Raw genomic sequence first — 56,932 nt, forward strand, 5'->3', positions numbered from 1 at the left:
ATCGAGCTCTGGGACAATCTCGCCAATATGTTCAGAAAAAAAGCGCCAGGCTGAACCAAAATCGCAGATCAGCCGCCAGCGAAGAGCTTCGCCTCGCGCGAGAATAAATCGACAATGAACTCGGACACCGCTTTCACCCGCGGAACCTTCGCCAGATCAGAGCGGATCAGCAGCCAGATGTCATGCGCGACGGGCAGCTCGCCGAAGGGAAATTCGACGAGGCTCGCGTCTCCGCTCGCCAAATAGCGGGGGAGAAGAGCGACGCCGAAGCCAGCGCGCGCGGCGGCGGCCTGCGAGGCTTGGCTATTGCTCCGAAATGAAAATCGAGCGTCTCCGAAGCGGCGCGCCATCCATGCCGCCTCGGCGGAGAAGCCGCTTTCCTCGTCGTAGCCGATGAGGGACGGCGGCTCGCCCGCGGCGAGGCGCTCCCGATATTGCGGCGAAGCATAAAACGCAAAGCCGGCGGAGGCCACGCGCTGCGCGATAAGGCCGCCATCTGCCGGACGGACGAAGCGCAAGGCGACGTCAGCTTCCCGTTTCGCCAGATTCAGGACCTTGGACTCGATGATGATCTCCAGGTCCAGCGAGGGATGGCGCTCGCGGACGTCGCCGAGCCGATCGACGAGAAATCCATCGGCGAGGACCCGCGACAGAGTCAGACGCACGCAACCGCTGACCTCGGCGCTTCGGCCGACCCGCCGCAAGACCGCCGCCGCCGCATCGTCCATGACATTCGCGGCCTCGAGCGCCGCGCGGCCGTCCGAGGTCAGGATATAGCCGTCGGCGCGCCGCTCGAACAGGCTCAGCTTCAGCGTTCGCTCCAGATTGGCGATGTGGCGCGCAACCGTGGCGTGGTTGACGCGTAAGGCGCGGGACACCGCCGACAGGCTGCCATGCCGCGCCAGCGCGGCGAAATAGCGGAGATCGTCCCAATTGAGCGAGGTTGAATCGGCTCGGTCACGCATGGCGAGACCTTAGCAAAGTTTCATGCAACCTTACAGCGAGCTATTCACAAAAGAAGCAACCTCTGCAGGCGGAGGCCGCGCCGAAAGAGGCGCGATCCTGCCTCACTCCCGCCCTTCCCCCGCCTCCCAGAGCGCCTCAAGTCCGACGCGATAGGTCGGATAGGCGAGCTCGACGCCCAGTTCTTCCTTCAGCTTCCGGTTCGCGGCCCTTTTATTCTCCGCATAGAAGCTGCGGGTGAGAGGCGTCATCTCCGCCGTCGCGACATCCTGCTCGGGCGGCGGCTCGATCCCCATCAGCATGGCCGCGAAGGTGACGACATCCTGCGGCGGCGCGGGCGCGTCATCGCTCACATTGAAGACGGCGTCGGGCCCTTCGTAAATCAAGGCGTGGGCTATGGCTCGGCTCACATCCTCGACGTGAATTCGGTTGAAGACCTGGTCCGCCTTAACCAGTCGGCGGGCGGTCCCGGCCTTGAGGCCCGCAAGCGCATTGCGCCCCGGCCCATAGATGCCAGCGAGACGCAGGATGCGGACCTTCTTGTCGGGGCTCTTGCCGATCGCCATCCAGGATTTCTCGGCTTGAAGCCTCGCTTGCGAACGCGGGGAGGTCGGCATCGGCGCGCTGGTCTCATCGACCCATTCGCCGCCCCGATCGCCATAGACGCCGATGGTCGAAAGATAGACGATCGTCTGCGGCCGCCGCAGCGCCGCGATCTTCTTGCCGAAGCGCGACAGGACGGGATCGACCGAGACCTCCGGCGGCGCCGACACAAGGAGAACGTCGGCGGCGGCGACGCGCTGGTCGATGGCTGGATCGGCGCCTTGAGGGCCGAAGAGGAGCGCCTCGATATTCTCCTCCGCGAGCGTCCGCGCCTTTTCGGCGCTGCGGACCGTGCCGCTGACCTCGTCGAAGGAAGAGCCGAAGCGGGTGAGGAAATGGCGCGCGCAATAGCCGAGGCCAAAGGCGAAAAGCTTCATGACAGCCGACTTTCCTTGGCGACATCCACGCCGTCGAGCGCGGCCGCCCATTCCGCTTCCACCGCCGGGTCCTTCTCACCCGCGCGCCAACGCAGCGCGATCTCGCTCAACCTGCTGCGCGACGCGAGCCGCGCGAGCGCCCAGACCGCCATGGCGCGCACGAGCGGCGAGGCGTCGCCGAGCCGGCCCTCGACCAAGGGGAGAAGCGCCGCGTCGCCGGAATTGCCGGCGGCGATCAGGAGATTGCGCGCAAATCGGGCGGAGCCCAGCCGCTTGATGGGCTCGCCGGCAAAGAACCGCCGAAAAGCGGCGTCGTCAAGGCGAAGCAAATCGGCGAGCGGCGGGGCGAGAAGATCCTCGCGCGGCTGAAGCTTCGCCTCTCTGGCTGCGGCCGCATATTTGTTCCAGGGGCAGACCGCGAGACAATCGTCGCAGCCATAGATCCGATTGCCGACGAGCGGCCGCAGCTCCGGCGCGATATGGCCTTTGTGCTCGATCGTCAGATAGGAAATGCAACGGCGCGCATCGAGCGCATAGGGCCGCGGAAAGGCCTTGGTCGGACATATGTCGAGGCAGGCGCGGCAGCTGCCGCAATGATCGCGCTCGGGCGCGTCCGGCGCGAGCTTCAGGGTCGTGAAGATCGAGCCGAGAAAGAGCCAGGAGCCGAAATCGCGCGAGACGAGATTCGTGTGCTTGCCCTGCCAGCCGAGCCCCGCCGCCTGCGCCAAAGGCTTTTCCATGACCGGCGCCGTATCGACGAAGACTTTGAGGTCCGCCGCCATGCCGGCTCCTTGCGCCGCGGCGACGAGCCAGCTGGCGAGCAACTTGAGCCGGCCCTTGATCAAATCATGATAATCGCGGCCGCGCGCGTAAACGGAGATATTGCCGGCTGATTGTTGCGCGAGCGTCGCCAAGGAATCGCCCGGCGGGCCGTAATTCATGCCGAGCATGAGGATGCTCTGAACCTCCGGCCAGAGCTTGCGCGGATCGCTGCGGCGCTCCTGCGTCTCCTCCATCCAATCCATATCGCCGGCCGCGCCGGACTGAAGCCAGGCCGCGAGGCGCTGAGGCGCCTCAGGAATGGCGCCCGGATGCGTGATTCTGCAAACATCGAAGCCGAGCCCCTCGGCTTTCGCGCGGATCTCTTCCGCGAAGGCCGAGGTCAGAAATCGAGATCCGCATAGACCGCCGTCGGGGCGAGGCCCGGCAGCCGGTCGGCGAGCAGGGAGCGGAAGGCCGGGCGCGACTTCACCCTGGCGTACCAGTGCTTCGCCGCTTCGTTCTCGTCCCATGGCACATCGCCCAGAAAATCGACGCAGGAGAGCTGCGCGGCGGCGGCGAGATCCGCGTGCGACAATTGCTCGCCGGCCAGCCATTTCCGGCCGCCCGCCAGATAGCCGATATAGCGCAGATGGGTGCGGATATTGGACCGCGCCGCGCGCACCAGCTCCATTTCCGGCGCGCCGCCGCCGCGTTCGCGCGGCATGAAACGCTTATAGACCTTTTCGGTGACGAGCCAATCGGTGACTTCGCGGAAGAATTTTTGGGAAAACCAATCGAACAGCCGGCGCACTTCCACCCGCGAGGCGGGGTCCTCCGGCAGAAGCCTGTGGCGACCCAAAGCGAGGCCGCGCGTCTCATCGAAATATTCGGCGATGGTCCCGGCCCCCGGCACCACAATGCCGCCCTGCTCTACCAGAACCGGCGTCTGGCCCGCCGGATCGAGGATCAAGAATTCGCGCCGGCGCTCATAGGTCTTTTCCTCGATGAGCTCGGGCGTGATGCCATATTCCCCCAAAAGCAGCCGGACGAAACGCGAATGCGGGCAGAGCGGATGATGATACAGGGTGATCATTCAGCGTCGCGCTCGTGAGGAAGGGGACTCTGCGGGATGTTTGAGGCTGAGCATGTCCCGAATAAAGTCGCTCGACTTTTTCGAGCGGGACCCGCGCCAACCCTTCGACGTTCAGAAAGCCGTGGGCGCAAGGAATCCCAACTTGAGGTAAAGGATTCGTTAAAGCGGCCGAGGTCGAGGCTGCGCGGCGCACATAGGCGGATGACGCATGCTTCGTCACATTCAGCTGCGCCGGAGAGGGCCTATCGATAGGGCGACGTCACAATGAAACCTCGCGACACGCTGTCGGCCCTTGTCGCCGCGCTTGCTCTGGGCCTCGCCTTTATCGGCATCAAGATCGGCGTCCGCGAGGCGCCGCCCCTGCTGCTGACAGCGCTGCGCTTCACCTTCGCCGCCGTCCCCGCAATCTTTTTCGTGGCCGCCCCGCCGGCGCCGGTCCGGCTCGTCGCACTCTATGGGCTTTTGATCGGGGTCGGCCAATTCGGCCTGCTTTTTTTTGCGATTGGGCGCGGGATGCCGGTCGGACTGGCGGCGCTGGTCGTCCAGCTGCAAGCCTTCGTGACGATCGCTCTGGCCTGGGTCCTTTTGGGCGAAAGGCCGAGCGGGGTTCAAATCGCCGCCGCGAGCCTGGCCCTCGCCGGCATTCTCGTCATCGGCTCCGCGCGGCTCGGCGGGGCGAGCCTTTGGCCTTTCCTGCTGGTGATCGCGGCGGCGATCTGCTGGGGCTGCGGCAATATCGTCGGCAAGCTCGCCGGCCGCGTCGACATGTTCGCCTTCACGATCTGGTCGAGCCTCGCCGCGCCTTTGCCGCTGCTGGCGCTCTCGATCTCCCTTGATGGGACGCGAACGTTCGAGGCGCTTTCGCATCCCAGTTGGACGCTTGCGCTTTGCGTGGCAGGGCTCGCCTATGGCGGCACGATTCTGGGCTTTGGCCTGTGGAGCAGGCTCTTGGCGCATTATCCTGCCGCTGAAGTCGCCCCTTTCGCGCTGCTTATCCCCGTCGTCGGCATGACGTGCGGATGGCTGATTTTCGCCGAGCCGCTCCGCCCTATCGAATTCGCCGGCGCGCTTTTGGTCATAGCGGGCTTGAGCTTCAATGTGTTCGGCAAGCGCCTCCTGGCCTATCGCTTCCGCCTGATCGGTTGAGGGCGCGTTCGCATGGCCGATGTAAAGACCGCAGGCTTGCCAGGCGGACGAAGGCTACGAAACCAGCGATAAGCTAGATTGAGATAGACTTCCTCGACCAGCCGCCGTTCGGATCGGACGCCATAGAGGTAGCCGACCAGCGGCATGCGGATCATAAGCTCGGGATCAAGCGAGGGTCGCCCCATGTTGCTGCAATAGAGCGCGAGCTTCCGCCGCACGTCGCTCGAATCGAGGACTTTGGCAATCTGCCGCGCGCAATATTCATATGCAAATGGGTAGATACTGGGGCTCGCCAGGGTCCACCAGCCCAGCCAGAGCAATTTTGGAAGCATGCCTTATCCAAGGGTCGACCGCTGATTGCCAGAAGTCAGCGTCGGGCAAGCGCTCCGCGCCATGTATTTGCAAGAGGGGCGACCGTTTGCTGTCGCTCATTTTATATGAGGTGTTTCGATGTCGATGGCTATTTCTGGATCGGGCGCGAACTCGTCAATCATGGATCTTTTTAAGCAGCGCCAGCAGGCGATGCAGGCGATGGAACAGGCGGTTGCGTCCGGGAATATGACCGCGGCGCAGCAGAGCCTAGCCACCATCCAGCAGGATTCGCAAAAAATTGATGGGACGTCGGGGGCTACCGCTCCGACTTCGGGCGCGAGCTCGGTCGGCGCGACGATACGGACCGATCTGACGAATCTGATGACCGCCGTGCAATCCGGCAACCTTAGCGATGCCCAATCCGCCCTCAAGCAAATTCAAACCGACCAGCAGGCGGCCTTCGCTGCATACAGCGGCGACGGCGGGAGCAGCGACCCCTGGTCATCGTCGCAGGCATCTTCGACATCCGGATCAAATTCAATCATGAACGATGTGCAGACGTTGATTTCCGATGCTCAATCCGGCGACACCGCTGGGGCGCAGCAAGCCGCGCAGGCCCTGACCCAGGACATTCAGTCACAGTTGAGCCAAAGTGGTCAGTCGGATTCGACGACAAGCGACTCAGCGGGCGCAAGCTCCACCAATACAACCAGCGCAACGCAGCCGCATCATCACCATCATCATTTTGCCGAGGCTGCGAACGCAAGCGCCACCACGAGCGTCGCGTCGACGACCTCCGCTAGCACCACATCGACGAACTCATCGGGCGCGTCAGGCGCATAGGGCCAAATCGGCGTCGAGACCACGGTGGCCTTGGCGTCATATTTGAAGTCGGCCTTGATCCGCTGCATCAGCTCGATCGCCCCCTCGAGGATCGGGCGCCCACGGGACAAACTCGCACGCGCATAATCGGCCGCCGGCTGAAAGCGTGGCGCGAACCGGCTCGGATGCAGGAAATGCGCGGACGAATCCTTATCGATCGAGACCGTGTCGAAGGCCTGCGCGCGCACGACGTCATAGGCCTCGGTCGCGGCGGCTACCTGCCTGTCGCCGTGCGTCCCGAAGCTCGCAAAGGCTATCTCGACACACTGGAGCGGGGCTCGCTCGCCGAGGATTTGCGCCCGTTCAAAACGTTCATGCACGAGCGGCTGGACCGGACCTTGGCGGAGTATTTGAGCGCCTTGCGAGAGGCGCGTCCCGAACCATGAGGCAAGCGCCTGCTTGCAATCGCAGATCGCCCTTCATCTCTTGGCGGCGAGTTTGGCGAGCGGATCAACCCTGTCAAGGACGCGAGCTTTGCTCGCGCCGGCACAGCCGGTGCTCCGCATCCTTGACAGGTTGAATCCGCCTCGCCTATCATGCCAACCATGAGATGAATGACGGACTCCGACTGTATCCGAGGGAGGGTCTACCGTCTTTCGGGGCGATCGATTCACTGAGTAATCCAGGTCTGAGATTCGCACCTAATATCTGCACAGCCTAAGTGATTGAATATTCGCCTATTCGGCATCGGTGCATAATTCTTGATTTACGCACACATCGACGCCAATCTAGGGCTTCTCTGACCGCTTCATCGCAAGTTCGATTTGAGGTCGCCTCGACCTCGCAATAAGCGCGATCTGACCCATCATCGGCATATACGGCGCAAAAATAATGAGCCACGGCGAAATATTGAGCGCAGGTAGGAGACTCCAGAACCAACATTCAGCCAACCGCCAAGAAGGCTACTAATAGAGCACGCATTCCCTCCATTTTGCAGCGTGTCCAGGGGGCGTTATTGCATGGGCGTGCGTAAAAGCGCAAGTTACACCCTTCTCACCAGATCAACTGAATTTGGGGAATGCCGGTTAAAGGGGGGGATTATGAAACGCGTTGCGATTGGTATCTTATGGCTAGGATACGGCACCTCTCATGCATTGGCTGAACAACCAAGCCGCGCTCCATTTTTAGAACAATTTACGCAACAGATAACCCCAGTTCCAGACTATCCACCATCGACTAATTGGTGGGTGGCTGCACGATCTTGTCATGCAGGAAGCGGCAGCACAGGGATTTCGACTGAAGTGCGTAATTACGGAGGCAATAATTGTGCAACTGCTGTAATTCATAAGAATAATAAAAATTATGCTGACAACATTAACGACGGGGGGCCGGTTGGTATTCCAGTGGCCGCAGACAGTGTTGTTGCCATCGCGTACGGCGCCTATCCATGCACTGGATTTTGTTTTACAAAAATGCTTCTTTACGGCATTGAGCCAAACGGCAATATCATTGTTGCCGCACCACTCGCTGAATCAATTGGACGACCTGCTGGACGACGCCGGGCAATTTATGTTGGAAGTAATTCGGTAGTCGTATCTAACCCTGACAATGGCGATGCTGGAAGAAGATACTGTTTTGACGGATCGGATTGGTATCAGGGAAATGGCCCCGGAAGTTGCGACATGACGCATCATTCCAGACTTACAAATTTACGGGGACCAGGAGATTCTTTTGTATATGTGCGAAACGACTATTATGGGAGTCCTTTTGAGAAGAAAGGCCATCCACACAGAAAGCATCGCAAATGAAACTGCGGGCTTAAGCTGTCCGAATTTTGGATTAACCTGGCGGGCGTCCAGCTTGCTGACCGGCTTACGTATAGTCACAGTGGGTTCGGCGCTTCCCTCAAACTTGCCATTTTCGAGCCGTTTTCGTGCGGTGCATAATTCTTGAATTATGCACCGCTGGTTGCGGGCATGTGAAGCGCCGCAATTGGTGACGGCGGATTTAACAGTCCTCGGTCGGTGCATAGCGGCGCATGAAGGTCCAGTGTGCCTAGATATGGGGACGCCCAGCGTCCCCAGCCAATCGCGCTCGTCAGCCGCTGAAAGCTATTGAGACCAACTATATAATTCTGCCCCTTGATCTGTTTCAATTTCTACCTCAATAACATTACAGTTATCGAAGAACAGCGACCACGACCGTCCAAATTTTAGAGGAATCGATGTTCTAGGTTTCCCTATTAAGCCATTTTCTAAGGTTGCACATTTGTCAATTTCCGGAATGTCACCAGTTTTACACAGCGGTGTAACCCATGCGAATTCAGATAATTCGCAATTTCCACGATTTACTTTGAAGGAGCTTATATTAATTAAGTCAGCAACTGATGTAATTTTGATTTCCTCTACTCCAAATTGGTTCGTAGATTTTTCAACTCTGAGTGGCAAATGATCCTGTTCATTTGCGTTAGTCGTAGCGATAGTTGCCATGACAACGTAACATAGAAGTGTTATTGCAACTCTCATATGTTACCTATATTGTTATTTAGCGTTTCTGGAATTCGCCTAGCGTAGTTCTTGTTTCTCTCGTGCGATCTCGGCCAAGCTGAGAAATTCTATAGGTGGAAGGCGCACTACTGCACGGTAGGGCTGTCTTAAGCATCGCACAAGCCCCAATACGGAACGCGGCACAGTGATTTAGAGGCTGTGCGTTTTTCTTGATTAACGCACCAAAAAAGCCCCGGCCAATTATGACCGGGGCTTAATAATTACTCAGACAACACCGCAGATGAAAAGGCCCGGTGTTGATCCTGCCCCTATTGTTTTACCTTGGTTTCCCGATAAAGTAGCCTCTTCTTCCGAGATCACTAATCACTTTATCAACTATAGCAGCGGCTTCTTCTGGCTTGAGTATAGGGCGGCGCGTTCGGTCGCTGTTGGAGGCGCTAGTTACGAAAAGAGCTTCGATGATTCGCTTAATCTCTTGGACATCCATCGGATCGATTTGATGCGCTATCATGATGACACAATGTATTTTTTGGTAATGAAATCTAGGATTACCAATAAATGGGCATGGCACGGGCAATCTTCAAGATGGCGCTGGTCGTCAAATCGGACATGGCAGAGACCTCGGCGAAGCCCCATCGATCTCACTGCACGCCGCCAACGAATGCAACAAAGCCAATGCGTCGTTGATGATAATATCAATCGGTCGCATAAGGCCCATTAGGGAACTTACGCCAGCGCTCAGACCGCCTCCCTCCCCTACGCCGCCGCAGGCTCCCGCGGCACCACATCGACCTGCACGTCCACATCCTGCTCGCGCGAGCCCAGGATGATCCCGGCCACGGGGGAAATGTCGGCGTAGTCGCGGCCTTTCGCGAGGATGATGTGGTCATTGCCGATCATCATATTGTTGGTTGGATCGAGTCCGACCCAGCCACAATCCTCGCCGCACCACACCTCGACCCAGGCGTGCATGGCGTCGGCGCCTTCGAGGCGCTTTTTGCCCGGCGCCGGAATGGTGCGGATATAGCCGCTGACATAGGCGGCGGGCAGGCCGAGGCCGCGCAGGCCCGCGATCATGATATGGGCGAAGTCCTGGCACACGCCGCGCCGCTTCTCGAAAGCCTCTGAGATCGGCGTCGAGACCACGGTGGCCTTGGTGTCATATTTGAAATCGGCCTTGATCCGCTGCATCAGCTCGATCGCCCCCTCGAGGATCGGGCGCCCGCGCGAGAAACTCGCACGCGCATAATCGGCCGCCGGCTGAAAGCGTGGCGCGAACCGGCTCGGATGCAGGAAATGCGCGGGAGAATCCTTATCGATCGAGACCGTGTCGAAGGCCTGCTCGCGCACGACGTCATAGGCCTCGGTCGCGGCGGCGAGCGGCGGACGCGGGCGATCGACGTCGATCGCGGTGCGCACCTCGACGATCAACTCGCGATGGGCGGTCGTAATCGTGAGCGCGCTCACGCGATTGCCGAAGAAGCAGGTCCGCTCGGTGATCTGCGCCGGCGCGGGATCGATGCTGAGTTCGCTCGAAAGCACTTTCTGCCCAGGCGAATCGTTCGGCAGGAGCCGCAAGGAGCAATGCGAATAGGTGACCGTCGAGCCATATTCATAGGTGGTCACATGGCGAATGTCGTAGATCACGCGAGCCCGCTCGATTTATCGGCCCGCGCGACATTGGGGCCTTGCAGAAAATAGCGCGCGGCGATCGCTTCGGCTAGATTCAGAAGGCTTTTCTCGAAATCGAGGATTTCCTCATTGGTGAGCTTGGCCGCGACCGCCGTCGCGATCTCGGCGCCGAGCTTGACGACGAGGCGCTTCGGCGCTTCGAGCATGCCGTCGTCGCTGAGCAGCGGCAGGTTCTCCAAATGCTCGTCGAGCCGCTCGACCTGAAAGGCGACGGAGCGCGGGTTGAACGGATCGAGCACGACCATGTCGCGCACCGTGCTGAGCGTCACGCCCATCAAATAGCGCGAGCGATAGGTGATCTGCGAATCGATGAGGTCGAGCAGCACGTCGAGATCGTCGGCGGGCGCGTCCTTGTTGGCGAAATGGCGGGCGAAGCGGCAGGCGTTGATGCCGCGCTCGACGCGCCGCCCGGCGTCGAACAGACGCCAGCCGGCGCCGCGGTTCATGTTTTCCTGGGCGAGGCCGGAGATGCCCGCGATCGTGCGCAAGGCGGCGTCGGCATGCTCGAAGGCCTCGGCCTCCGTGAGCATGCCCTTGCCATTGGTTTCCAAGGCGCGATTGACGTCGCCGATCAGCCGCCAGGCGTCGGGCGAGAGGCGCTCGCGAATGAAGGAAGCGGCGCGGCGGGCGTCGCGCACGAGCGACAAAGCCGAGCCGTAATCCTTCTCGCCATGGAGAGCGAGCGCGGTCAGTTTCATCGGATCGGAAGCCGAGGCGCCGGGCGCGGCGTGCCAGGTCACGAGCAGGCTCGCGAGCTTCGCAACCGTCCATCCCGAAGTCGGGGTTTGCGCATCCGCGTCGATCATGCGGCCAGCGAGGCAGCGGATCACGCGCAAGGTCGCTTCGGCGCGCTCGAGATAGCGGCCGAGCCAGAAGAGATTGTCGGCGGCGCGGCTCGGCAAATTGCCCATGATCCGGCGGATGCGGACCGTCTCGTCGGTCGGCAGCAAAGTGACCATCTCGACCGGCTTGTCGGCGAGCACCCAGACGTCGGCCGATTGCACGCCCTCGCCCATAGAGACGGCGCGGGCGTCGGCGCGGTCGGAGATGCGGCAGAAGCCGCCGGGCATGATTTTCCAGCCATTGGGCGTGCGCGCCGCATAGACGCGCAGAACGAAGGGCCGGGGAATGAGCCTTCCGTCGCGCCAGACCGGCGTGGTCGAAAGATTGACGACCTCCTGGCCGACGAAGTCGACGCCGCGCTCGTCGATGGCGGCGACGAGCCTGCGCCGGTCCTCCGGCGTGAGCGCCGCGCCAATGACCGGCTGATTGCGCGGAAAGCGCAGGACCGGATTGCCGAAGGCGCCGGCGATGGCGAGCTCCTCGATGTCGCCGATGACCGAGCGGCGCTCCTGCTGCTGCCCGCACCACCACGTCGCGATATTCGGCAGGCGGAGGTCCTCGCCGAGCAATTTGCGGCAGAGCTTCGGCATGAAGCTCATCATGACCGGCGCCTCTAGGACGCCCGAGCCCAAGGCGTTGGCGAGGACGACCCCGCCCTCGCGCAAGGCGTCGACGAGGCCCGGCACGCCGAGATGGGAGCGGGCGTTGAGCTCGAGCGGATCGGCGAAATCGCTGTCGATGCGCCGCCAGATGACGTCAGCACGCTTCAGCCCCGCTATGGTGCGGACGTGAACCTTGCCGTCGCGCATGGTGAGATCGCCGCCCTCGACCAGCAGAAAGCCGAGATAGCGGGCGAGATAGGCCTGCTCGAAATAGGTCTCGTTGAACGGGCCCGGCGTCAGCAGGCAGATGCGCGGGTCGGAGCGCTGCGCCATCGAGGTCAGGCCGAGCTTGAACGCCTGGAAGAAAGGTGCCAGGCGCTCGACATACATGTCCCGATAAAGGGCCGGAAAGGCGCGCGAGAGAACGAGGCGATTGACCAGCGCATAGCCCGCGCCGGAGGGGGCCTGGGCCCGGTCGCCGAGCACCCACCAGCGGCCGTCCGGACCGCGGCCGATGTCCGCCGCGTAAATATGCAGGAACTTGCCGCCCGGCGGCTTCACGCCATGCAGCGGATGAAGAAAATCGGGGCAGCCGGTGACGGCGGCGGCGGGCAGGTCTCCAGCCGCGAAGAGCCGCCCCTCGCCGTAAATATCGGCGAGAATTTCCTCCATCAGCTCGGCTCGCTGCTCGACGCCCTCGGCGATTTCGCGCCAATCGCCGGCCTCGATCAACAGCGGGACATGGGAGAGCGGCCAGGCCCTTTCGTTCGAATCGCCGTAGATCCGATAGGAGACCCCGGAATCGCGAATATGGCGGTCGGCGGCGGCGAAGCGGCGGCCGATGTCGTCCGCGCCGAGATCGGTGAGGAAATCGAGATAGCGCAGCCAATGCGCGCGGGGGCGGCCGTCGGCGCCGATGAACTCGTCGGGAATTCCAGGCAGCGGCTGGTAATCGGAAACAAGCGCCGTGAAGCGCTCGGCGGCGGTCAGCTCCTTCGTCATCGTGTCGGTCGCGCCAATCATCTATTGCTGCTTCGGCCGGAACGATTTCAGGATCGCCGCATCCGTCTCGAGATAGGCGGCGCCGATGAGGTCGAGACAATAAGGCGTCGCCGGAAAAACGGCGTTGAGGCAAGTTTCGATCGAAGCAGGCTTTCCCGGCAAATTAATGACGAGGCAGGCGCCGCGATGCGCCGCGATCTGACGCGACAGGATCGCTGTCGGAACTTGCTTCAGGCTTTCCTGCCGCATGAGCTCGCCGAATCCCGGCAGCTCGCGCGGAGCGGCGGCGAGCGTGGCCTCGGGCGTCTGATCGCGCGGAGCAGGCCCCGTGCCGCCGGTCGTCAGGATCAAATCGCAATGCGCGTTGTCAGCGAGGTCGATCAAGGCGTCCCGCACGGAGTCGAACCCGTCCGGGATGATCCGGCGGACGATATGAAACGGGCTCGTCAGGATGCGGGTCAGATAGGCGATGATCGCCGGCCCGCTTTCGTCCTCGTAGAGGCCGACGCTGGCTCGGTCCGACACGGTGACCACGCCAATGGTCGCCGCGCGCCTGGTTTCCTCCGCCATGCCCACCCTTTACGCAAAACTCTTGGCCTCACGGCGCAGGTGCAAAAATCTCGCCTGGACCCCTGGACGCGACTCGACGCGGCCAATCTCCGCGAGCTCTGGCTGACCAGCGCCCTTTCTGCTCAATTTCTAAGCGTAAAGGATCGGAGAGGATTTTGAAACCGCCGCGCGCAGAGCTTTGGCGCAATCTTCCCACGATCCGCCGGAATTGCGTCCTGTTTCAATCGACGCGCAAATATTTTAGGTCCGTCGCCTCGGGAAATGACGGCATTTATGGTTCCGCCCCGGCGGTTCTGCTTATGCGGAACTGGATTTGCATTGCTCACAGGCCGGCGCCGCCTGGAGAGACGAGCCATGCCCTATTATCTCTATGAAATTCCAGCGCGAAAATATCGCGAGGAGCGCAATTGGCCGTCCGAGAAGGAGGCCCGCAGCGCGATCAAGCATGTCGCCCGGCGGGCAATCGCCGAAGGAGGCTCCAAGGAGGATATGATTTCAGTCAGCGCGGTGAAGACCGGCGAAAAGCTCTTTGAAGGGACCGTCGGCGCGGCCGCCAATCCCTAAACCGGGCGCCGGCGGTCGCTCAGGCCTCCGCCGGGTGAGGCTCGCTTTGCGCGCCTACCTTGTCCCAGCGGGTCGAAAAGACCGTATCGCAAATGCCGGGGCTGCCGAAGCCGTCGCTGAAGCTGACATTGCCACGGCAGTGATGCTCGCCATGGGCCTTGCTCGAGGCCAAGGCGGCGAGCGCGTTCATCAGGCGCAGCCTGACGCCGGTCAGGCCCTTTCGCGGCAGGGCGAGGGAGAAATCATAGCCGGAATGCTCGTAAAGCCCGCCGATCGCGCCGAGGGCCGCAACGATCATATGGAAGGAAATATCGGCCCCGGCCCCGACCAGAATCAACGGGATCAAATAGGGAAGGACGATCTCGAGGAAGAAATCGGCCGAGGTCATGTAGCAGGCGCTGACGCCTTTGCTGGCGCCTGTCGAATGGTGCAGGCTGTGCCCGAGCGTTCGAAAAAGGCTCGGCCTATGCAAGATGACGCGATGGGCGACATATTGGACGACGTCATGCCCGACGCCCATGAGCAGGAAGGCGGCGAGAAAATGCCACAGGCTCATATGCGGCGCGCCGACGAAAGCGAGTCCGAAATATTGCGCCGCGACCATGGCCGGCAGCAAGACGAAGACCTGATTGACGAGCACGCGCGGCAAAAGCGCGCCATAGCTCAGGCGATCGACGTCGCGGACTTTGCAGGCGCGGAATTTTTTGGTCCGGTCGCACCATTCGAGCCAGAGCCCGACGCCGTGATAGGCCGCCATTTGGGCGAGCCAAGCCAGAACCGAAAGAGGCAGCCACAAAGGCAAGGAGCCGCTTGCGTCGCTTGCTGAAATCACGTTTGAAAAATCCTGTCTTGCGTCAATCGAGCGGCCTTGATCCTACTGTTCCGGCGCGGCCTGGGCAAATAGGCGCATCGTCGCGCCCGAACGCGGCCATGTCTCGCGCTTATTCGCCGGAGGCGAGGTCGAAGGCGCCGCGATCAACGCCGCCGCCGACCAGGATCGTGCGCTTGCCGGAATGATTCGGGGCGCTGACGACCCCCTCCTGCTCCATTCGTTCGACCAGCGAGGCCGCCTTATTATAGCCGACCGACAGGCGGCGCTGAATATAGCTCGTCGAGCATTTGCGATCGCGCAGGACGATATTCACGGCGCGATCGTAAAGATCGCCGGCTTCTTCGGCGTCCATGCTTCCCGGCGCGGCCGCCTCGCCCTCGTCGCTCTCGCCCGGCTCCTCCTCGGTGATCGCGTCGAGATAGTCGGGCTGACCTTGCGCCTTCAAATGGGCGACGACCTTCTCGACCTCGCCGTCGGCGACGAAGGGGCCATGGACGCGCGAGATGCGCCCGCCGCCCGCCATGTAGAGCATGTCGCCTTGGCCGAGAAGCTGCTCGGCGCCCTGCTCCCCGAGAATCGTCCGGCTGTCGATCTTAGAAGTGACCTGGAACGAGATGCGGGTCGGAAAATTCGCCTTGATCGTGCCGGTGATGACATCGACCGAGGGCCTTTGCGTCGCCATGATGAGGTGAATGCCGGCGGCGCGCGCCATTTGGGCGAGGCGCTGGATGGCGCCCTCGATGTCCTTGCCGGCGACCATCATCAGATCGGCCATTTCGTCGACGATCACGACGATGAAAGGCAGGACCGAAAGCTCCATCGCCTCGTGCTCGTAGATGGCCTCGCCGGTCTCGCGGTCATAGCCCGTCTGGACCGTCCGCATGATGGTCTCGCCCTTCGCGGCAGCTTCCGTGACGCGCGCGTTAAAGCCCTCGATGTTGCGGACCCCGACCTTGGACATCTTCTTGTAGCGGTCCTCCATCTCGCGGACCGCCCATTTCAGCGCCACGACGGCTTTCTTCGGGTCGGTGACGACCGGCGTCAGCAGATGCGGGATGCCGTCATAGACGGAAAGCTCGAGCATTTTCGGATCGACCATGATCAGGCGGCACTCCTCCGGCCGAAGCCGGTAGAGCAGCGACAGGATCATGGTGTTGATGGCGACGGACTTGCCCGAGCCGGTGGTGCCGGCCACGAGAAGATGCGGCATGCGGGCGAGATCGACGATGATCGGCTCGCCGCCGATCGTCTTGCCGAGCGCGATCGCCAGCCTATGTTTCGACTGCTCGAAATCCTCCGAGCCGAGCAATTCGCGCAAGAACACCGTCTCGCGGCGCTGGTTCGGCAGCTCGATGCCGATCGCATTACGTCCCTGGACGACGGCGACGCGCGCCGAGATCGCCGACATGGAGCGGGCGATGTCGTCGGCGAGCCCGATGACGCGCGACGATTTGATGCCGGGCGCCGGCTCGAGTTCGTAAAGCGTGACGACCGGCCCCGGCCGAACATTGATGATTTCGCCCTTGACGCCGAAATCCTCGAGCACGCCTTCGAGCAATCGCGCGTTCTGGCTGAGCGCGTCCTCGGAAACCTTGTTCGCGATCGGCTTTTTCGGCTCGGCGAGCATGTTGAGCGGCGGCGCGAGATAATCCTGCCGCGCCGCGCGGTCGAAGGTGCCGCGCCGCGCCTCCTTGATCGCGCGCTGGCCGGGCTTGACCGGCGCAGGCGCCGGCCCGATGACCCTGCGACTGGGGCCGCGATCGAGCCCCGGTTCGGCGAAGAGCTCGCCTCCCGACTCCCTCGCGGCGGCGCGGGCGGAAGGCGGCGCATAGGCCACAGCGTCGAAAGCTGGCTCGACAGGCAGGGGTTCCGGCCATTGCAACGGCTCGACGGCGAGATCGATCGGCCGATCGAAGCCGCTTTCGCTGCGCTCGGCCGGCCGGCCCCATACGGTCTGCGCCCGACTTTCCCGCTGCGCTCGCCAACGCGCCAATCCGCGCGCGAAGGCTCCCTTGAGCGTGAGGCCGGCATGGATCAAAGCGCCGATCGAGACGAGCGCGAGGCCCGGCTCCCCCGCCGCGTCCTCGTCTTCCGACATGGCGCGCGCGCTGCGCCGCGGCTTCGGCTCGTCGATATCGTCGTCATCCTCGTCGAGATCGGAATCGGCATAATTGCGAAGGCCGACGCAAGCCGACAGCGAGAGGATCGCCGCGGCCGCCAAGCATCCCGCGACGACGAGCATGCCGGCGCCGAAATGCGCGAAAAGCCGGTTGGGGATGAAGAGAATGGCGTCGCCGACAACCCCGCCTAGGCCCGTCGGCAAGGGCCATTTCGCGGTGACCGGAAGCAATGAGGCGAGCCCTGCCGAAAAGACGCCGCCGGCGAGCCACAAGACCGCTCTCGTCTTCACCCTTTCGAGGCGCCGGGCGGTCAAAAGCCGATATCCCCAAAGCCCGAGCGGAAGCAGAAGCGCGATCGCGGCGAGACCGAGCATCTGCATGATCAAATCGGCGACGGCTGCGCCCGGCGCGCCGAGCAGATTCCGCACCGGTCCGGCGGTCGCATGATTGAAGCTCGGGTCGGTGACCGACCAGGTCATCAGGGCCAGGGCGGTCGCAGCGGCGACCCCGATCAGGCCGAGGCCGGCAATCTCCGCGCCCCGGCGCGCGACGAAGATGCGCAACGACTCGGGAATATGGTCGAAAACGGTGAAAGTGGAGGTCGTCCGCATCAAATCCCGCCGCGTCGCGCCGAATAAAGCTGAAGCTAGCAATGCGCGGTTAACGGGGCTTTAACCTTAAAAGCGCCGCGGAAGATCGCCGTGACCGCCGGCCGCGTCAAAGGCTTCCGCGGGTGGATGCCTTCAATGCGGTTGCTTGCCCGCCTCCGGCTGAAATCCGCGCCCGACGTTTCCCACAAGGGCAGGATTTTTCGGGTCGAGCACAAGGACCGGCCGCCCGCTCGAGAAGTCCAGGCTCTTCAAATCGGCCCAGATGACGTTCGGATTCTGGGTCAAGCCGAAATAATAGACCTCGTTGGTCAGGTCGGCCGCCGAGATCCACCAGGTCGGATAGGTTCCGCCCAAGCCGCCGTCATAAGGCGCGCCAAAGGGCACGGCGACATTGTGGATGATCTGGAACATGAACGCGGCGCCCTGCTCCGGGTCCTTGGGCTGAGGCAGATATTTCAGGAAATATTGGGCTCTCACGAAGCGCTGGATCGATTCGATATTGCCCGGAATCGGCTTCTTGCCGCCAAAGGTCTCGTATTGCTTGAGCTTCTTCATGGCGAGCTCATAGGGCGGGTCGTTCGTCATCACCTGGTATTGCGGGCCATGATGCACGACCAACTTGCCCTTGACGAACTCGATGATGGCGGAATCGCCGCTCGGGTCCTCGAGCGCGATATGCGTGCCAAGAAGCTTGCCGTGCAAGGGAATCGGAACCACCTGGACGGCCTCGAGCGCTTTCAGCGCCTCGGCGACCGTGGCGCTATTGTCGAGCAAATATCGAAGCATCATCGTGTAGGAGACGCCGGGGCGCTGATCGCGCGTCTCATATTGGGTCGCCTGCAGATAAAGCACGTGTCCGGTCAGCCCCTTCTCGTTCATGCCGTCGAGCGCGGCGTCGCCATAATTGACGCCAAGGACGATGAGACTGCCGAAGCGCGACGACCATTTCACCGGACGATCGACGCCGCCCTCCATCGCAAGCCCGCGCGGATAAATGGCGAGCTTTGGATCGATGAGTTCGTCCCAATCCATCGAGCGGCCGGCGAAGACGCCTTGGCTATCGGTCTTCCACGCCACGCGCGAGCAAGCCCGCGCCGCATGATCGAGCAAAGACGGCAGCGCGAGCGCCGAGACCAAGAGAAAGAGCGCCTTGCCTAAGCGTGACGTCATGCCAACCTCCATGCGGCTTCGCCCGGCGCCGGCGCAAAAAATTTTCGCTCTTCGCGGACCGCCGGTCGCCGAGATTCTTGCGCGCTCCAGACATAGCGCGCATTGCTTTACGTCAATCGACATTCGTCAGATGATCGCCCGCAAGACGAAAATCGGGCGATCTCCTAATCCCTGGACGAAGGCTTCGCTGAATCGGCTAATATTCGTGCTTTCAACGATCGTATCGCAGCCCCATAGCTGCATATGAACGGCGATACTCGCCGTTCATACGACTCCGCCGAAGACATGGACGCGCCAGCGCGTCTTTTTTCGTGAGCGCCGCGCCTTGAACGTGACGCGCCTGACGGTTAAAGAACGCGCGCGCCATTATTTCAACTTCGCCGCGCGCCTGCTGCTCGCCAAAGCGCTGCGTCACGCCGCTCGCCTGCGCTCTCCCTCTCGATCGACCGGCGTCGGCGTAGTCACCTCGATGAAATAGCCGCCCTTCGCCTTGAAATAAAAGGTCCAGGCGCCGTGGTAATCGCGCGGCGCCGGCGCGTCCCAGCCGTCGGCGACGAGGCGGATGTGCATGGCGTCGACGGCTTCACGCGTCTCTTGGATGAAACCGATGTGAAGCACGTCGGAATCTTCGGGATAAGCGAAGCTTCCGCGCTTGCGAGGGAGGTTGCTGAGGACAAGCACAACGCCGTCGTCGTCTTCCATCACGACCATTCCCGCGCCGCGCGCGATGAGGCAGCGAAGGCCGAAATAGCGTTCGAACATGGCCCGGTCGGCCGGAACGTCGATACTAGGGAGATTGACATGATTCAGCTTCATGGACGCACCTTTCCTGTTGATGGAAAGGACGCGCTGGAAGCTGGCTCGCCCGATTTGAGCGCGCAAAGCAGCCTGAACGAGCGCAAAAGGCCACCCGGACTACCAACCGGGCTGTGGATTTTGCGCGTCCACTTTCTATATCGCAAGCTCCGCCGCGCCTGTCAACCGTACCTAATAGTCTCGTTAATGTGTCAACAGGCCCGCGCCCAATCTTGACGCGGCGGCCTCGCTCGACTATCAGGCTGACTTTCCAAACGGCCGGCAAGGGCGGGTAGCGGGGCGCGAGCTTCGCCGGGGCGTCCTGTCGGCGACACGCTCTTTATTTTGGATTGCAAAGGAAAACCCATGTCCCGCCGTTGCGAACTGACCGGCAAGGCCGTCCAGACCGGCAATCTGGTCAGCCATTCGAACCACAAGACGCGGACGCGCTTCCTGCCGAACCTCTGCAATGTCACCTTGATCTCGGACGTCCTGCAGCGAAAGCTCCGTTTCCGCGTCTCGGCAGCGGCGTTGCGTTCGGTCGAGCATCGCGGCGGCCTCGACGCTTTTCTCGCCAAGGCCAGCGACGCCGAACTTTCGTCTGGCGCGCTTTCCATCAAGCGCGAGATCGCCAAGAAGCAGGCGGCGAGCGCCTAGGACCATAAGAGCGTAAGGGCGCGTCAGCGGCCCCTTCGCCTTCAGCTGGCGCCTTCGACTCGTAAAGCGAACGGCGCAAGCCTATATCGGCCGAGTCGTCCATTTCGGAGCCGGCTCATGAGCCTGATCGCCGCAACGATTTATTTCGCCATCGTCCTTTCCAGCGCGCTCGGCGTCTATTTGACGCGTCGACAGGCCCAATCCGCTGTCGTCCATCGAGCGAATGTGCCGCCGGAATTCACGGGCCAAGTCAGCTTGGCGGAGCATCAGCGCGCAGCTGATTACACGGTCGCGCGCGCCAGGCTCAGCATCGTCGAGACCATTTTCGACACTGGCGTCTCCATTCTTTGGCTCGCGGTTCTGCTCGCTCCGACCTATGCGCTTCTCGCGCGATTCATCGCGCCCGGCCTGACCCTCAGCGTCGCCCTTGTCGTCAGCGTCGCCGCGGTCGGATATTTGCTCGATCTGCCCTTCACGATTTTCCGCACCTTTTGGCTCGAGGCCGGCTTCGGCTTCAACCGCACCACCCCCAGGATGTTTATCCTCGATCAGGCGAAAAGCGCGGCGCTGCAGATTCTGCTCGCAGTTCCCCTGCTTTACGGGTTGTTCGCGCTCCTTAGCGTCCTGCCCAATCTCTGGTGGCTCTTCGGCTGGGCCGGCCTGATGGCGATCATGATCGCCATGACCGTTCTCTATCCGACCGTCATCGCGCCTCTGTTCAATAAATTCACCCCGATGGGCGACGGGCCGATGAAAGCGCGCATCGAAGCCCTTCTCGACAAATGCGGCTTCGAGTCCAGGGGCCTGTTCGTCATGGACGCCTCAAAGCGCTCGACACATGGCAACGCCTATTTTTCCGGCTTCGGCAAGGGCAAGCGCATCGTCTTTTTCGACACGCTTCTGGAAAAGCACACGCCGGAGGAAATCGAGTCCATTTTGGCGCATGAGCTTGGCCATTTTAAATTCGGCCACATCTGGCAACGCATCGCCCAAACGGCGGCCCTCGCCTTCCTTGGATTCATCGTTCTTCATTGGGCCTTTGCGGCGGAGGGGCTCGCGAGCCAATTCGGCCTGCCCCGCGATCCTGGCCTCGTCCTTGTGATCCTGCTGACCGCGTCGGGGTCCGTGTTGCACCTGCTCTCGCCCCTAACGAGCTGGCTCTCACGCCGCGCCGAATTTCAAGCCGACGGATTTGCGCGAAAGATGGTCGGCGCCCAGCCCATGATCAGCGCACTCACCAAGCTGTCGCGCGACAATCTCGCGACCTTGACGCCGGACAGGGGCTACGCGCTTTTCTATTATTCTCATCCGCCTGTTCCGCTGCGGATCGCCGAACTCAAGAGCGCGCCTTAAGCCCAGCATCCGCGCCGACCTCGGCGGACGCATGTTATCGGCGCATCGACAGATTAGGCGTCGGGCTTGATGCCGCCATCAAGCGACGCCGACGCCGAGCAATGAGGAGGAAACACAGGGATGAAGAAGCTTGCAATGATGGCGTCATTGGCCGCCCTGGTCGCGATCGGAGCCGAATTCGCGTCGACAAGCGACGCGAACGCCGTCGTCTGCGCCCGGGGCGTCTATCGCGCGGGCTGCGCCGGGCCTCGCGGCGCGGTCGTCACCCGTCGGCCGGTCTATAGGCCCTATCACCGGGGCGTGGTCGTCCGTCGGCCCTATTACTGACGAAACACGGGCCTAGCGCCGCGCGATTACGCTTTCGCGCGCCGCCGCTCGACCGAGGATGGAATCTTCAGGCTCTCGCGATATTTCGCGACCGTCCGCCGGGCGATATTGATATTGGCCGCTTTGAGCTTAGCGACGATCGCGTCGTCGGACAAAATCTCGGCCGCGCTCTCCTGATCGATCATCTGCCTGATTCGGAAGCGCACCGATTCGGCCGAATGCGCGTCGCCGCCGTCTTGCGAGGCGATCGAGGCCGTGAAGAAATATTTCAGCTCGAAAAGGCCGCGCGGCGTCGACATATACTTGTTCGAGGTCACGCGCGAGACGGTCGATTCATGCATCCCGATCGCTTCCGCGATCGTTTTGAGGTTGAGCGGCCGCAAATGCTCGACGCCCTGCACGAAGAAAGCCTCCTGCTGGCGAACGATCTCGCTCGACACTTTGAGGATCGTCCGCGCCCTCTGCTCCAGGCTCTTGGTCAGCCAGTTCGCGGTCTGCAGGCAAGTCGACATGAAGGTCCGGTCGGCCTCGCTCGACTTGGCCTTGGTGATCCGCGTCGCATAGGAGTGATTGACGAGGACGCGCGGGAGCACGTCCGTGTTGAGCTCCACATGCCACGAGCCGTCGGGCAAGGGCCGCACGATCACGTCCGGCACCAAGGGCTGGATCGAGCCGCCGCCGAACGCGCGGCCGGGCTTCGGATCAAGCCGCTTGATCTCGGCCAACATGTCGAGGATGTCCTCCTCGTCGACGCCGCAGATTTTACGCAGCGCCGCGAAATCGCGTTTCGCCACCAAGGCGAGATTGGCGACAAGCGCCTTCATGGCCGGATCGAACCGATCCTTCTCGCGCAACTGGATGGCGAGGCATTCGGCGAGATCCCGCGCGCCAATGCCTGACGGATCGAACCCGTGAATGATCGACAAAACGCGCTCGACCCGATCCACCGGCGTATGCAGCCGCGCGGCGATGTCGAGGACTGAATCGGACAAATAGCCGGCGTCGTCGATCGCGTCGATCAGGACTTGCCCGATCATGCGGTCAACCGGATCGGGCGTCGCGAAGGCGAGTTGCCTTTCGAGATGATCCTTGAGATTGGTTTCCGCCGCGACATAGGCTTCCAGATTGGCGGCCTCGCCGTCGCCGCTGGAGCCCGACGACCCCGTCCATGAAGTCGCCGAAAGGCCGGATGCGTCGAAGCTTTCCTTATATTCGCCGGGCGTCGCGGCGCGATCGTCATCGAAGGCGTTCGACAATTCCGTGCCGAGACTGGCCTCGAGCGCACCGCGGTCGGTTGCGAAAGCATCCGAACTCCACTCGGCTTCGCTCGCCTCGTTGAAATCCTGGGCGGCGGCTGCGACGGGCTCGGCCCGATCATCAAAATTCGTCATAGTCTCGCGCGGATCAGGCGTGTCCTCGGCCCGTTCGAGCAGAGGATTGCGCTCAAGCTCGTCCTGGACGAAGGCGGTGAGCTCGAGATTGGAGAATTGCAACAGCTTGATCGCCTGCAAGAGCTGCGGCGTCATCACCAAGGACTGGCCCTGGCGCATGATAAGCTTCGTCGAAAGCGCCATTTTTCTCTAAGTCGACTCTGAAGCGGGAAGTCGGCAAGCCGACAATTATGCCGGCCCACTTTTTGCTTATAGCAGAAATTATGCGCATGTAGCCGGCAAATGCAATCCTAATTCGAAACTTTTCGTAAATCGGGAAATCATCATCCGCAAAGGCGCGCCAAAAAGGCGCCCGATCAAAGGCGAAAGCCCTCGCCGAGATAAAAGCGGCGGACGCCGGGATCATCGACAATGTCTGCAGGCGCGCCTTCGGTCAGGACGTGCCCCGCATGGATGATATAGGCGCGGTCGATCAGGCCGAGGGTCTCGCGCACGTTATGATCCGTGATCAGGACGCCGATGCCGCGCTGCTTCAAATGTTGGACCAGCGACTGAATGTCGCCGATGGCGATCGGGTCGACGCCGGCGAACGGCTCGTCGAGCAGCATGAAGGACGGCCGACCGGCCAAGGCGCGCGCGATTTCGCACCGGCGGCGCTCGCCCCCCGAAAGCGCGATCGACGGCGTCTTGCGCAACCGCGTGATGGCGAATTCCTCGAGCAAGGCGTCGAGCTCCATCGCGCGCTTGCGCCTGTCCGGCTGGGTGATCTCGAGGACCGCCATGATATTTTCTTCGACGCTGAGGCCTCTGAAGATCGACGCTTCCTGCGGCAGATAGCCGATGCCCAGGCGGGCGCGCCGATACATTGGAAGCCGCGTTACGTCATGGCCGTCGAGCTCAATGGTTCCGCCGTCCGGCCGGATCAGGCCGGTGATCATATAGAATAGCGTCGTCTTGCCTGCCCCATTGGGGCCGAGGAGGCCCACCGCCTCGCCGCGTCGGACGAACATGCTCACGTCCTCGACGACCCGACGCGCCTTATAGGCTTTGCGCAGATGATGGATGGTGAGAGTCCCGACCTTGCTCGGGTCAGGCGCGCGGGCGCGCCCGGAGGGATGAGGCGGGTCTGACGCCTGACCGTTGGGCTGCGGCGGTTCGCGCCAATCCTCGGACAATTCGACGGTCGAGTCCTCTTCCATGAGCCAACCGCCGACGCCATCCGCCGCAAGCAAGCGACGCCCGCGTCCGCCGATGAGGCCGCGCAGCCGGATCAAGCGAGAAAACCGAGACCGAACGGAGCGCCAACGCAATTCGAGACCGTCCCCTTCATAGAAGGCCGCCGCGCGCCCTCCACATGGACCTGAGAGGGATCGCGTCCGTTGAGCCCCGACGCCTGCCGGCGCGGCCTCGACGTCACGCCGGCTTTTGCCATAGGAGCGGTAAAAGGTCTAAGATTTTCGCACGCCCGATCCCGACGCCCTCCGCTGCTACACTTCGGGCGGACCGACAGGTTGGATCCGCGTAATGCGCGTCCTTACTCGCCTTCTCAATCGGTTTTCGCTGGCTTCTTGCGGCTATCGTCGGATCCGCTCGGGAGAAACATGCTTCGGACCCGGCCGATCACGACCGCTTGGCTCGTATTGAGATCGTAGACCAATTTGTCGCCTTTGGTGACATTCGCCCCTTGGGTCAGGGTCACATTGCCGGTCAAATAAACTTTATTGTCCGATTTTTCGTAGACGCCGTTGTCGCCCGTGCCGATCTGATCCTTTGACGTAATTGTGACAGGCCCTGTCGCTTCCATACGCCGCACCTGACTCGAGGAAGACGGCGCTCCCGCAGCCTCGCCCACCGGTTTCGGCGTCAGGAAAATGACGAGGGTCACAGCCTTCAGCCGGCTTTCCCCTTGCGTCGCGACCACATTGCCGCTGTAGATGAGCTTTTGCTCCTTATCGAAATAATCCAGCTTGCCCGCGTCGATATTGATCGGCTCCTTGCTATTGCCGCCAGGCAGGATCGCGCCCGAACTCGATTTCTGCGCCAGCGCGGGAAGCGTCGTCAAATTCGCCGCGGCGCAAAACATCGCGGCTGCTAGAACCCGCACGGCGGGCCCGGGCGGGGAGAAAAGGAGCCAGCGCGCCTGGATCATCTCTAATTGTCCAGCGCCGCATCCTCGGACCGGGCGTTGGCGGAGGCCTGATCGAAGATGGATTTGACCGCGCCCTCGAATGAGATCTTATGGCCATTGTCCTGAATGTCCATTTGGTTCGCCGACACCATCCCCCCGTCGAGGATGACGTTCACAGGCTCATTCGAGCCCAGCGCGCCGCTTTGAAAGTCGATCGTCGTTTTCGTCGCGCGAATGTCATAGCCGATCTTGTTCCAAATTCTGACTTCGCCCTGAAGCACCATTTTTTGCTGGGATCCGTCATAGACGCCGTGGGAGGCGGTCACCAACACGGTCGAGGCGTCCAGCATCCCGATCTGGGCGTCTATGTCCAAAAGCTCCAATATGCTCGGCGTCGTCGTGTCCTGGACGCCGGAGCCGGCCTTGACCTCATAGGGACGGCCGTCGGCCTGAACGCCGGTGATTTTCGGCGTCGCCACAGTGATCCGCGTGCCTTGGACCGAGACCTCGCCGATCGAAATATTTCGCGGCAGGCGGCGAAACGGATCGAACAGGGCAAGGATCAGAATAACGGCGATCGCGCAGGCCGCGCCGCCGGCCAGCCCCCAGCGCAGCACGCGCACCCGCGCGCTATGCTTTCCGGCCGCCTTGAAAGCGCCGCGCCAAACCGGAGTCGTCAAATCGATCCGGTCGCTCGGCCTGCCATGCGGCGGGACAGTCGGACGGCCTCTTGGGCTGTCGGACGGCCATTCCGCCCGGTCGGACATTTTCGTCATGACGTCAATCGGCTTTTCGCACGCAAACTCCCATCCGCAACGAGAATAGGCGCCAAGTGCGGAAGGCGCCGATCAAACAGCAAGCAAGCAAGGCGAAGTCAAGGCGGGCCAAAGCCGCTGGAAGTCTATTGATGCGAGAATATGTCCGCATCGGCCCATCCGAGCAAATCGAGCCGCGCGCGGGCCGGCAAGAACCGGAAGCAAGCATCGGCGAGATCCTGGCGGCCTTCCCGCTTCAACATAGCTTCAAGCCGATCGCGTAGCGCATGCAAATGCAGCACGTCCGACGCGGCATAGGCGATCTGCGCCTCAGTCAGGGCCGCTGCGCCCCAATCGGAGGATTGCTGCTGTTTGGAGAGATCCACGCCGAGAAGCTCGCGGGCAAGGTCCTTGAGGCCGTGCCGATCGGTATAGGTCCGCACGAGTTTCGAGGCGATCTTGGTGCAATAAAGCGGCTCGGCCATCACGCCGAAGGTCTTGTAAAGCACGGCAATGTCGAAACGCGCGAAATGAAACATTTTCGTGATCGCGGGATCAGCCAGGAGCCGCTCGAGATTTGGCGCGCGCGCCTGTCCGGCGGCGATTTGGACAATGTCGGCCGTCCCGTCGCCGCGCGAGAGCTGAACCAGGCACAGCCGATCGCGATGCGGCACGAGGCCGAGCGTCTCCGTGTCGATTGCGACGCTGTCGCCGAACTGGGCGTCGTCCGGCAGATCCCCGTGGTGGAGACGAATCGTCATTGCGCGCGGCCAGCCTGAATTTTTCTTTTCATGGACGCTGCTTCTAGCGCAGGTCTATTCACCGAACAATTCCTCGGCGGCGGTTCCGAGGCCCACCGCTGGATTGGCGGCGCAATAACCGGCGAGCTTTCCCGCGTTCTCCTTCATCTTATCGAAGTTGATGATCGGAGAAGCGTCCTCATCCATGTAATATCCGTCGAGCCATGCGATCGTGTAGCCGATATTTTCCTTGCTGCTGTCGAGCCATTCTTTGCATTTGACGGTGTTCAAGTCGAGAATCTCAGCCGCAGAGGCGCGTCCCGCGAACAGGAGGCACAGGACGAAGATAAACGGGCGCAACTTCATTTGACTCTCCTGTAATCGGTTTGGCGTCTCAAAAATCTGGTAAATATAAATCGAACCCACGCCCGCGAAGCCCAGAAGGATCGCTGAAGGCGGTCGAAGCCGAACGAAACGCTTCGCAGATCGGCCTAAAAGACGTTGTCAGAGGCAGCTGGCCGATTGCACGCTGCCTGAATACAGAGAAAAAATGAACGCAATGAAAACGACGATCGTTGAGCCGCTTAACAGCGGATCACAACCACCCCACCGCCGGCGCTGCCCGCGCTAGGTCGTCGACACAGGCAAAAAGAACAAAAACGCCTCGCTTTACGTACCACCTGCTATCCCGCCAGTTCTCTCAACGAGGATCTAAGCATGAAATGGCCCGACATCTTCTCGTTTATCATGACCGGGCTGGTGATGCTGGTTCTTTGGCTTTTCTACCATAAGCTATAAAAGCTCGAAAACTCCGCTCGCCGCCTCCCGAGGAGCCATTTCATTTGAAATGGCGTCTGGAGGGACGCGGCGAACCCCAGCGCAGACTCCCTCCCGATTTGCGAGACGGCCTTTCAAGCCGGCTTTGAAAGATCTGACCTCGACGACAGCCGAGTTCAGTGTGCTTCCTGACGGCGATGAAGCATTCGAAAATGTTCAATCAGCTTCTTGATGACCGCATGGGCGACGGCCCCTGAACGGCTCTATCAGTCAATCTGGGAGCGTCCAGGCAGGATAAAGCCAAAATCAGCCGGCAAGAAGCGCCATAGCTACCGTCTCACCCGACTCGATTCGGGGATAAGGCTGGACCGCTCGCCTGAAACAACGCCATAAAGCGAAAGGCGATGGTGCCCTGGAGAGGACTCGAACCTCCACGGCTTTCACCACTGGTACCTGAAACCAGCGCGTCTACCAATTCCGCCACCAGGGCATAGCGTCCTGATACGTGGCGGGCTTCCATCTTGTCAATGATGAAGCGCGCGAAAATCGCCCCTCGCTCGATATGCGCGTCGAGCCAAGCCCATTGGCGCGATTATGATTGCAAAGCGCAAGCGTCGCGCCGAAGAGAAAGGCCCGCTCGCGCCTTCCGCCCGCTGCGCCTCCGCCAGAGAACCGCCCAATGCCGCTCGCCGCATGCCGATTTATCTTCGGGCTTCAAATTTTTTGTCTCGCAGCCAGCGCGGCGGTCGTAGCGCCGAGTCCGGCGCGAGCCCATGCCCTTTATCGCTGGGTTCAGCAGGTCCCCGGCGGCGCGGAGGCCCGCGCGCTCACGCAAGAGCCGATCTGTCCCGTCGCAAAGATTGACGGGCGGCCCAAGCCAATGGCTGAAAGCAGCGCTCCACGCGAACGCTTTCCGCTGCGGGTCTGCGCCATCCCGATTCCAAGAGGCGCCGCCGAGATCAGCATCGATCAGATTCCCCTGCCTTTGCCGAAACCGAGGGTCGATCGAATTCTGCTGATCGGCGACACCGGATGCCGCCTGAAGAAGGATAAAGTTCAGGATTGCAACGATATTTCGGCCTGGCCGTTCCGGCTCGTCGCCGATGTCGCGGCGGATCTGAAGCCGGATCTGGTCTTGCATCTCGGCGATTTGCTTTATCGCGAAACCGCCTGCCCCCCGGAGCGCAAAGGCTGCGCGGGCTCCCCTTTCGGCGATGCATGGGAGACCTGGGAAGCCGATTTCTTCAAGCCGGCGGAAAGCCTGCTCGGAACAGCGCCATTCATTTTCGTCCGCGGCAACCACGAGATCTGCGCCCGCGGCGGCAAGGGCTGGGGCTTTCTGGTCGATCCTTTTCCGGCTCAGGCGGGAGAGGCCTGCCCCGGCTCGGAGCCGCCCTATTTCGTCGATCTCGGCGGGGTCTCACTGCTCGTCTTCGACGTTTCGGAAGCCGACGACTTCCATGCCGACGCGGCGCAGGCGGAACGGTTCCGACGGCAATTCGCGGCGGCGCAATTCGCCGGCCCTGGCCCCGTCTGGCTCGCCTTCCACAAGCCGATCTGGGCCAGGGGATCACTAACGGAAGACGACGAGCCCGGCGACAACAAGACGCTCGCCCTCGCCGCGCGAAACGCGATCACCGCCAATGTGCACGCGCTTCTGTCCGGCCATGATCATACATTTCAGGTCTTGAGCTACGCCGACGATCTCCCGGTGCAGATCATCGTCGGCAATGGCGGCGACAATCTCCTCGAGCATGCGCCGGAGCGTCTCGACGGCGCCTCCATTGATGGCGTGAAAGTACGGACCGGGCGCGGCGCGCCGGGCAGGTTCGGCTTCGCCATGCTGACGCGCGAACTCACGCATGCGTCCGGCGAGCGATGGTCGCTCACCGCCTATGACGCGCATGGCCAACCGCTCGCGGCCTGCCGTCTCGCGAGCCGGACTTTAGACTGCGATTGAAGTCGACGATCGGCGGCTCTCGCGCAGGTCCCCGGCCGCTTCGCCGATTTGATATATTTTCGTCCGACGAGTGCTCTGTACAGACGCGTTTTCGCGGCCTAGAAAACGCGCGAACGCAGCTTTGCTCCGAGGCGATCGACCATGGCGGATGAATTGGTGAAACAAGGCCGGCTCGTAACCGTATTCGGCGGTTCGGGCTTCCTCGGCCGGCATGTCGTTCGCGCTCTGGCGCGGCGCGGCTGGCGCGTTCGGGTCGCCTCGCGCCGGCCGGATCTCGCGTTTCATCTTCAGCCCTCCGGCAAGGTCGGCCAGATCCATGCCGTTCAGGCTAATTTGCGCTATCCGGACTCCATCGTCCACGCCTTGCGCGACGCTGAAGCTGTCGTCAACCTGGTCGGCGTCCTGAGCGAAGCCGGAGCGCAACGCTTCGACGCGGTTCATAATCTCGGCGCCCAGGCGATCGCCAAATTGTCGGAAGACGCCGGCATCGAGACCTTCGTGCATGTGTCGGCGATCGGCGCCGATCCCGACGCCGCCTCCGAATATGCGCGCAGCAAAGGGCTCGGCGAGCAAGCCGTGCGGATCTTCCGCCCCAAGGCGGTAATCTTGCGGCCTTCGGTCGTGTTTGGCCCGGAGGATGATTTTTTCAACCGTTTCGCGACCATGGCGCGCTTCCTGCCGGCGCTTCCCCTGATCGGCGGCGGCGCGACCAAACTTCAGCCGGTCTTCGTCGGCGACGTCGCCGAGGCCGTGGCGCTCGCGGTCGATGGCAAGGCGGAGCCCCGGACCACCTATGAGCTCGGGGGGCCGGACATCGCCACCCTGCGACGGATCATCGAGTTCGTCTTGAGCGTGACGGAACGCAAGCGCTGGCTCGTTTCGGTTCCCGTTACGGAAGCCAAAATGATCGCCGGCGTGACCGAGTTCGCAAAGAAGGCGTCGCTCGGTCTATTCCCCGATTTCCTCACGATCACAGGGGACCAGATCGCGCTTCTGCAGTCGGACAATGTCGTCTCGAAGGAAGCGATCGACGAGGGACGGACCTTGCAGGGGCTCGGCCTCGCGCCCGAATCTTTCGAAGCCTTCGTGCCGAGCTATCTCTACCGCTATCGCAAGGCTGGCCAATTCGCCGATCGCCGCGCGGTCTGAGCTGCAAAGCCGGATTAAGCAAATGAAAAGGCCGCGGGATTGACGCCCGCGGCCTTTTCGATTTTCGCGCTATTGATATTTCCGCGCCCGGCAGACGCTCGGCGCGAAACGGCGCGCCGAGCCATTCGGATCAGTGAGCGATCGCGCCTGATGCGTCTTCGTCCGAAGCCAGCGGCCCGACTGTCTTGGCGTCCTCCTCCCAAACGATGGGGGTCGGCTGACGCACCAGCGCATGCCGCAGCACTTCATCCATGCGACCCACAGGCACGATCTCGAGCGCGTTTTTCACCGAGTTCGGAATATCGGCCAGATCCTTGGCGTTCTCCTCTGGAATGAGGACCTTCTTCAGGCCTCCGCGCAAGGCGGCGAGCAATTTTTCCTTGAGCCCACCGATTGGCAGGACCCGGCCTCGCAAGGTGATCTCGCCGGTCATGGCGATGTCGCGGCGGATCGGGATGCCGGTCATTATGGACACGATGGCGGTGGCCATGGCGACGCCCGCCGACGGCCCGTCCTTGGGCGTGGCCCCTTCCGGAACGTGGACATGGATGTCGCGCCGATCGAAGACAGGCGGCTCGATGCCGAAATCAACCGCCCGCGAGCGAACATAGGAGGCCGCTGCGGAAATCGATTCCTTCATGACGTCGCGCAGATTTCCGGTGACCGTCATGCGGCCTTTGCCCGGCATCATCACGCCTTCAATCGTGAGCAACTCGCCGCCGACCTCGGTCCACGCGAGACCAGTGACGACGCCGACCTGATCTTCCGTCTCCGCCTCGCCGTAGCGATATTTCGGCACGCCGAGGTAATCGGCCAGATTGGCGTCAGTGACTGCGACCTCCGTGGCCTTGTCGGTCAGAATCTGCTTCACCGCCTTACGCGCCAGCTTTGACAACTCGCGTTCGAGATTGCGGACGCCGGCTTCCCGCGTGTAGCGCCTGATCATGGTGACAAGGCCCGCGTCGTCGATCGACCATTCCTTCGTCGCGAGACCATGCTTCTTGAGCGCCGCCGGGATCAAATGGCGCCGCGCGATCTCCACCTTCTCATCCTCGGTGTAGCCGGCGATGCGGATGATCTCCATGCGGTCCATGAGAGGCGCCGGGATGTTCAGCGTATTCGCCGTGGTCACGAACATCACGTTCGAAAGATCATAGTCGACCTCGAGGTAATGATCGTTGAACGACTGGTTCTGCTCGGGATCGAGAACCTCGAGCAAGGCCGACGACGGATCGCCGCGGAAGTCCATTCCCATTTTGTCGATCTCGTCGAGAAGGAAAAGCGGGTTTGAGCTTTTCGCCTTGCGCATCGACTGAATGATCTTGCCCGGCATGGAGCCGATATAGGTGCGCCGGTGGCCGCGAATTTCAGCCTCGTCGCGCACGCCGCCGAGCGACATGCGGACGAATTCGCGACCCGTCGCCTTGGCGATTGACTTGCCGAGCGAGGTCTTGCCGACGCCTGGCGGGCCGACGAGGCAAAGAATCGGACCGGTCAGCTTGTTCGCGCGGCTCTGCACGGCGAGATATTCGAGGATCCGCTCCTTGACCTTGTCGAGCCCGAAATGCTCGCTGTCGAGCACGTCCTCGGCGATATGCAGGTCCTTCTTGACCTTCGAGCGCTTGTTCCACGGGATTGACAACAGCCAGTCGAGATAGTTGCGCACGACCGTGGCTTCCGCCGACATCGGCGACATCTGGCGCAGCTTCTTCAGTTCGGCCGTCGCTTTGTCGCGCGCCTCCTTGGAGAGCTTGGTCGATTTGATGCGCTCGTCGATCTCCGCGAGATCGTCCTTGCCGTCCTCGTCGCCGAGCTCCTTCTGGATCGCCTTCATCTGCTCGTTGAGATAATACTCGCGCTGGGTCTTCTCCATCTGGCGCTTGACCCGCGTGCGGATGCGCTTCTCGACCTGCAAGACCGAGATTTCGCTCTCCATGAGCGCGAGGCATTTTTCGAGCCGCTTGGCGACCGAGAAGGTCTCGAGCACGCCCTGCTTGTCGGCGATCTTGACGGCGAGATGCGAGGCGACGGTGTCGGCGAGCTTGGCGTAATCGTCAATCTGCGTGACGGCGGCGACCACCTCCGGCGAGATCTTCTTGTTGAGCTTCACATAGCCCTCGAACTCGGCGACGACGGAGCGCGCGAGCGCCTCCACCTCGACCTTGTCCATCGGCTCGTCGGCGATGGCTTCGGCCTCGGCTTCGTAAAAGTCGTCGGTGCGGACATAGCCATGCACCTTGGCGCGGACCTGTCCCTCCACGAGAACTTTGACGGTTCCGTCGGGGAGCTTCAGAAGCTGCAGCACCGAGGCGAGCGTGCCGGTGGTGAAGATGGCGCCGGTCGCCGGGTCTTCATCGGACGCGTTGATTTGAGTCGCGAGGAGGATGAGCTTATCCGCCTTCATGACTTCTTCGAGCGCGCGAATCGATTTTTCCCGACCGACAAAAAGCGGCACGATCATATGCGGGAAAACAACGATGTCGCGCAGCGGAAGAACGGGGTAGCTATCGATCGCGCCGGGAAGAACAGGCTCACGCTTCTGGGTCATTTTATCGTCCTATCTCGAAACGCGTTTCGATCTGTTGCGCACTGGTCGCTGGTGAAGAATCGCCGCGCTTGAAAAATTTGCGGCGCGCGCCGGGCGCAGGGAGGCATTTCTTTGGCTTTACGCTGTTTCCACTCGTCAAGATGGAGATCTACTCCGGCCCTTTCAAGCACCTGGTCCAACAGGTCGCAGCAGACGACAACTCGCTGAAGAAAGGCCCACAAGTCCGTGTAGCCTTCCCTGCGCGACGCGAATTCGCGTCGCGCAGGAATCACGTCACGCGCTGGTGCCGCTTTTCTCGTTGCGGTCGGCGTAGATGTAGAGCGGGCGCGACTTGCCTTCGACAACATCGGGACCGATGACAACCTGCTCGACGCTGTCGAGGCCGGGAAGATCGAACATAGTGTCGAGCAGAATGCCTTCCATGATGGAGCGCAACCCACGCGCGCCGGTGCGCCGCTCGATCGCCTTCTTGGCGACCACATTGAGCGCTTCGTCCTGGAAGGTGAGCTCCGTGTTCTCCATCTCGAACAGACGCTGATATTGCTTCACCAAGGCGTTCTTCGGCTCGGTCAGGATCTTCTTCAGCGCCTCTTCGTCGAGATCCTCCAGCGTCGCGATGACCGGCAGGCGTCCGACAAATTCCGGAATGAGGCCGAACTTCAAAAGGTCCTCGGGCTCGACCTTGCGGAAGATCTCGCCGGTCCGACGCTCGTCCGGCGCCTGCACCGTCGCGCTGAAACCGATGGAGGTGGTCTTGCCGCGAGTCGAGATGATCTTCTCAAGCCCCGCGAAAGCTCCGCCGCAGATGAAGAGAATATTGGTCGTATCGACCTGGAGGAACTCTTGCTGGGGATGCTTGCGCCCGCCCTGCGGCGGCACCGAGGCCACGGTGCCCTCCATGATCTTCAAAAGCGCCTGCTGAACGCCCTCGCCCGACACGTCGCGCGTGATGGACGGATTGTCCGACTTTCTGGAAATCTTATCGATCTCGTCGATATAGACGATCCCGCGCTGCGCCCGCTCGACATTGTAATCGGAGGCTTGGAGCAGCTTCAGGATGATATTTTCGACGTCTTCGCCGACATAGCCCGCTTCGGTGAGCGTCGTCGCGTCGGCCATCGTGAAGGGCACGTCGAGGATGCGGGCCAGAGTCTGGGCGAGCAAAGTCTTGCCCGAGCCCGTCGGGCCGATCAGGAGAATATTCGATTTCGCGAGCTCGACGTCATTATGCTTGGTCGCATGATTGAGCCGCTTGTAATGATTATGCACGGCGACCGAGAGCACCCGCTTGGCTTGCGGCTGGCCGATCACGTAATCGTCCAAAACCTTGCAGATTTCTTTCGGCGTCGGGATTCCGTCGCGGCTCTTAACCAGGGAGGATTTGTTCTCCTCCCGGATGATGTCCATGCATAGTTCCACGCATTCGTCGCAGATGAAAACCGTGGGGCCGGCAATCAGCTTGCGGACCTCATGCTGGCTCTTTCCGCAGAACGAGCAATAGAGCGTGTTTTTCGCGTCACCGCCGCCGACCTTGGTCATGGTTAGTCTCCGTAACGACCGCGATTATGTGCGAACCTCGGTCACGCTGAGTTTTCGGCGGCCTCGAGAATCATGACGATTCTTTAACCACGCGCGCTGGCGCATTCGCACACGAGCCAGCTTATGTCTGTTCTTCGGCCCTGTTCTCCCTGAAAACTGCGCCCGAATAGCGAAATGCAACCATGTTCGCGCCGCCGAAGCAAGGCCCTGACGCAGCGACAGGGGCGTTCAATCTGACTCGGTCATGGCCCCGCAACATATTAACGTTACGATTTCACAGCCGTAACGGTTTCATTGCGACGCCGCGGACACTCACTTAAGCAAGAGGTGCGCCACAGGCAAGAGCGCCGCACCGCCGAACAAGAGATCCGCTTCCGCGGAGAGGCGGCGGCGCTCGCCGTTTCGCGGCCGCGAGACCAGACCCGGCCCGGGCGGCGTTCGCCTCGGCTCATCCGGCCTCTTTGGCCACCCCCTCTTGAGGGGGCGGCCGCCTCGCTCGCTGTGGATGGGGAGAAAGCCGTGAGCCATAGCCCACGGCTGGGCTCGCTATCTGAGACCTTGCGTAATTCCTAGTGACTAAAAAAACGGCGCCGTTCGGCGCCCCGGGGTCACTTGGTTTCCGTCGCTGGCGTATCGTCCGGCCGCTTGAACCAAACATGGTCGACGATGCCGAATTCCTTTGCCTCTTCGGCCGACATGAAATGGTCGCGGTCGAGCGTGTTCTCGATCGTCTCGTAATCTCGGCCGGTATGCTTGACGTAGATTTGGTTCAGCCGCTTCTTGACCTTCATAATGTCCTCGGCATGGCGGAGGATATCCGAAGCTTGGCCTTGGAAGCCGCCCGACGGCTGATGCACCATGATCCGGGCGTTGGGCAGAGCGAAACGGCTGTTCGCCTCGCCGGCGCAAAGAAGAAGGGAGCCCATGGACGCCGCCTGGCCGACGCACACGGTCCAGACCTTGGGCTTGATGAATTGCATCGTGTCATAGATCGCCAAGCCCGCCGTCACGACGCCGCCCGGCGAATTAATGTACATATTGATTTCCTTCTTCGGGTTCTCCGCCTCGAGGAAGAGAAGCTCGGCGATGATCACCGAGGCCATGTGATCCTCGACAGGACCCGTCAGGAAAATGATGCGCTCGCGCAGCAGGCGGGAATAAATGTCGAACCCGCGCTCACCCCGGCTCGTATTCTCGATCACCTGCGGGATGAGGTAATTGGCGTAAATTTCAAGAGGATCGCGGTCGCGCATATCGGATTTTCCTTGTCGAAAAGCGGGTTCGTCGCAAAAAGCAGGCCGGCTGCGAGAAGCCCAGGCGACCCTCGTGAGCGAAAGATAATGGCTCCCGCCGCGTTCGCAATGACCCGCCTGCGCCGTTCATGACGGCCTGTCGGCGGCGGGCAAATTCACGCCCGCGGGAGCGCCGTCACGCCGGCGAGGCTTCCGCTTTATCCTCGTCCTCGTCGTCCTCGACCTTCAGAAGCTCCTCCTTCGGGGCCTTCCTGTCGGTCACTTTGATGAGGCCGGCGATATGATCGACGACTTTTTCCTCAAAGAGCGGAGCCCGGATCTCGGCCATGGCCTGAGGATTCTTCTGGTAATAGTCCCAGACGATCTTTTCCTGCCCGGGGAATGAGCGCGCCCGCTCGATCAGGGCTTGATTGACCTCTTCATCGGAAACCTTCACGCCGGCCTTCTCGCCGATCTCCGCGAGGAGAAGACCGAGCCGCACCCGACGCTCCGCGATGGTCTGATAATCCGCCCGCGCCGCCTCCTCGGTCGTGCCTTCGTCCTCGAAGCTGCGCCCGCTGCGTTTCTGCTCGGCCTCGACGTTCCGCCAGACCGTCGCGAACTCTTGCGCGACCAGTCCCTCGGGCAACTCGAACGCATATTTCTTGTCCAACGCGTCGAGCAACGCCCGCTTCCATTTGCGCCGCGACGCCGACGCATAGTCGCGCTCGATATTGGCGCGGATCGATTCCTTCAACTTGGCGAGATCCTCGAGGCCGAAAGCCTTGGCGAGTTCGTCGTCGATCGCGATCTCGCCCGGCGCGGCGGCGGCCTTGAGCGTGACGTCGAAAGTCGCGGCTTTCCCCGCGAGCTCAGGCGCCGAGTAATCTTCTGGAAAACTCAAGGAAATGGTGCGGCTCTCGCCGATCTTGAGCCCTTCGACCTGCTCCTCGAAGCCCGGAATGAAACGGCCCGACCCGAGCACGATCTCGACATCCTCGCCCGCTCCGCCCTCAAAAGGCTCGCCGTCGATCTTGCCGAGGAAATCCAGCGTGACCTTGTCGCCTTTTTCGGCGCTCGCCGCGTCGCCCTCCTTGGGAAGATACGCGCGGTTCTGATCGGCGAGCTTATTCAAAACGTCGTCGATCTGGGCGTCGTCGACATCGGCGACGAGCCGCTCGATCTCTATGTCCTCGAAGGCGCCGACCTCGATCTTCGGCAGAATCTCGAGCGCGACAGTGAAGGCGAAATCGGCCTGCGCCTCAAAAGCCTTCTCGAGGACCTCCTTGTCGCCGGCAAAATCGATCTTCGGCTCGAGCGCGAGGCGAAACGCATTGTCTTCGACGATCTTGCGATGCGCTTCATTGACCGCCTCTTGGACGACGTCGGTCATGATCGAGCGCCCGTAAAGGCGCTTCAAATGCGCCACCGGCACTTTGCCCGGACGGAATCCATTGATTCGCGCTTTGGCTTGCACCTCGACGAGCTGCCCTTCCAGGCGAGTCGCGAGATCAGCGGCCGGAAGCACAACCTTGAATTCACGCTTGAGGCCCTGCGCCAGGGTTTCAGTGACTTGCATTTGAGCTAAAACCTTTTCAAACTTTCATCGTATTGGGTTGATGGCTCGGCGGGCCCCGGCTCCGAAGCCGGCGGGGTCGAACGCGAGCGCGCAAAGAACATTGCGGGCTGGTGCGGGCGGAGGGACTCGAACCCCCACGATTTTCACCACCGGAACCTAAATCCGGCGCGTCTACCAGTTCCGCCACGCCCGCGTTCCGCCTTTTCCAAGGCGATCGCTCTCTATCATCCCACTTTCCATTGGGCTCTATAGCAACCGCCTTTGCCGGATGCAGCAAAAAAGTGGCGCCTCTCGACGATGCGGAGCCCGCAAGGGCGAGCCGCCGATCAATAGAGGCTGGCGCCCGAGAAATGCTCGGCGAGCGGCCCGAGTGCGAGCGCGGGGAGGAATGTGAGGGCGCCGAGAATCAGGACCGCGCCCACAATCAGAAACAGGAATTGCGTTCCATTCGTCGGCAAGGTGCCGGCGGAGGCGGGAACCTTGTGCTTGGCGACAAGCGAGCCCGCAATGGCGAGTACGGGCAAAATGACGAGAAAACGTCCGCACAGCATCGCAACAGTCAGGGTCAAATTGAAAAACGGCGTGTTCGCGCTCAATCCGGCGAAGGCGCTGCCATTGGTCGCGGCGGCGGACGTATAGGCGTACAGCAATTCCGAAAATCCATGCGGGCCTGCATTCAAGGGGCCGGCCCGCCCCTCAGGAAGGGAGGCGGCGACGGCGTTCAGCAAAAGCACCGTCGCCGGAACGACGAGCAAAGCAAGCACGGCCATTTTCACCTCGTCCGCCTGAATCTTCTTGCCGAGATATTCCGGGGTGCGCCCGACCATGAGGCCGGCGATGAAAACCGAGACGATGGCGTACAGCAGCATTCCGAACAGGCCGGAGCCCGGAGCGCCGATGATCACCTCGTCCATCATCATATTGGCCAAGAGCATGCCGCCGCCGAGCGCCGTGAAGCTGTCGTGCATGGCGTTCACCGCGCCATCCGAAGTCGCCGTGGCGACATTGGCGAACAGCGCCGAGCCCGCGACGCCGAAACGCACCTCCTTGCCTTCCATATTGCCGCCGGCCTGCAGCGGCCCAGCCGCCTGGTCGACGCCCAACGCCGCGAAATGCGGATTGCCCGACGCCTCGGCCCAATAGACGACGCCGAGCCCAAGAGCGAACAGCGCCATCATTGCGCCGAGCAAGACCCAGCCTTGCCGCTCGTCTCCGACCATCCGGCCGAAGACATTGGTCAAAGCGGCGCCTATCAGGACGATCAACGCCATTTCGAACAAGTTGGCGAGCGCGGTCGGGTTTTCGAAAGGATGCGCCGAATTGGCGTTGAAGAAGCCGCCGCCGTCGCCGCTCATCAGCTTGACCGCCTCCTGCGAAGCGACGGGCCCGCGCGCGATCATCTGCGTCGCGCCGTCGAGCGCCGCCGCCCCAACCGGGCCGCCGAGCGTCTGCGGGACGCCCTGCCAAGCCAGAAACAAAGCGCCGAGCACGGAAATCGGAAGCAAGACATAAAGCGTCGCTCGGGTCAGATCGACCCAGGCGTTGCCGAGGCTCGCCGCGTTCTGACGGGCGAAGCCCCGCACCATCGCGAGCGCGACCGCCATGCCCGTCGCGGCCGAAAGAAAGGATTGGACGGTTATGCCAATCATCTGGCTGAGATAACTAAGCGTCGTCTCTCCGCTGTAAGATTGCCAGCTCGCGTTGGTGACGAAGCTCACGGCTGTGTTGACGGCGAGATCCGGCGCCATGGGCCCGAAATGCTGCGGATTGTAGGGCAGCAAATCCTGCAGGCGGACGATCGCGAAGAGAAGAGCGACGCCGACGAGATTGAACATGACGATCGCCCCGGCGTAGTCGAGCCAGGTCTGCTCGCTCTTCGGATCGACGCCGGACAGACGCAACAAGCCGCGCTCGCAAAGGCGCAAAACCCAGATCCGCTCATGGCCGCCCGCGAAAATCCAGGCCATGTACCCGCCGAGGGGCCTGATCGTCAGGCCAACGAGAACGATCAAAAGAAATATGCCGACAAAGCCAAATTGCGTCATGCAACCCGTCCAAAAATATGCCCACATCGCCCCAACTGTCTGCGCGGCGCGCGCTCAAAGCAGGCGGACGAAAGCGCCGTAGAAGGCGCCGAGCTTCCATGTTTGAGCGCGCCGCGCAGGGGCGCCTGGTTCCGCCCGGCGTCGCCGCGACGTCAAAAAACGGGATCAGCGATGGCATATAATTTCAATAACGACTACAGCGCGCTGACCCCGCGTCTTGCCAAGGCGGTCGCGGACATTGATAAAGCCCGGCCCGCGACATGACTCCCGTTCGATAAAGGCGCGCCCGCGTCCGAGGATTCCTCAGAGGAATGAACGAAGCCCCGCCGCCCTTCGATCCCATCGTCACGCGCCGCGGCTTCCTCGGCTCCGCGCTCGGCGCGACGTTTGTCGCCCTGCCCGCTCGCGGCGAAGCGGCGCCGGTTCAGGACGACGGCTTCCGCCTTCTCGAAGCGCGCGAGGGCGCGCTGCGCCTGGTCGAACAACCTGCGCCCGAAACGCCCATCTGGGGCTATGACGGCCAGACGCCCGGGCCGCTTCTGCGCGTCAAGAAAGGCCAGGAGGTCAAGGTCAGGCTGATCAACAAGCTGGCCCAGCCGACGAGCCTTTGCTGGCATGGCGTGCGGATCGCCAATGCGATGGATGGCGTCGCAGGCCTCACCCAAAGCCCGGTTCCGCCCGGCGGCGCCTTCGAGTACCGCTTCACGCCGCCCGACAGCGGGCTCTATTGGTACCATCCGCATTTTCTGCCCCATCAGGCGGAGCAACTCGGTCGCGGCCTCTATGGCGTGCTGATCGTGGACGAGCCCGCGCTGCCCCACGCCGACCGCGACATGCTTCTGGTCTTGGACGATTGGAAGCTCGACGAAAACGCCGCGATGGTCGATGATTTCGGCTCGCCCGCGAACGCTCAAGGGCTCGGGCGCATCGGACCGCTCCTCACCGTCAACGCGCAAGCGGCTCCAATCGCCGAGACTCTGCCGCCATCGTCGCGCCTGCGCCTGCGGATCTTGAACGCGGCCATCGCCCGAATCATGATTGTCTCCTTCAGCAGCGCGAAGCCCATAATCCTGGCGATTGACGGCCAACCTTGCGAGGCCTTCGAGCCTGTCCGGCAGACGATCCCGATCGGACCCGGCGCGCGTTTCGACGTCATGCTCGATGTGCCGGCCGAGAAAGCCGCCGAGGCGCTTCTCATCCTTCGCGGCGACGGCGAGCCGGACCGGACGCTCGCGTCCTTCAAGACCGAAGGCGAGGCCCGCCCGCCCTTGCCGCCGATCGCCTCGCTCGATCTGAACCCGCTCCTGCCGGCGGCGATCAAGCTGCAAAGCGCCCGCAAGATCGACATAGTGATCGAACCCATCGGCCAATCGGGTCAGGCCGCGACCAACGGGCCGTCGGGCCGACCGCTCTATTGGAAGCTGAATGGCGTCGCTCTCGAAGGGTTTGGGCCAAAGCCGCTGTTTTCGGTCAAGCGCGGGACGCCCGTGACCCTGGGCCTCGTCAACCACACCGGCTTCGTCCAGCAGATCCATGTCCATGGCCACGCCATGCGGCTGCTGCATGATCTGGACGACGGTTGGGAGCCCTATTGGCGCGACGCCGTGCTCGTGCCCGAAGGCAAGACCAAGCATGTGGCCTTTGTCGCAGACAATCCCGGCAAATGGGCGATCGAATGCCTCATGGCCGAGCGGCAAGCGACCGGTATGACGACGTGGTTTGAGGTGACCTGAGACAAAATCACGGCTCTCCGCCGCCGGGTGGCGCCTCAGTTTGTACTTCCATGATGGGCGGACAGCCCCCATTCACTCAAGTCGCCTGAATGATGCTAGAGCGCCATTAGTAGACGTTCTAAAAATCCCATATTCGTTCTTTCCCGCCTAGAAGAAACAGCCTAAATTCGATAGGTCCGACTTCAACGAAACTAATGCGGATCTGGAATGAGCGAGTTACCAACGAAGAGGCCGCAATCGACCGAGCTCGTCCACTCGACATCACCGATGCAGCCCTCGATCCCTCGCATTGCGCGACTTGCTTTTTCACATAAGAAATTTTGTTCAGAGAACTGGAAAAATTCCGACTTCAAGGACTTCAACGCCCTAGGAGCAGAGTTTGAGAATTGTGACTTCAGCTATTCAAATTTCGAAAGAGCCTACTTCAGGGATGCCAAGTTCACGAACTGCCGCTTCATTGGCGCGCGGTTTATGGATTGCAATCTCAAGGGCGCTAACTTTTACAAATGTGACTTAAAATTCGCTCGCTTCCAAAGATGCCTTATAGACGTGCGCGAACTGATGGCCGCCCTGCCATCAGAGCCAAATATCCGTCGGGAGGCACTACAAAATTTAAAAGCGAATGCAGTCGAGGTCGGCGACTATGCCAGCCAAAGTTTGTTAGTTCTTCAAGAAATTGAGGCCACAAAACGCCATTATAAATACGCTATAACCGGCTTCGACACGTATTACCTCAATAAGTACTCAACATTTATTTCTAAATTTGAAGCCAGCATTAAGCTTATTTGGTTAGAAATTGGAGGCCTGATTTGGGGACACGGTGAAAAGCCATGGAGGTTGCTTATAAGTTGCTTTATGCTGCTCAGTATCTATTCCTTGGTCAACTTTTGGAGCGTGATGCCGAGGGTTGGGTGGGGCGAAAGCTTGCAAGGGTTAAGGGAATTTGAATACATTATTCGGCTCTTCCTCGATATGTCTCCCGACAAAAACTTCAGCGGCTATATAATAGTTGACTACTTAGTTGTTGTCATGAGATTCGTATACATTGGGTTATTCATATCAGTGCTTTACAAGTCGATATCCCACCGATGAAATCGGGTGAGTTGATTGCTGCTTATATTTTTGGATCGGTCGGGCGTGGACAACAAGACGCATCGAGTGATCTCGACGTATTAGCCGTTGTCAGGGATGGCGGTGGAAAAGTCGCGGAGGATGTGGTTGCCTTTCTTTATCCCGGTCAGATTTGCGCCTCTAAAACTTTCGATCTCTTGGTATGGGACCAACCGCCTGCGTGAAATGTTCGAGAATGGCGAGTTGTTCGCTTGGCATCTTCATAAAGAAACGATCCCAATCTATGATCCCTGCGAATTCCTTGCAAGACTAGGTGTGCCAGCAGCTTATAAAGAATGCTTGGCCGATATTTTGTCATTTCGGAAAGTGCTGGCCGCCATTCCGTCGCAGGTCAAATTAAACAATGGAAACGCTGTCTATGAGTTGGGTTTAATTTATGTATGCCTTCGAAATATAGCCATGGCTGCGTCCTGGATTTTATGTGATGTCCCGGACTTTTCTCGCTACTCTCCCTTCAACCTTGAAACTTTTGAGCCATGTCCTGTTTCGAAAAGTGAGTTTGAATGCGCCATGCATTGCCGTATGGCGGGGCAGCGTGGAGAGGATCCACCTCTAGAAGTGGATGGCCCCTTCGTATTAGCTCTCGTTGAACGCCTCGAACCCTGGATCAACAAATTATACTTGAAACTGGAGAGGAATGCTTGACGTGGACGGTAGCACTAGACGAACCCGCTTTGAGACGCGGATCACTCTCGAACGCGACTTCTTAACAAGGGTGAACGCAAAATTCGGGCGGTCCACGCCTCTTGCCGGAATGACGAGGGATGCCATTGAATCGTGGGCAGCGAGGGCAGGAGCAGTAAATGAAACTTCTCTTGTCAGCGACGTCACTCGTCTACTGATCGAGGCCTCGGCCAGGGCTGATTTGATGGCCGATAATAGCAAAGATGTGTTCGAGCCTGATCAAAGGCCGCAGCCTGATTCGCTATGCGAGATTCGAGAACTCCTCGACAAGACGCTAACACGCGCCAAAATTTAGGAATGTTCTTCTGACTGCGCGCTCTTAGGGGGCTGTTACGCTTCCTTCGCATGGCTGCTTCGGGTCCAGACTGTGTAAAAAGGCTTTCGAATTTGCTTGAATCGGCTCGACATCGGAGGGCGGGTCATGGGGCGTTTCGTCGAAGGTGAAGACCGACGGCAGTCGTTTTTATTGCCGGAGACCCTCGACGATTACGTGACCGAGGACAACCCTGTTCGGGTGGTCGAAGTCTTCATTGAAGAGCTTGATCTCGGGGCGATTGGCTTCGAGGGCGTTCGCCCGGCGGCGACGGGTCGGCCCGCCTATCATCCGTCGACGCTGTTGAAGATCTACCTCTACGGCTATCTCAATCGGATCCAGTCCAGCCGCCGCCTTGAACGGGAGGCCCGGCGCAATATCGAGCTGATGTGGCTCACCGGACGCTTGGCGCCGGACTTCAAGACCATCGCCAACTTCCGTCGCGACAATGGTCCAGCCATCAGAGCGGCGTGCGGTCAGTTCATCGAGCTTTGCCGCCGGCTTAACCTGTTCACCAAGGCGATCGTGGCGATCGACGGCAGCAAGTTCAAAGCGGTCAACAACCGAGACAAGAACTTCACGCTGACGAAGGTCGCCAAGCGCATGGAGCAGGTGGACGCCAGCATCGCACGCTATCTGACGACCCTCGATCGAGCTGACCGCGAAGAGAGCGACATCGCCGAAGCCAAGACCCGCCGCATCAAAGACAAGATCGCCGGCCTGCGGCGGCAGATGCAGGCTCTCAAGGCGATGGAGCAACAGGTTCAGGATGCGCCTGACAAACAGGTGTCGCTGACCGATCCCGACGCCCGTTCAATGGCTACAAGCGGCCGGGGCACAGGCGTGGTCGGCTACAACGTGCAGACCGCGGTCGATGCGGAGCATCATCTGATCGTCGCGCACGAGGTGATCAACCTGGGCCACGACAGAACCCAGCTCGCGCCCATGGCGCTCAAGGCGCAGGAAGCGATGGGCTGCGAGGAGGTCACGGCGCTGGCCGATCGCGGCTATTTCAACGGCGAGCAGGTTCTGGCGTGTGAGGGAACTGGCGTTCTCCCCTGCGTTCCCAAGACCGAGTGGACGAGCGAAGGTGGTTTCTTCTCCCGCCATGTCTTCACCTACGATGCTGAGAAGGATCACTACATCTGCCCGGCAGGACAAACACTGACCAAGGGGATCGTGCGATCAGATCGAAAGAACGACATCGACCATTACCGTCATCTGACCGCGTGCTTCACTTGCTCCCTCAAGCCGAAGTGCACGCCGGACAAACTCAAAAGGCTCAAGCGCTGGCGTCACGAAGGCGTCCTCGAAAAAATGCAAGCCCGCCTTGAACATCGGCCAGACGCCATGCTGATCCGCAGGCAGACCGTCGAGCACCCCTTCGGCACCCTGAAATCATGGATGGGAAGCGCGCACTTCCTCACCAAGACCCTCGAAAAGGTGCGAACTGAGATGAGCTTTCACATTCTGGCGTATAACATAAAAAGATGATCCGGATCTTCGGCGTCGGACCGCTGCTTGAGGCGATGCGGGCGTAATCGCTCGGTTCAATCGGTCTGCCTTCAATTACCGGAAAGTCCGGCCCGTCATAATCGCCGGCGAACACACCGCGTTTTTACACGACCTCGGTCGAAAGCCGAAATTCAAACCGAGGCGCTGCCCGCCTCCGGCTCCGACGGACCGCAAGAGCATGACATCGCCCGACAACCGGGCACCGATCAGCGTCCTTCGCCGCCGGATTCCTTCCTCGCCTTGCGCAGCTTGGCCCAATAGGCGAGCCGCTCGCGGAGATCGCGCTCGAAACCGCGCGAGGTCGGCTCGTAGAGCTTCTTGCGCCCGAGCGCGTCCGGCCAATAATCCTGGCCGGAGAATGCATCAGGCTGGTCATGGTCATAGGCGTAGCCTTGGCCATAGCCTTCGCTCTTCATGAGCTTCGTCGGCGCGTTGAGGATGATCTTGGGCGGCGGCAGGGAGCCATGCTCCTTGGCGAGCCGCGTCGCGCTCTTGAAGGCGACATAGGCGGCGTTGGATTTCGGCGCGGTCGCGACATAGATCACGGCGTTGGCGATTGCGAGCTCGCCCTCCGGCGAGCCGAGAAAATCATAGGCGTCCTTGGCCGCATTGGCGACGACGAGCGCCTGCGGATCGGCAAGGCCGATGTCCTCGACGGCCATGCGCACGATCCGCCGCGCCAGGAACAAGGGATCTTCGCCGGCGTCCAACATGCGCGCGAAATAATAAAGCGCGGCGTCCGGGTCCGAGCCTCGCACGGATTTATGCAGCGCGCTGATGAGATTGTAGTGGCCTTCCTGCGCTTTATCGTAGATCGGCGCGCGGCGCTGCACGATGGATGCGAGCACCGCCGAATCGCAGATCTCTCCCGGCGCGGCGGCGCGCCAAATCTCCTCGGCGAGCGTCAGGGCGGCGCGCCCGTCGCCATCGGCCATGCGAATCAAGGCGGAGCGGGCGCCTTCGTCGAGCGGCAGAGGCTTGCCCTCGACCGCTTCGGCGCGGGCGAGCATTTTCTCGATCGCGGCTTCGTCGAGAGGCTTGAAGATCAGGACGCTCGCGCGGGAGAGCAGCGCGGCGTTGAGCTCAAAGCTCGGATTCTCCGTGGTCGCCCCAATCAGCGTTACCGAGCCGTCTTCCATGACCGGCAGAAAACTGTCCTGCTGGGCGCGGTTGAAGCGATGGACCTCGTCGACGAAGAGCAAAGTGCCGCGCCCGGTCGCCCGCCGCCCCCGCGCCTCCTCGAAGATTTTCTTGAGATCGTTGACGCCGGAAAAAATCGCCGAGATCTGCACGAAGGCGAAATTCGTCTCATGCGCGAGCAGGCGCGCGACGGTCGTCTTTCCGGTGCCCGGCGGCCCCCAGAAGATCAGACTGCCAAGGGCCCCGGAGGCGATCCGCCGGGTCAAGGCGCCATCGGGCCCGAGAAGATGGTCTTGGCCCATCACTTCGGCGAGGCTCTTCGGACGCAGGCGGTCGGCAAGCGGATGCGGCGCTTGCTTCTCGAGACCCGCGGCGGCGAAGAGATCGGTCATGTCGACATCAAATCTGTCCCGCGCGGGGCTCGGCGTCCAGCTCAGCCGCCAATCACCGTGGTGATGACCTCGCCGCCGCGCCCGATCGTCAATTTCCAATAGGGGTGCTTGCCGCTCGCGGCCCGTTCCAGATCTTTCGTTGTCGCGATCCTGGCGTCATTGACCGAAAGGATCACGTCCCCCTTTTGGAAATTGACCGCGGCGGCGGTCGAGCCTTCCTCGACTTCGCTGATCACGACGCCCTCGCTGACGCCATGGAGCGACAATTCCTCGACGACCGCGGGGGAAAGATTGATCACGGTCACGCCGGAAAAGGGCGTGTTTCCCTGCGGCTTGACCGGTTCGCGCGCGGGCGTTTCAGGCGCCGGCACGAGCTTGATCGACGCGGGCGCCGAACGCCCGTTGCGCATGAAGGTCAGCGCCGCGGTCCCGCCCAGCGGCTTCGTTCCCAAGCGATAGCCGAGGCTTTCCGGATCATCGACGGTTTGGCCGTCGATCGTGACGATGAGATCGCCGCGCTTCAAGCCCGCCTCGGCCGCGGGGCCGCCGGAGGCGATGTCCGCGACGAGGACTCCCGAGGGCCTGTCGAGCCCGAGCGAATCGGCGATCTCCCGCGAAACGGCCTGCAGGCTCGCGCCGAGCCAGGGCCGCCGCACCTGGCGCCCGCCGCCCTTGGCGGCCGCGACGACGATCTTGACCATATTGACCGGAATGGCGAATCCGATCCCCACCGAGCTTCCTGTCTGTGAGAAGATCGCCGAATTAATGCCGGCGAGCCGCGCCTTCATATCGACGAGGGCGCCGCCGGAATTGCCGGGATTGATCGCGGCGTCGGTCTGAATGAAGAAGCCATAGTCGGAAATGCCGACCTGGGTCCGCGCCAAAGCTGAAATGATCCCTTGCGTGACCGTCTGACCGACGCCGAACGGATTGCCTATGGCGAGGACGATGTCGCCCACCTCGAGCGCGTCGGAATCGCCAAGGTCCATCACCGGAAAATTCTTGCCGCCCTTAAGGCGCAGGACCGCGAGATCCGTCCTTTGGTCGCGCAACATGATCTCGGCGTCGAATTCGCGCTTGTCAAAAAGCGCGACCTTCACATTGGTCATGCCTTCGATGACATGATAATTGGTGACGACGAGCCCAGAGGGATCGACGAGAACGCCCGACCCCAATGATTGCGCCGTGGGACCGCCCGGCCGCGCATTGCCTCCGTCGCCGAAGAAGCGGCGGAAGACAGGATCGTCGAAAAGCGGATTGCGCGGGCGCCGGTCGATGCGCGAGGCGTAAACATTGACGACCGCCGGCTGCGCCTTTTTCACGACCGAAGCGAAGGAAAGAATGAGATCCGACGCCGCCTCCGGCGCTAGCCGCAAAGGTTCTGCGCGCAAGGCGGGCGAGAACGCGGCGACAAACGCCAGAAAAGTCGCGAGGCGCGCGACGACGGGGATGGAACCCCAATTACGCATGGCTGTCATGGACGCTCCGGACCCTCCGGTTTCACCCAGCCGGGCTAGAGCATTCTCGCGGGAATCGTCCCGGCTTCTCCACTCGCAAACGCTCCGGCTGTCGGGGGAGCCGATTGAGACGCCCGCTCAAGATCGCCATCAGCATTTCCGTTGGATTTGAGCCGAAATCATGACGGCGATCAATTCTCAAATAATAATTAAGAGCGGCGGACAGGCGGAAATCAGCCCGGATTCTTCTGACGCCGCTCCTTATAAGCTCTCGAGCTCAGATATTCCCCAACTCATCTCGCCGATGGGATCATTGCGATCTGAGCTTGCCCTAAGCAGCCTCGTCTTCGGCGACCTGGACCGGACCTGAATCCTTGCCCTTGGCGTTGACGTCTCGGTCGACGAACTCGATCACGGCCATAGCCGCATTGTCCCCGTAGCGGAAACCGGCCTTCAACACGCGCGTGTAGCCGCCGTGACGATCCTTGTAGCGCGCGGCGAGAACCTCGAACAACTTGCCGACGAGCGCGACATCCTTGATCTGGGCGATCGCCTGCCGGCGCGCGTGGAGGTCGCCGCGCTTGCCGAGGGTGACGAGCTTCTCGACGATCGGACGAAGGTCCTTCGCTTTGGGGAGGGTCGTGACGATCTGCTCGTGCTTGATGAGCGCCTGGCAGAGATTCGCGAACATCGCCTTGCGGTGCTCGTGGGTGCGGCCGAAGCGGCGCTTGGCGTGTCCGTGATACATGGCTCTCTCCGTTATCTGGCGGCCGCCGCGCCACGGTACGGCCGCTCCAGCCGCGCCCCGCCCTGCTTTGCGCAGGATCAGGGCCGGCCGGTATCTGTTTAAATTTTAGTAGTGCTCTTCGAACCTCTTGGCGAGCTCGTCGATATTCTCCGGCGGCCAGCCGGTGACTTCCATGCCGAGGTGCAAGCCCATCTGGGCCAGGACTTCCTTGATCTCATTCAACGACTTGCGGCCGAAGTTCGGCGTCCTCAGCATTTCCGCTTCGCTCTTTTGGATGAGGTCGCCGATGTAAACGATATTGTCGTTCTTCAGGCAATTGGCCGAGCGCACAGACAATTCGAGCTCGTCGACCTTCTTGAGCAGCGCCGGATTGAAGGCGAGTTCCGGGATCGACGGCGTCGTCTCGACACGCCGCGGCTCCTCGAAATTGACGAAGACGTTGAGCTGATCCTGGAGGATGCGGGCGGAAAAAGCGACTGCGTCCTCGGGGCTCAGCGACCCGTTGGTCTCGATCTGGAGCGTAAGCTTGTCATAATCGAGAATTTGACCCTCGCGCGTATTCTCCACGCGGTAGCTGACCTTCTTGACCGGCGAATAGAGGCTGTCGATCGGAATGAGGCCAATGGGCGCATCCTCGGCCCGGTTGCGGTCCGCCGCGACATAGCCCTTGCCGGAACTCACGGTGAACTCCATGCGGATCTCGGCGCCCTCGTCGAGCGTGCAGATCACGAGGCCCGGGTTCAGGATGGAAATATCGCCGACCGTCCCGATGTCGCCAGCGGTGACCTTGCCGGGCCCCTGCTTCTTCAAGACCATGCGCTTCGGGCCGTCGCCCGGCATCTTGATCGCAATGTCCTTGATATTAAGGACAATATCGGTCACGTCCTCGCGCACGCCGGGGATCGACGAAAATTCATGGAGAACGCCGTCGATATGGACGGAGGTGATCGCCGCGCCTTGCAGCGACGAAAGAAGAATGCGGCGCAGGGAGTTTCCCAGCGTAAGGCCAAAACCGCGCTCGAGCGGCTCCGCGATGATGGTCGCGAAACGCTTCGGATCGTCACCGGGAACGACTTCGAGCTTGTTCGGCTTGATGAGCTCCTGCCAGTTCTTTTGAATCACGATGGCGCCTTTCCCAAATGCGAAGGCGCCGAAACGGCGCCTGCCCAATCATGCGGGTCTATAGATAGGTGCTTAGAGCGCGTTCCGACTGGATGGCATCGTCCAGTCGATAAGAACGCGCTCCAGATCAATAAGTTGGAGCATGTTCAGATCGAAAAAGTCGATCAACTTTTTCGGAACGTACTCAAAGCGCATTTCGAAACGACGCAGCCAGCAAACTCACACGCGCCGGCGCTTGCGCGGCCGACAGCCGTTATGCGGAATCGGCGTGACGTCGCGGATCGAAGTTACGGTGAAGCCGGCGGCCTGCAGGGCGCGCAACGCCGATTCGCGACCGGAGCCCGGCCCCGACACCTCGACCTCTAGCGTGCGCATCCCATGCTCGGCGGCTTTTCTGGCGCAGTCCTCGGCGGCCATCTGCGCGGCGTAAGGCGTCGACTTGCGCGAGCCCTTGAACCCCATGGTCCCGGCCGAGGACCAGGAAATCGTGTTGCCTTGAGCGTCAGTGATGGTGATCATCGTATTGTTGAACGTCGAATTCACATGCGCGACGCCGGATGCGATATTCTTGCGCTCGCGGCGGCGAACGCGGGTGGCTTCTTTTGCCATAGTGTCTTTCCTTCAGGCGCGCCCGTAATGCCAGGCGCTCGGGATATGAATTGAAATAGGACCGGATTTTCTGCCCGGCCGCTCGTAAACTTCGATCCAAGGCGTGAGCCAGCCACGAATCGGCCGCCGACGCCCGCGACAGACGCTTCCGATTATTTTTTCTTGCCGGCGATCGGCTTGGCCTTGCCTTTACGGGTGCGCGCATTGGTATGGGTGCGCTGGCCGCGGACCGGCAACTGGCGCCGATGCCGAAGGCCGCGGTAGCAGCCGAGATCCATCAGGCGCTTGATATTGATCGCGACTTCGCGACGCAGATCGCCCTCGACGAGATAATCCCGGTCGATCGTCTCGCGAATCTGCAAGACTTCCGCGTCGGTCAATTCGGCGACACGGCGCTCGGAGGGTATGCTCACCTTAGCGCAGATTTCCTCGGCCTTTTTCGGACCGATTCCGTGAATATATTGAAGCGCGATGATCACGCGCTTGTTCGTCGGCAGATTGACGCCAGCAATACGAGCCAAAAGTTCGCTCCATGTCGGCCATGCTGAGCATGGCGGATGCCCTCTCCGCGTCCGGTGGAGGCCGGCCCTCGCGAAGCCCCTGACAAAATAAATCCGCGGGGCCGAAAAGCCCCCGGATAAAATAGTTTCAGGCTGAAGGGATTTCATTAGCGACATCTCGCATCCACGTCAACTCTTTAGAATTCGCCGTCCGCCGCGCGTTCAAGAAGGAATTTCAGCCTTGCGCCAATAAACCCATTTCGCTGCGAATCGGGAATTGCGCTCGAGCCGGCGAAAGCCTCTCGAAGAAAAGCCTGCCCCGAATCGTCGTGGAGGCTGGGGCTTCCGCTCGGCTGAGCTTCTTGAAAGCGGGCTGTTGCATTCGCCGAGCCTTTGCGCCATATAGCCCGAACCAACGGCGTCGCCGTCGGATCGGATGCGGGTGTAGCTCAGGGGTAGAGCACAACCTTGCCAAGGTTGGGGTCGAGGGTTCGAATCCCTTCGCCCGCTCCAAATTTCCTTAGGGAAATCAGAGCGTTATGACGGGCCGCCGCGAGGCGGCCCTTCGCTTTTTGCGCTTACATTCTGATTGTCAGAAAAATGTAAGCAGCTCCGCGAAAGCTGGGTGCGGCTTGAGCGTGCTCTGGCGCGCCTATGAGGCCGGTTTCAAGGCCACTTGGATGGCAGAAACTACCGCCTTGCTGCCGCCGAGGCGGTTCCCGATCCGGTATTAGACGCTCGCTGGGCAAGTTCAAATCCTGCCCCCACAACAGAATGGTCGTCAGAGACCGATCCTGGTCGTTGCATCTACCACCGAGAGGACAGTTGCGCGGCCCGCAACACCTGATTCTTTCGATTGGTTGAGAGGGCCAGTCCCGTCTGGCTGCATAGATGGACAGTTACCCTACGAAGGTGGAGGCCACACGTTCGAAGCGTGTCCGGGCGCGCCACCTCTAGTAAGGATTAGGCGGAAGCGCGCGGCCCATAGTCAGGCTGGCCATGTAGACACGCATCGCAAGCGAAAAGTGACTATTCTTGAGCAAGCCGCCCGGCGCTCTCTCGCCGCCGACGCGAGACAAGTTCGCTTTCGATGCGCCGTAATGTCGAGGTGAGGTGATTGATCTTGCCAGGGTCGTCCTCAATTCCTCGCAATAATCGATGCCATTCCTCGCCGAGCCGCCGACGGCTCTCGCCTGCAAGGGCCGTCGGATAGAGGCTTACCCGGCGCGCATCGTTGGCGTCAGGCTCGCGGCTTACCAGCCCCTTCTCCTCAAGGCCGCGCAGGATCCTGCTGAAATTGCTGGACGTCAGGAGCGTGGCTTCAGCCGCCGCGCGGGCGGAGGCGCCGGGGTTGCGACTGATAAATCGCATGACGCTGCTCTCGATGGGCGTGCATGTCCCAATCGCCTGATCGCCTGGCTGGATCAGTCGCCCGACGGCAAGGATCAGCTCCGCGAGATCGGAAAGGCTGGCGGTGTCGTCGTTCACGGGCGCTCCATTCCTTCTCAAATAATAGCTATTGTACGATAGCTATTTTATGATAGCATACTGCCGATCGGACCAACTAGGAAACCTTCTCGATGGATATCAACAACGCTGTGGTGCTCGTCACCGGCGCATCGTCAGGCATCGGGGCGGCCACAGCGCGGTCCGCATCGCGCGCCGGCGCGAAGGTCGTACTGCTCGCGCGCCGGGAGGATCGTCTCCGCCAACTCGCGGAGGAGCTGGGCGAGGCTCTTCCGGTCCGCTGCGACGTCACCGATTCGGAGCAGATCGCGACGGCTGTGAAAGCGGCCATGGACCGGTTCGGGCGCATCGACGTGCTGGTGAACAATGCCGGCCAAGGCGCCGGGAGCCCAATCGGCGAGATCGACCCTGAGGGTTTCCGCGCCATCCTGAATCTCAACGTCGTGGCGCCGTTGCTCATGATGCAGGCCGTGCTTCCGTTTATGCGCCAACAGGGGGCAGGCAGCATCGTCAACGTCAGCTCCGGCATCATTTTCGGGGCGCTGCCCGGGTCAGGCGCCTACGGCTCCTCCAAAGCTGCGCTGGCGAAGCTTTCGGCCGTGGCTCGGACCGAACTGGTGAGCATCGGCATCGTCGTCTCCACGATGTATCCGTTCATCACCGCGACCGAGTTCCTGAAATCGCTGCAGACAGGTCATGAAATGGCGTCAGATCTGGAAGCCAGCCACGCGCCGAAGCCTGACAAGCCGGAACGGGTGGCGGAAGCGATCCTCGACCTGATCCGGACCGGTGCCGAACAGGCCGACCGGGTCCCCGAGAAATTCGGGGGCACCCTCAAGGACTAAAACCCAAGATGTGAATATCCGGGCCTGGGGAAGACCGCTTTCCAGGTTCGCCAGCCGGCGGCCCAACAGGCGATCTGGATATGCGTTTCGACCACAAGATTGCAGTCATTACCGGGGCAAGCAAAGGCATCGGTAAGGCTGTCGCCACTCGGCTCGCACGTGAGGGCGCGACGGTTGTCGTCAACTACGCTCATGGCGCGCCGGCGGCTGATGCTCTCGTCTCAGAGCTGAGCGAGCAAGGACTCAGCGCTACCGCGTTTAGGGCGGACGTGAGCAAAGCGGCGGAGCGACGAGCGCATATTGATCACGTCATACAGGCGTTCGGTCGCATTGAAATCCTGGTGAGCAAAGCCGGAATCGATCACTTCGGAAAATTGGAAGACATCACCGAAGAGGACTTTTCGGGGGTATTCTCACTGAATGTCGCCGGGCAACTCTTCGTCACCCAGGCGGCCGTCCCTCATATGACGGCAGGCGGCCGCGTGGTGCTGACCTCGTCGATCAGCGCTCGTCATTCGGTCTTCCATCATACGCTCTACGCCGCGAGCAAAGCCGCGGTTTCCGCGATGGTTCTCAACCTGGCGCCGGAACTCGGCTTGCACGGGATCAACATCAACGCTGTGGCGCCGGGCGGCACAGATACGGACATGGCGAAAGAGACGGGCAAGCTCTACGTCCGACCGGCCCTGGAAGGGGCGCCGATTGAGGTCCTGATGAAGGCCGGCTCCGCTCTGCAGCGAATGGGCCGCCCCGAGGAGATCGCTGGCGCTGTCGCGTTCCTTGCGTCCGAGGACGCATCGTTCGTGACGGGTAGCACCCTCGCCGTCGACGGCGGGGAATAATTAGGCCTCCGCTCCTGAGCTAACCTTCGACCCGGAACTGACACGTTGGCGAGCTGCGTTGTTGCTGCTCTCTCCACAAAAGGAAACACTATGAACGTTTTGATCATTGGCGCGGCCGGCAAGACCGGGGCGATCGTCGTCGAGCGGGCCGTGGCGGCCGGGCATGTCGTGACCGCGTTCGTTCGCGATGCAACGACGTATCGCGCACCCGCGAACGTCCGCGTCGTCGCGGGGGATGCGACCGATCAGGCGAGCGTGGACAAAGCGATGGCCGGACAGGATGCCGTGATCGACACGATCGGCGGGAAGACGCCCTACCGCAAGACGACGCTCGAGCGCAGCGTCGCCGGCGCCGTCGTCGCAGCGATGAAGGCAAACGGTGTGAAGCGCGTCATCGTCATCAGCTCGTTCGGAGTCGGCGACTCGGCCGACCAGGTGGGTTGGTTCGTCGAGCACGTGATTGTGCCGACGTGGCTGCACGGCTCGACTGAAGACAAGGCTGCAATGGAAGCAGTCGTCCGCGCGAGCGGCATTGCCTTCGTAATCGTCCGCCCCGCGATGCTCACCGATGACGCCGCCACCGGAAACGTAAAGGTGTTTCAGGGACACGACACCGCCCACAAGATCTCCCGGCCCGACGTGGCGCAATTCTGCGTCGATCAGCTGACGAACGACGAACACATCGATCGCGCGGTGACAATCGCCAACTCGTGAAGCGGCGTCGTCAATGAGAACTCTGGAAATTTGAAGGGGAAGTTTACAGTGGAAAGCAAGGCAGAGGAACACGTCATCATTGACAGGTTCATTGTTCCTAAAGCGGCCATGCAAGGTTTTAGGAGCAGAATAAAATTGAGCATGCAAATTATTGGGCAGCAGGCCGGATTTGTCACTGACAGGGCCTACGAACAGATAGACTATAAAGAAGAGTCGACTTACATCACGATTGTGACATGGGAAACTCGAGAAGACTTAGAACGCTCTATGCCGCGTGTTCAGGCGGAATATGAAAAACTTTCCTTTGATCCGAGCAAAACGATGAGAAATCTTCACATAACCCTTGATAGGGGAATTTATACGGAAGTGAAAACTTAGCAGTCCGGTGAAAATTCTTCTGCGGTAGTGGATTGTGGTGACGTCATGTTAATTGCCACGCGGCCGACGAGCGCACCGGGCCGGCGCCAAAGGTTGTGTGCCGCTTTTCGCAATTGATCATATTACCGGTGCCCCCGTCCGTCGGTTCGCAACTTCGCCGGCACCACAGCAGCTATACAATGCCGAAATGCTCATTCAGCATGTCGGCCGATAGGTCGGCTTGGCGCAAAAGTAACTCGCGAGAGCTCCCATCGTCCGCCGCGAGCCCCCGCCGCCGCCAGCGATCCACACGCCCGAGGCGCTGAAACTGCGGCACATGCCGCTCGCCGACTGTGCCCGCTACGATCAGTTGACGAGAACGGCTTGATGGAACGCACGCAGCTCTTTGAGCTCATGGGAGAACTCAAGCTCTTCGGCATGAGGTCGGCCTACGACGAGGTAATGTCGACCGGCATCAAGAGGCAGCATGAGCCGCCGCGAATCGTCGGCGATCTTCTCCAGGCGGAAATCGCCGAAAAGCACGCGCGCTCCATCAAATATCAGATGACGATCGCCAAACTCCCGCTGGCCAAGGACATCGACGACTACGAGTTCGGCGACACGCCGATCAACGAAGGCCTGGCGCGCGATCTCGCGGGCGGCGGCTGCCTCGTCCAACAGCGCAATTGCGTGCTGGTCGGCGGAACGGGAACCGGCAAGACGCATCTCGCCATAGCGATCGCCGGAAATTGCATTCGCGCCGGAAAGCGTGGCCGATTTTTCAACACCGTCGAACTCGTCACTCGCCTCGAAACCGAGGCGCGGGCCGGCCGCCAGGGACGCTTCGCGGAATATCTCACCCGAATGGACTTCGTCGTCTTCGATGAACTCGGCTATCTGCCCTTCGCTCAATCAGGCGGGCAGTTGCTCTTCCATCTCATCAGTCGGCTCTACGAACGAACCTCGATCATCGTCACGACCAATCTGGCCTTCGGCGAATGGCCCAGCGTCTGCGGCGACGCGAAAATGACCAGCGCCTTGCTCGATCGCCTAACGCACCACTGCGACATCGTCGAGACTGGCAACGAAAGTTGGCGTTTCAAAAACCGGGTCTGACCGGTCCCCGATCAAACCGCGAACCGATCCGCGCTCGCCCCCGCTGCGCAACCCCGACCAGCTTCGCCAGGGGAGCGCTATCGCTGCGCTCTACGATCGGAAAAGGGGGGCAATTTTGGGGTCTGACTCACATTTGATGCAGTTGAGGCGCCGATTGCGGTGATTCCGCTGGGGAATCACCACATGCTAACTTTTCGCGCCGGTTCCTTCCTTCCCAATGGCTTTGTCGTGCAGGACATTCTCTGCGAACCGGGCCAGACCACCGTTGTCGTGAAGCACGAGAGCGTCGGCAGCATCTGTCCGTCTTGCAATAAGCCGTCCCGGCGCGTTCACAGCCGCTATCGGCGGTCGGCGATGGATCTGCCGCTCTGCGGTCGCCGCATGCGGCTGACAATCATAGCGCGGCGGTTCCGGTGCGCCACGGCGCTCTGTGGACGGCAGATATTTGCAGAGCGGTTTCCGGACGATGTGCTGGCTCCAGGAGCGCGGCGCACTGGACGGCTCGATTGCCTTGTCCATCATCTGGGACTGGCGCTCGGCGGCCGACCAGCGGCCAGTTTCGCCAAGCGTCTCGTCATGCCGGTCAGCAACGACACGCTGCTGCGGGTAGTCCGGCGCCGCGCGCGTGTTCCCGTGGAGCCGTTGAGCGTCATCGGCATCGACGATTGGGCGTGGCGGCGG

The 56,932-nt window shown here is 61.3% G+C and carries 51 protein-coding genes, 3 tRNA genes and 2 pseudogenes (1 of these 56 cut by a window edge); 21 read left to right on the forward strand and 35 right to left on the reverse strand.

All coding sequences use genetic code 11. The features are described from left to right. Positions 1–68 precede the first annotated feature (68 nt). The 4 genes from METAC_RS0110530 to METAC_RS0110545 all read right to left on the reverse strand — a co-directional run bounded on the left by METAC_RS0110530 (position 69) and on the right by METAC_RS0110545 (position 3,798). Positions 69–965, reverse strand: a complete 897-nt coding sequence (locus tag METAC_RS0110530; RefSeq protein WP_026606999.1) for a LysR family transcriptional regulator — start codon at positions 963–965, stop codon at positions 69–71. A gap of 102 nt (positions 966–1,067) precedes the next feature. Next, positions 1,068–1,943: an SDR family oxidoreductase gene (locus METAC_RS0110535; protein ID WP_026607000.1), complete on the reverse strand. Its 876-nt coding sequence runs from the start codon at positions 1,941–1,943 to the stop codon at positions 1,068–1,070. Then, positions 1,940–3,208, reverse strand: a complete 1,269-nt coding sequence (gene queG, locus METAC_RS0110540) for a tRNA epoxyqueuosine(34) reductase QueG (RefSeq protein WP_084143968.1) — start codon at positions 3,206–3,208, stop codon at positions 1,940–1,942. The genes METAC_RS0110535 and queG overlap by 4 nt, the downstream gene beginning before the upstream one ends. After that, complete coding sequence (locus METAC_RS0110545) at positions 3,106–3,798, reverse strand: glutathione S-transferase family protein (protein ID WP_026607002.1); 693 nt, start codon at positions 3,796–3,798, stop codon at positions 3,106–3,108. The genes queG and METAC_RS0110545 overlap by 103 nt, the downstream gene beginning before the upstream one ends. Positions 3,799–4,062: 264 nt before the next feature. Between METAC_RS0110545 and METAC_RS0110550 the strand changes: the two genes are divergently transcribed. Further along, positions 4,063–4,944 (forward strand): EamA family transporter, encoded by an 882-nt coding sequence (locus tag METAC_RS0110550; RefSeq protein ID WP_026607003.1) that lies wholly within the window; start codon positions 4,063–4,065, stop codon positions 4,942–4,944. Between the two features lie 50 nt (positions 4,945–4,994). Here METAC_RS0110550 and METAC_RS27535 read toward each other — a convergent pair. Further along, positions 4,995–5,207, reverse strand: a pseudogene (locus METAC_RS27535) (transposase); the annotation flags it as partial. Positions 5,208–5,394: 187 nt separating this feature from the next. Here METAC_RS27535 and METAC_RS26450 point away from each other — a divergent pair. Then, complete coding sequence (locus METAC_RS26450; RefSeq protein ID WP_156898178.1) at positions 5,395–6,099, forward strand: hypothetical protein; 705 nt, start codon at positions 5,395–5,397, stop codon at positions 6,097–6,099. Here the strand turns inward: METAC_RS26450 and METAC_RS0110570 are convergent. Further along, on the reverse strand, positions 5,997–6,458 hold the full coding sequence (locus tag METAC_RS0110570; protein ID WP_026607006.1) for a hypothetical protein: 462 nt from the start codon (positions 6,456–6,458) through the stop codon (positions 5,997–5,999). The two genes, METAC_RS26450 and METAC_RS0110570, sit on opposite strands and share 103 nt — an antisense overlap. A gap of 639 nt (positions 6,459–7,097) precedes the next feature. Here METAC_RS0110570 and METAC_RS26455 point away from each other — a divergent pair. Continuing rightward, on the forward strand, positions 7,098–7,886 hold the full coding sequence (locus tag METAC_RS26455; RefSeq protein WP_156898179.1) for a hypothetical protein: 789 nt from the start codon (positions 7,098–7,100) through the stop codon (positions 7,884–7,886). A gap of 303 nt (positions 7,887–8,189) precedes the next feature. Here the strand turns inward: METAC_RS26455 and METAC_RS26460 are convergent, their stop codons facing one another. The 4 genes from METAC_RS26460 to mog all read right to left on the reverse strand — a co-directional run bounded on the left by METAC_RS26460 (position 8,190) and on the right by mog (position 13,294). After that, entirely contained in the window at positions 8,190–8,567 is a 378-nt protein-coding gene (locus tag METAC_RS26460; RefSeq protein ID WP_156898180.1) for a hypothetical protein, read from the reverse strand. 774 nt (positions 8,568–9,341) lie between these two features. Continuing rightward, complete coding sequence (locus METAC_RS0110585; RefSeq protein ID WP_026607009.1) at positions 9,342–10,232, reverse strand: transglutaminase family protein; 891 nt, start codon at positions 10,230–10,232, stop codon at positions 9,342–9,344. Further along, complete coding sequence (locus METAC_RS0110590; protein WP_156898181.1) at positions 10,229–12,745, reverse strand: circularly permuted type 2 ATP-grasp protein; 2,517 nt, start codon at positions 12,743–12,745, stop codon at positions 10,229–10,231. The genes METAC_RS0110585 and METAC_RS0110590 overlap by 4 nt, the downstream gene beginning before the upstream one ends. Then, positions 12,746–13,294 (reverse strand): molybdopterin adenylyltransferase, encoded by a 549-nt coding sequence (mog, locus tag METAC_RS0110595; RefSeq protein ID WP_026607011.1) that lies wholly within the window; start codon positions 13,292–13,294, stop codon positions 12,746–12,748. A gap of 354 nt (positions 13,295–13,648) precedes the next feature. Between mog and METAC_RS0110600 the strand changes: the two genes are divergently transcribed. Continuing rightward, positions 13,649–13,858: a hypothetical protein gene (locus METAC_RS0110600; RefSeq protein ID WP_026607012.1), complete on the forward strand. Its 210-nt coding sequence runs from the start codon at positions 13,649–13,651 to the stop codon at positions 13,856–13,858. 19 nt (positions 13,859–13,877) lie between these two features. On the opposite strand, the gene METAC_RS0110605 is transcribed toward METAC_RS0110600, so the two are convergent. The 5 genes from METAC_RS0110605 to METAC_RS0110625 all read right to left on the reverse strand — a co-directional run bounded on the left by METAC_RS0110605 (position 13,878) and on the right by METAC_RS0110625 (position 19,407). After that, the gene (locus tag METAC_RS0110605; protein ID WP_245257464.1) at positions 13,878–14,690 is read right to left on the reverse strand and encodes a sterol desaturase family protein; all 813 of its coding nucleotides are present in this window, start codon (positions 14,688–14,690) and stop codon (positions 13,878–13,880) included. A 109-nt stretch (positions 14,691–14,799) separates the two neighbouring features. Continuing rightward, positions 14,800–17,421 (reverse strand): FtsK/SpoIIIE family DNA translocase, encoded by a 2,622-nt coding sequence (locus METAC_RS0110610; protein WP_026607014.1) that lies wholly within the window; start codon positions 17,419–17,421, stop codon positions 14,800–14,802. Positions 17,422–17,553: 132 nt separating this feature from the next. After that, the gene (locus METAC_RS0110615; RefSeq protein WP_026607015.1) at positions 17,554–18,591 is read right to left on the reverse strand and encodes a linear amide C-N hydrolase; all 1,038 of its coding nucleotides are present in this window, start codon (positions 18,589–18,591) and stop codon (positions 17,554–17,556) included. A gap of 211 nt (positions 18,592–18,802) precedes the next feature. Next, positions 18,803–19,006, reverse strand: a complete 204-nt coding sequence (locus METAC_RS26465; RefSeq protein WP_156898182.1) for a hypothetical protein — start codon at positions 19,004–19,006, stop codon at positions 18,803–18,805. Further along, positions 19,003–19,407 carry a VOC family protein gene (locus tag METAC_RS0110625; RefSeq protein ID WP_026607017.1) on the reverse strand — a complete coding sequence of 135 codons (405 nt, stop codon included), beginning with the start codon at positions 19,405–19,407 and terminating at the stop codon, positions 19,003–19,005. The genes METAC_RS26465 and METAC_RS0110625 overlap by 4 nt, the downstream gene beginning before the upstream one ends. A gap of 345 nt (positions 19,408–19,752) precedes the next feature. Here METAC_RS0110625 and rpmB point away from each other — a divergent pair, with 345 nt between their 5' ends. The 3 genes from rpmB (at position 19,753) to METAC_RS0110640 (ending at position 21,723) form a co-directional block, all read left to right on the forward strand. Then, positions 19,753–20,043 (forward strand): 50S ribosomal protein L28, encoded by a 291-nt coding sequence (gene rpmB, locus METAC_RS0110630; RefSeq protein ID WP_026607018.1) that lies wholly within the window; start codon positions 19,753–19,755, stop codon positions 20,041–20,043. A gap of 117 nt (positions 20,044–20,160) precedes the next feature. Beyond that, complete coding sequence (locus METAC_RS0110635; protein WP_026607019.1) at positions 20,161–21,396, forward strand: M48 family metallopeptidase; 1,236 nt, start codon at positions 20,161–20,163, stop codon at positions 21,394–21,396. Between the two features lie 120 nt (positions 21,397–21,516). Next, positions 21,517–21,723 carry a hypothetical protein gene (locus tag METAC_RS0110640; protein ID WP_026607020.1) on the forward strand — a complete coding sequence of 69 codons (207 nt, stop codon included), beginning with the start codon at positions 21,517–21,519 and terminating at the stop codon, positions 21,721–21,723. A 26-nt stretch (positions 21,724–21,749) separates the two neighbouring features. Here the strand turns inward: METAC_RS0110640 and rpoN are convergent, their stop codons facing one another. The 7 genes from rpoN to METAC_RS0110680 form a co-directional block, all read right to left on the reverse strand. Further along, positions 21,750–23,297 carry an RNA polymerase factor sigma-54 gene (gene rpoN, locus METAC_RS0110645; protein ID WP_026607021.1) on the reverse strand — a complete coding sequence of 516 codons (1,548 nt, stop codon included), beginning with the start codon at positions 23,295–23,297 and terminating at the stop codon, positions 21,750–21,752. Positions 23,298–23,470: 173 nt separating this feature from the next. Further along, the gene (gene lptB, locus METAC_RS0110650; RefSeq protein ID WP_084143970.1) at positions 23,471–24,313 is read right to left on the reverse strand and encodes an LPS export ABC transporter ATP-binding protein; all 843 of its coding nucleotides are present in this window, start codon (positions 24,311–24,313) and stop codon (positions 23,471–23,473) included. A gap of 347 nt (positions 24,314–24,660) precedes the next feature. Further along, positions 24,661–25,263: an LptA/OstA family protein gene (locus tag METAC_RS23225; RefSeq protein ID WP_425338908.1), complete on the reverse strand. Its 603-nt coding sequence runs from the start codon at positions 25,261–25,263 to the stop codon at positions 24,661–24,663. Positions 25,264–25,265: 2 nt separating this feature from the next. Further along, entirely contained in the window at positions 25,266–26,018 is a 753-nt protein-coding gene (lptC, locus tag METAC_RS0110660) for an LPS export ABC transporter periplasmic protein LptC (RefSeq protein WP_026607023.1), read from the reverse strand. A 125-nt stretch (positions 26,019–26,143) separates the two neighbouring features. Further along, positions 26,144–26,758, reverse strand: a complete 615-nt coding sequence (locus tag METAC_RS0110665) for a ribonuclease D (RefSeq protein WP_026607024.1) — start codon at positions 26,756–26,758, stop codon at positions 26,144–26,146. Between the two features lie 54 nt (positions 26,759–26,812). Then, positions 26,813–27,103: an HdeA/HdeB family chaperone gene (locus METAC_RS0110670; protein WP_051335519.1), complete on the reverse strand. Its 291-nt coding sequence runs from the start codon at positions 27,101–27,103 to the stop codon at positions 26,813–26,815. 816 nt (positions 27,104–27,919) lie between these two features. Then, positions 27,920–28,004 (reverse strand) — tRNA-Leu (locus tag METAC_RS0110680). 189 nt (positions 28,005–28,193) lie between these two features. Between METAC_RS0110680 and METAC_RS23230 the strand changes: the two genes are divergently transcribed. Both METAC_RS23230 and METAC_RS0110695 read left to right on the forward strand, forming a co-directional pair. Beyond that, positions 28,194–29,474 (forward strand): metallophosphoesterase family protein, encoded by a 1,281-nt coding sequence (locus METAC_RS23230; RefSeq protein WP_051335520.1) that lies wholly within the window; start codon positions 28,194–28,196, stop codon positions 29,472–29,474. A 141-nt stretch (positions 29,475–29,615) separates the two neighbouring features. Further along, on the forward strand, positions 29,616–30,623 hold the full coding sequence (locus METAC_RS0110695) for a complex I NDUFA9 subunit family protein (RefSeq protein WP_026607026.1): 1,008 nt from the start codon (positions 29,616–29,618) through the stop codon (positions 30,621–30,623). A 130-nt stretch (positions 30,624–30,753) separates the two neighbouring features. Here METAC_RS0110695 and lon read toward each other — a convergent pair whose 3' ends face one another. The 6 genes from lon to kdpA form a co-directional block, all read right to left on the reverse strand. Continuing rightward, entirely contained in the window at positions 30,754–33,171 is a 2,418-nt protein-coding gene (gene lon / locus METAC_RS0110705; protein ID WP_026607027.1) for an endopeptidase La, read from the reverse strand. A gap of 273 nt (positions 33,172–33,444) precedes the next feature. Continuing rightward, the gene (gene clpX / locus METAC_RS0110710) at positions 33,445–34,710 is read right to left on the reverse strand and encodes an ATP-dependent Clp protease ATP-binding subunit ClpX (protein ID WP_026607028.1); all 1,266 of its coding nucleotides are present in this window, start codon (positions 34,708–34,710) and stop codon (positions 33,445–33,447) included. A 608-nt stretch (positions 34,711–35,318) separates the two neighbouring features. Beyond that, positions 35,319–35,963 carry an ATP-dependent Clp protease proteolytic subunit gene (locus tag METAC_RS0110715; RefSeq protein ID WP_026607029.1) on the reverse strand — a complete coding sequence of 215 codons (645 nt, stop codon included), beginning with the start codon at positions 35,961–35,963 and terminating at the stop codon, positions 35,319–35,321. A gap of 175 nt (positions 35,964–36,138) precedes the next feature. Beyond that, on the reverse strand, positions 36,139–37,521 hold the full coding sequence (gene tig / locus METAC_RS0110720; RefSeq protein WP_026607030.1) for a trigger factor: 1,383 nt from the start codon (positions 37,519–37,521) through the stop codon (positions 36,139–36,141). 108 nt (positions 37,522–37,629) lie between these two features. Continuing rightward, positions 37,630–37,714 (reverse strand) — tRNA-Leu (locus METAC_RS0110725). Positions 37,715–37,847: 133 nt separating this feature from the next. Continuing rightward, complete coding sequence (gene kdpA / locus METAC_RS0110730) at positions 37,848–39,566, reverse strand: potassium-transporting ATPase subunit KdpA (RefSeq protein ID WP_026607031.1); 1,719 nt, start codon at positions 39,564–39,566, stop codon at positions 37,848–37,850. 311 nt (positions 39,567–39,877) lie between these two features. On the opposite strand from kdpA, the gene METAC_RS0110740 reads away from it, so the two are divergent. The 5 genes and pseudogenes from METAC_RS0110740 (at position 39,878) to METAC_RS23235 (ending at position 44,968) form a co-directional block, all read left to right on the forward strand. Next, positions 39,878–41,299 carry a multicopper oxidase family protein gene (locus METAC_RS0110740; protein WP_036255462.1) on the forward strand — a complete coding sequence of 474 codons (1,422 nt, stop codon included), beginning with the start codon at positions 39,878–39,880 and terminating at the stop codon, positions 41,297–41,299. A 207-nt stretch (positions 41,300–41,506) separates the two neighbouring features. Then, positions 41,507–42,391: a pentapeptide repeat-containing protein gene (locus METAC_RS0110745; protein WP_026607033.1), complete on the forward strand. Its 885-nt coding sequence runs from the start codon at positions 41,507–41,509 to the stop codon at positions 42,389–42,391. Further along, entirely contained in the window at positions 42,388–42,594 is a 207-nt protein-coding gene (locus METAC_RS27445; RefSeq protein WP_425338909.1) for a nucleotidyltransferase domain-containing protein, read from the forward strand. Before METAC_RS0110745 ends, METAC_RS27445 begins: the two co-directional genes overlap by 4 nt. After that, positions 42,518–43,075, forward strand: coding sequence for a hypothetical protein (locus METAC_RS0110750; protein WP_156898183.1), 558 nt, complete (start codon positions 42,518–42,520; stop codon positions 43,073–43,075). Before METAC_RS27445 ends, METAC_RS0110750 begins: the two co-directional genes overlap by 77 nt. 460 nt (positions 43,076–43,535) lie before the next feature. Next, positions 43,536–44,968, forward strand: a pseudogene (locus METAC_RS23235) (IS1182 family transposase). Positions 44,969–45,148: 180 nt separating this feature from the next. On the opposite strand, the gene METAC_RS0110765 reads toward METAC_RS23235, so the two are convergent. The 6 genes from METAC_RS0110765 to rpsM form a co-directional block, all read right to left on the reverse strand. Then, positions 45,149–46,474, reverse strand: a complete 1,326-nt coding sequence (locus tag METAC_RS0110765) for a replication-associated recombination protein A (RefSeq protein WP_026607036.1) — start codon at positions 46,472–46,474, stop codon at positions 45,149–45,151. 41 nt (positions 46,475–46,515) lie between these two features. Then, positions 46,516–47,943 (reverse strand): DegQ family serine endoprotease, encoded by a 1,428-nt coding sequence (locus METAC_RS0110770; protein WP_156898317.1) that lies wholly within the window; start codon positions 47,941–47,943, stop codon positions 46,516–46,518. Positions 47,944–48,262: 319 nt separating this feature from the next. Further along, positions 48,263–48,679 carry a 50S ribosomal protein L17 gene (rplQ, locus tag METAC_RS0110775; protein WP_026607038.1) on the reverse strand — a complete coding sequence of 139 codons (417 nt, stop codon included), beginning with the start codon at positions 48,677–48,679 and terminating at the stop codon, positions 48,263–48,265. 105 nt (positions 48,680–48,784) lie between these two features. Further along, positions 48,785–49,804 carry a DNA-directed RNA polymerase subunit alpha gene (locus METAC_RS0110780; RefSeq protein WP_026607039.1) on the reverse strand — a complete coding sequence of 340 codons (1,020 nt, stop codon included), beginning with the start codon at positions 49,802–49,804 and terminating at the stop codon, positions 48,785–48,787. Positions 49,805–50,020: 216 nt separating this feature from the next. Further along, on the reverse strand, positions 50,021–50,410 hold the full coding sequence (rpsK, locus tag METAC_RS0110790) for a 30S ribosomal protein S11 (RefSeq protein ID WP_026607040.1): 390 nt from the start codon (positions 50,408–50,410) through the stop codon (positions 50,021–50,023). Between the two features lie 152 nt (positions 50,411–50,562). Beyond that, complete coding sequence (gene rpsM / locus METAC_RS0110795) at positions 50,563–50,931, reverse strand: 30S ribosomal protein S13 (RefSeq protein ID WP_026607041.1); 369 nt, start codon at positions 50,929–50,931, stop codon at positions 50,563–50,565. A gap of 417 nt (positions 50,932–51,348) precedes the next feature. Between rpsM and METAC_RS0110805 the strand changes: the two genes are divergently transcribed. Then, positions 51,349–51,423, forward strand: a tRNA-Gly gene (locus METAC_RS0110805). A gap of 516 nt (positions 51,424–51,939) precedes the next feature. Here the strand turns inward: METAC_RS0110805 and METAC_RS0110815 are convergent. Further along, positions 51,940–52,398 (reverse strand): MarR family winged helix-turn-helix transcriptional regulator, encoded by a 459-nt coding sequence (locus METAC_RS0110815; RefSeq protein WP_026607044.1) that lies wholly within the window; start codon positions 52,396–52,398, stop codon positions 51,940–51,942. Between the two features lie 92 nt (positions 52,399–52,490). Between METAC_RS0110815 and METAC_RS0110820 the strand changes: the two genes are divergently transcribed. From METAC_RS0110820 to METAC_RS0110845, 6 genes are all read left to right on the forward strand, one after another. Continuing rightward, positions 52,491–53,222, forward strand: coding sequence for an SDR family oxidoreductase (locus METAC_RS0110820; RefSeq protein ID WP_026607045.1), 732 nt, complete (start codon positions 52,491–52,493; stop codon positions 53,220–53,222). A gap of 80 nt (positions 53,223–53,302) precedes the next feature. Next, a complete protein-coding gene (locus METAC_RS0110825) occupies positions 53,303–54,064 on the forward strand; it encodes an SDR family NAD(P)-dependent oxidoreductase (RefSeq protein ID WP_036255469.1) in 762 nt (253 codons plus the stop codon). Between the two features lie 90 nt (positions 54,065–54,154). Continuing rightward, on the forward strand, positions 54,155–54,778 hold the full coding sequence (locus tag METAC_RS0110830) for an NAD(P)-dependent oxidoreductase (protein ID WP_026607047.1): 624 nt from the start codon (positions 54,155–54,157) through the stop codon (positions 54,776–54,778). A 48-nt stretch (positions 54,779–54,826) separates the two neighbouring features. After that, complete coding sequence (locus tag METAC_RS0110835; protein WP_026607048.1) at positions 54,827–55,156, forward strand: antibiotic biosynthesis monooxygenase family protein; 330 nt, start codon at positions 54,827–54,829, stop codon at positions 55,154–55,156. Between the two features lie 366 nt (positions 55,157–55,522). Next, positions 55,523–56,251 (forward strand): IS21-like element helper ATPase IstB, encoded by a 729-nt coding sequence (gene istB, locus METAC_RS0110840; RefSeq protein ID WP_026607049.1) that lies wholly within the window; start codon positions 55,523–55,525, stop codon positions 56,249–56,251. A 183-nt stretch (positions 56,252–56,434) separates the two neighbouring features. Then, on the forward strand, positions 56,435–56,932 hold the 5' portion of the coding sequence (locus METAC_RS0110845; protein WP_026606791.1) for an ISL3 family transposase. 1,056 nt of this gene lie beyond the right edge of the window; the window shows 498 of its 1,554 coding nt (coding positions 1–498); it begins with the start codon at positions 56,435–56,437; the stop codon falls past the right edge of the window.

This window comes from Methylocapsa acidiphila B2 (assembly GCF_000427445.1).
GTDB classification, from domain to species: Bacteria; Pseudomonadota; Alphaproteobacteria; order Rhizobiales; family Beijerinckiaceae; genus Methylocapsa; species Methylocapsa acidiphila.

What these genes read in the sequence shown, in the direction of transcription:
- METAC_RS0110600 (WP_026607012.1), top strand. Translation starts at nt 13,649, where the DNA reads ATGCCCTATTATCTCTATGAAATTCCAGCGCGAAAATATCGCGAGGAG.
- METAC_RS26450 (WP_156898178.1), top strand. Translation starts at nt 5,395, where the DNA reads ATGTCGATGGCTATTTCTGGATCGGGCGCGAACTCGTCAATCATGGAT.
- METAC_RS0110765 (WP_026607036.1), bottom strand. Translation starts at nt 46,474, where the DNA reads ATGACCGATCTCTTCGCCGCCGCGGGTCTCGAGAAGCAAGCGCCGCAT.
- METAC_RS27445 (WP_425338909.1), top strand. Translation starts at nt 42,388, where the DNA reads ATGAAATCGGGTGAGTTGATTGCTGCTTATATTTTTGGATCGGTCGGG.
- METAC_RS0110640 (WP_026607020.1), top strand. Translation starts at nt 21,517, where the DNA reads ATGAAGAAGCTTGCAATGATGGCGTCATTGGCCGCCCTGGTCGCGATC.
- istB (WP_026607049.1), top strand. Translation starts at nt 55,523, where the DNA reads ATGGAACGCACGCAGCTCTTTGAGCTCATGGGAGAACTCAAGCTCTTC.
- METAC_RS0110715 (WP_026607029.1), bottom strand. Translation starts at nt 35,963, where the DNA reads ATGCGCGACCGCGATCCTCTTGAAATTTACGCCAATTACCTCATCCCG.
- METAC_RS0110825 (WP_036255469.1), top strand. Translation starts at nt 53,303, where the DNA reads ATGCGTTTCGACCACAAGATTGCAGTCATTACCGGGGCAAGCAAAGGC.
- METAC_RS0110770 (WP_156898317.1), bottom strand. Translation starts at nt 47,943, where the DNA reads ATGCGTAATTGGGGTTCCATCCCCGTCGTCGCGCGCCTCGCGACTTTT.
- METAC_RS26455 (WP_156898179.1), top strand. Translation starts at nt 7,098, where the DNA reads ATGGGCGTGCGTAAAAGCGCAAGTTACACCCTTCTCACCAGATCAACT.
- METAC_RS0110695 (WP_026607026.1), top strand. Translation starts at nt 29,616, where the DNA reads ATGGCGGATGAATTGGTGAAACAAGGCCGGCTCGTAACCGTATTCGGC.
- METAC_RS0110550 (WP_026607003.1), top strand. Translation starts at nt 4,063, where the DNA reads ATGAAACCTCGCGACACGCTGTCGGCCCTTGTCGCCGCGCTTGCTCTG.
- METAC_RS26460 (WP_156898180.1), bottom strand. Translation starts at nt 8,567, where the DNA reads ATGGCAACTATCGCTACGACTAACGCAAATGAACAGGATCATTTGCCA.
- kdpA (WP_026607031.1), bottom strand. Translation starts at nt 39,566, where the DNA reads ATGACGCAATTTGGCTTTGTCGGCATATTTCTTTTGATCGTTCTCGTT.
- METAC_RS0110610 (WP_026607014.1), bottom strand. Translation starts at nt 17,421, where the DNA reads ATGCGGACGACCTCCACTTTCACCGTTTTCGACCATATTCCCGAGTCG.
- rplQ (WP_026607038.1), bottom strand. Translation starts at nt 48,679, where the DNA reads ATGTATCACGGACACGCCAAGCGCCGCTTCGGCCGCACCCACGAGCAC.
- lon (WP_026607027.1), bottom strand. Translation starts at nt 33,171, where the DNA reads ATGACCCAGAAGCGTGAGCCTGTTCTTCCCGGCGCGATCGATAGCTAC.
- METAC_RS0110545 (WP_026607002.1), bottom strand. Translation starts at nt 3,798, where the DNA reads ATGATCACCCTGTATCATCATCCGCTCTGCCCGCATTCGCGTTTCGTC.
- rpoN (WP_026607021.1), bottom strand. Translation starts at nt 23,297, where the DNA reads ATGGCGCTTTCGACGAAGCTTATCATGCGCCAGGGCCAGTCCTTGGTG.
- METAC_RS0110670 (WP_051335519.1), bottom strand. Translation starts at nt 27,103, where the DNA reads ATGAAGTTGCGCCCGTTTATCTTCGTCCTGTGCCTCCTGTTCGCGGGA.
- METAC_RS0110740 (WP_036255462.1), top strand. Translation starts at nt 39,878, where the DNA reads ATGAACGAAGCCCCGCCGCCCTTCGATCCCATCGTCACGCGCCGCGGC.
- METAC_RS23225 (WP_425338908.1), bottom strand. Translation starts at nt 25,263, where the DNA reads ATGATCCAGGCGCGCTGGCTCCTTTTCTCCCCGCCCGGGCCCGCCGTG.
- METAC_RS0110530 (WP_026606999.1), bottom strand. Translation starts at nt 965, where the DNA reads ATGCGTGACCGAGCCGATTCAACCTCGCTCAATTGGGACGATCTCCGC.
- lptC (WP_026607023.1), bottom strand. Translation starts at nt 26,018, where the DNA reads ATGACGAAAATGTCCGACCGGGCGGAATGGCCGTCCGACAGCCCAAGA.
- METAC_RS0110625 (WP_026607017.1), bottom strand. Translation starts at nt 19,407, where the DNA reads ATGAAGCTGAATCATGTCAATCTCCCTAGTATCGACGTTCCGGCCGAC.
- METAC_RS0110535 (WP_026607000.1), bottom strand. Translation starts at nt 1,943, where the DNA reads ATGAAGCTTTTCGCCTTTGGCCTCGGCTATTGCGCGCGCCATTTCCTC.
- mog (WP_026607011.1), bottom strand. Translation starts at nt 13,294, where the DNA reads ATGGCGGAGGAAACCAGGCGCGCGGCGACCATTGGCGTGGTCACCGTG.
- METAC_RS0110615 (WP_026607015.1), bottom strand. Translation starts at nt 18,591, where the DNA reads ATGACGTCACGCTTAGGCAAGGCGCTCTTTCTCTTGGTCTCGGCGCTC.
- METAC_RS0110665 (WP_026607024.1), bottom strand. Translation starts at nt 26,758, where the DNA reads ATGACGATTCGTCTCCACCACGGGGATCTGCCGGACGACGCCCAGTTC.
- lptB (WP_084143970.1), bottom strand. Translation starts at nt 24,313, where the DNA reads ATGGAAGAGGACTCGACCGTCGAATTGTCCGAGGATTGGCGCGAACCG.
- METAC_RS0110820 (WP_026607045.1), top strand. Translation starts at nt 52,491, where the DNA reads ATGGATATCAACAACGCTGTGGTGCTCGTCACCGGCGCATCGTCAGGC.
- rpsK (WP_026607040.1), bottom strand. Translation starts at nt 50,410, where the DNA reads ATGGCAAAAGAAGCCACCCGCGTTCGCCGCCGCGAGCGCAAGAATATC.
- METAC_RS0110635 (WP_026607019.1), top strand. Translation starts at nt 20,161, where the DNA reads ATGAGCCTGATCGCCGCAACGATTTATTTCGCCATCGTCCTTTCCAGC.
- tig (WP_026607030.1), bottom strand. Translation starts at nt 37,521, where the DNA reads ATGCAAGTCACTGAAACCCTGGCGCAGGGCCTCAAGCGTGAATTCAAG.
- rpmB (WP_026607018.1), top strand. Translation starts at nt 19,753, where the DNA reads ATGTCCCGCCGTTGCGAACTGACCGGCAAGGCCGTCCAGACCGGCAAT.
- METAC_RS0110590 (WP_156898181.1), bottom strand. Translation starts at nt 12,745, where the DNA reads ATGATTGGCGCGACCGACACGATGACGAAGGAGCTGACCGCCGCCGAG.
- clpX (WP_026607028.1), bottom strand. Translation starts at nt 34,710, where the DNA reads ATGACCAAGGTCGGCGGCGGTGACGCGAAAAACACGCTCTATTGCTCG.
- METAC_RS0110830 (WP_026607047.1), top strand. Translation starts at nt 54,155, where the DNA reads ATGAACGTTTTGATCATTGGCGCGGCCGGCAAGACCGGGGCGATCGTC.
- METAC_RS0110745 (WP_026607033.1), top strand. Translation starts at nt 41,507, where the DNA reads ATGAGCGAGTTACCAACGAAGAGGCCGCAATCGACCGAGCTCGTCCAC.
- METAC_RS23230 (WP_051335520.1), top strand. Translation starts at nt 28,194, where the DNA reads ATGCCGCTCGCCGCATGCCGATTTATCTTCGGGCTTCAAATTTTTTGT.